This window comes from Actibacterium sp. 188UL27-1, from assembly GCF_016901225.1.
Taxonomy (GTDB): domain Bacteria; phylum Pseudomonadota; class Alphaproteobacteria; order Rhodobacterales; family Rhodobacteraceae; genus 188UL27-1.
In genome coordinates, this window is record NZ_JAFEUL010000003.1 from 1 (window position 1) to 55,717 (window position 55,717).

53 protein-coding genes, 1 tRNA gene and 8 pseudogenes (1 of these 62 cut by a window edge) are annotated in these 55,717 nt (G+C 57.5%); 36 read left to right on the top strand and 26 right to left on the bottom strand.

Annotated elements, in window-relative coordinates:
- Positions 1-1,039: pseudogene (locus IU397_RS05235) on the bottom strand (DDE-type integrase/transposase/recombinase); the annotation flags it as partial.
- Between the two features lie 116 nt (positions 1,040-1,155).
- On the opposite strand from IU397_RS05235, the gene IU397_RS05240 reads away from it, so the two are divergent.
- The 3 genes from IU397_RS05240 (at position 1,156) to IU397_RS05250 (ending at position 2,631) form a co-directional block, all read left to right on the top strand.
- Positions 1,156-1,545: a site-specific integrase gene (locus tag IU397_RS05240; protein WP_204411496.1), complete on the top strand. Its 390-nt coding sequence runs from the start codon at positions 1,156-1,158 to the stop codon at positions 1,543-1,545.
- A 96-nt stretch (positions 1,546-1,641) separates the two neighbouring features.
- The gene (locus tag IU397_RS05245; protein ID WP_239479624.1) at positions 1,642-2,241 is read left to right on the top strand and encodes a DUF433 domain-containing protein; all 600 of its coding nucleotides are present in this window, start codon (positions 1,642-1,644) and stop codon (positions 2,239-2,241) included.
- Between the two features lie 9 nt (positions 2,242-2,250).
- Complete coding sequence (locus tag IU397_RS05250; RefSeq protein ID WP_239479625.1) at positions 2,251-2,631, top strand: DUF5615 family PIN-like protein; 381 nt, start codon at positions 2,251-2,253, stop codon at positions 2,629-2,631.
- Positions 2,632-2,686: 55 nt separating this feature from the next.
- Here the strand turns inward: IU397_RS05250 and IU397_RS05255 are convergent, their stop codons facing one another.
- The 3 genes from IU397_RS05255 to IU397_RS05265 form a co-directional block, all read right to left on the bottom strand.
- Positions 2,687-2,932, bottom strand: a complete 246-nt coding sequence (locus tag IU397_RS05255) for a DDE-type integrase/transposase/recombinase (protein WP_204411501.1) — start codon at positions 2,930-2,932, stop codon at positions 2,687-2,689.
- A gap of 96 nt (positions 2,933-3,028) precedes the next feature.
- Positions 3,029-4,297, bottom strand: coding sequence for a beta-ketoacyl-ACP synthase II (gene fabF, locus IU397_RS05260; protein ID WP_204411503.1), 1,269 nt, complete (start codon positions 4,295-4,297; stop codon positions 3,029-3,031).
- A 73-nt stretch (positions 4,298-4,370) separates the two neighbouring features.
- Positions 4,371-4,754, bottom strand: coding sequence for a MarR family winged helix-turn-helix transcriptional regulator (locus IU397_RS05265; protein WP_204411505.1), 384 nt, complete (start codon positions 4,752-4,754; stop codon positions 4,371-4,373).
- 289 nt (positions 4,755-5,043) lie between these two features.
- On the opposite strand from IU397_RS05265, the pseudogene IU397_RS05270 reads away from it, so the two are divergent.
- The 3 genes and pseudogenes from IU397_RS05270 to IU397_RS23570 all read left to right on the top strand — a co-directional run.
- Positions 5,044-5,673 (top strand): annotated as a pseudogene (locus IU397_RS05270) (IS5 family transposase); the annotation flags it as partial.
- Between the two features lie 243 nt (positions 5,674-5,916).
- On the top strand, positions 5,917-6,162 hold the full coding sequence (locus tag IU397_RS23810; RefSeq protein WP_370541623.1) for a PLP-dependent transferase: 246 nt from the start codon (positions 5,917-5,919) through the stop codon (positions 6,160-6,162).
- A gap of 28 nt (positions 6,163-6,190) precedes the next feature.
- Positions 6,191-6,624, top strand: a pseudogene (locus IU397_RS23570) (PLP-dependent transferase).
- Positions 6,625-6,643: 19 nt separating this feature from the next.
- On the opposite strand, the gene IU397_RS05290 reads toward IU397_RS23570, so the two are convergent.
- Positions 6,644-7,099 carry a DUF4440 domain-containing protein gene (locus tag IU397_RS05290; RefSeq protein WP_204411514.1) on the bottom strand — a complete coding sequence of 152 codons (456 nt, stop codon included), beginning with the start codon at positions 7,097-7,099 and terminating at the stop codon, positions 6,644-6,646.
- 94 nt (positions 7,100-7,193) lie between these two features.
- Positions 7,194-7,400, bottom strand: a pseudogene (locus IU397_RS05295) (IS6 family transposase); the annotation flags it as partial.
- Between the two features lie 104 nt (positions 7,401-7,504).
- Here IU397_RS05295 and IU397_RS05300 point away from each other — a divergent pair.
- Positions 7,505-8,167, top strand: coding sequence for a hypothetical protein (locus IU397_RS05300; RefSeq protein ID WP_204411516.1), 663 nt, complete (start codon positions 7,505-7,507; stop codon positions 8,165-8,167).
- 103 nt (positions 8,168-8,270) lie between these two features.
- Here the strand turns inward: IU397_RS05300 and IU397_RS05305 are convergent.
- Together IU397_RS05305 and IU397_RS05310 are read right to left on the bottom strand one after the other, a co-directional pair.
- A pseudogene (locus tag IU397_RS05305) lies at positions 8,271-9,541 on the bottom strand (ISKra4 family transposase); the annotation flags it as partial.
- 138 nt (positions 9,542-9,679) lie between these two features.
- The gene (locus IU397_RS05310; RefSeq protein ID WP_204411518.1) at positions 9,680-10,528 is read right to left on the bottom strand and encodes a helix-turn-helix domain-containing protein; all 849 of its coding nucleotides are present in this window, start codon (positions 10,526-10,528) and stop codon (positions 9,680-9,682) included.
- Positions 10,529-10,737: 209 nt separating this feature from the next.
- Between IU397_RS05310 and IU397_RS05315 the strand changes: the two genes are divergently transcribed.
- From IU397_RS05315 to IU397_RS05335, 5 genes are all read left to right on the top strand, one after another.
- Positions 10,738-11,181, top strand: coding sequence for a DUF4437 domain-containing protein (locus IU397_RS05315; protein ID WP_204411520.1), 444 nt, complete (start codon positions 10,738-10,740; stop codon positions 11,179-11,181).
- A gap of 5 nt (positions 11,182-11,186) precedes the next feature.
- Positions 11,187-12,050, top strand: a complete 864-nt coding sequence (locus IU397_RS05320; protein WP_204411522.1) for a sulfurtransferase — start codon at positions 11,187-11,189, stop codon at positions 12,048-12,050.
- A gap of 55 nt (positions 12,051-12,105) precedes the next feature.
- Positions 12,106-12,534 (top strand): lactoylglutathione lyase, encoded by a 429-nt coding sequence (gene gloA, locus IU397_RS05325; RefSeq protein WP_204411524.1) that lies wholly within the window; start codon positions 12,106-12,108, stop codon positions 12,532-12,534.
- Between the two features lie 117 nt (positions 12,535-12,651).
- A complete protein-coding gene (locus IU397_RS05330) occupies positions 12,652-13,242 on the top strand; it encodes an FMN-dependent NADH-azoreductase (protein WP_204411526.1) in 591 nt (196 codons plus the stop codon).
- 46 nt (positions 13,243-13,288) lie between these two features.
- Positions 13,289-14,275: a GAF domain-containing protein gene (locus IU397_RS05335; RefSeq protein ID WP_239479627.1), complete on the top strand. Its 987-nt coding sequence runs from the start codon at positions 13,289-13,291 to the stop codon at positions 14,273-14,275.
- Between the two features lie 277 nt (positions 14,276-14,552).
- Here IU397_RS05335 and IU397_RS05340 read toward each other — a convergent pair.
- Positions 14,553-15,094: pseudogene (locus tag IU397_RS05340) on the bottom strand (IS5 family transposase); the annotation flags it as partial.
- Positions 15,095-15,134: 40 nt separating this feature from the next.
- Positions 15,135-15,928: pseudogene (locus IU397_RS23815) on the bottom strand (transposase).
- Between the two features lie 146 nt (positions 15,929-16,074).
- Here IU397_RS23815 and IU397_RS05350 point away from each other — a divergent pair.
- Positions 16,075-16,257 (top strand): hypothetical protein, encoded by a 183-nt coding sequence (locus IU397_RS05350; protein ID WP_204411527.1) that lies wholly within the window; start codon positions 16,075-16,077, stop codon positions 16,255-16,257.
- 20 nt (positions 16,258-16,277) lie between these two features.
- The gene (locus IU397_RS05355) at positions 16,278-16,685 is read left to right on the top strand and encodes a hypothetical protein (protein WP_204411530.1); all 408 of its coding nucleotides are present in this window, start codon (positions 16,278-16,280) and stop codon (positions 16,683-16,685) included.
- A 43-nt stretch (positions 16,686-16,728) separates the two neighbouring features.
- On the opposite strand, the gene IU397_RS05360 is transcribed toward IU397_RS05355, so the two are convergent.
- The 5 genes and pseudogenes from IU397_RS05360 to IU397_RS05380 form a co-directional block, all read right to left on the bottom strand.
- Positions 16,729-17,367 carry a DUF938 domain-containing protein gene (locus tag IU397_RS05360; protein WP_204411532.1) on the bottom strand — a complete coding sequence of 213 codons (639 nt, stop codon included), beginning with the start codon at positions 17,365-17,367 and terminating at the stop codon, positions 16,729-16,731.
- A gap of 271 nt (positions 17,368-17,638) precedes the next feature.
- Positions 17,639-18,138, bottom strand: a pseudogene (locus IU397_RS05365) (IS5 family transposase); the annotation flags it as partial.
- Between the two features lie 99 nt (positions 18,139-18,237).
- Positions 18,238-19,440, bottom strand: coding sequence for a kynureninase (gene kynU, locus IU397_RS05370; RefSeq protein WP_204411534.1), 1,203 nt, complete (start codon positions 19,438-19,440; stop codon positions 18,238-18,240).
- Complete coding sequence (locus IU397_RS05375) at positions 19,437-20,267, bottom strand: tryptophan 2,3-dioxygenase (RefSeq protein WP_204411535.1); 831 nt, start codon at positions 20,265-20,267, stop codon at positions 19,437-19,439. The genes kynU and IU397_RS05375 overlap by 4 nt, the downstream gene beginning before the upstream one ends.
- Positions 20,264-21,034 carry a GntR family transcriptional regulator gene (locus IU397_RS05380; protein ID WP_239479628.1) on the bottom strand — a complete coding sequence of 257 codons (771 nt, stop codon included), beginning with the start codon at positions 21,032-21,034 and terminating at the stop codon, positions 20,264-20,266. The genes IU397_RS05375 and IU397_RS05380 overlap by 4 nt, the downstream gene beginning before the upstream one ends.
- Positions 21,035-21,433: 399 nt before the next feature.
- On the opposite strand from IU397_RS05380, the gene IU397_RS05385 reads away from it, so the two are divergent.
- From IU397_RS05385 to IU397_RS05420, 8 genes are all read left to right on the top strand, one after another.
- The gene (locus IU397_RS05385) at positions 21,434-23,728 is read left to right on the top strand and encodes a bifunctional salicylyl-CoA 5-hydroxylase/oxidoreductase (RefSeq protein WP_204411540.1); all 2,295 of its coding nucleotides are present in this window, start codon (positions 21,434-21,436) and stop codon (positions 23,726-23,728) included.
- A gap of 2 nt (positions 23,729-23,730) precedes the next feature.
- Positions 23,731-24,459, top strand: a complete 729-nt coding sequence (locus IU397_RS05390) for an SDR family NAD(P)-dependent oxidoreductase (protein ID WP_204411542.1) — start codon at positions 23,731-23,733, stop codon at positions 24,457-24,459.
- Entirely contained in the window at positions 24,456-24,941 is a 486-nt protein-coding gene (locus IU397_RS05395; protein ID WP_204411544.1) for a MarR family winged helix-turn-helix transcriptional regulator, read from the top strand. The genes IU397_RS05390 and IU397_RS05395 overlap by 4 nt, the downstream gene beginning before the upstream one ends.
- Positions 24,934-25,734 (top strand): enoyl-CoA hydratase family protein, encoded by an 801-nt coding sequence (locus tag IU397_RS05400; RefSeq protein WP_204411547.1) that lies wholly within the window; start codon positions 24,934-24,936, stop codon positions 25,732-25,734. Before IU397_RS05395 ends, IU397_RS05400 begins: the two co-directional genes overlap by 8 nt.
- A complete protein-coding gene (locus tag IU397_RS05405) occupies positions 25,734-26,885 on the top strand; it encodes an acyl-CoA dehydrogenase family protein (protein WP_204411549.1) in 1,152 nt (383 codons plus the stop codon). Before IU397_RS05400 ends, IU397_RS05405 begins: the two co-directional genes overlap by 1 nt.
- Entirely contained in the window at positions 26,885-28,507 is a 1,623-nt protein-coding gene (locus tag IU397_RS05410) for an AMP-binding protein (RefSeq protein WP_204411551.1), read from the top strand. The genes IU397_RS05405 and IU397_RS05410 overlap by 1 nt, the downstream gene beginning before the upstream one ends.
- Positions 28,508-28,614: 107 nt before the next feature.
- Complete coding sequence (locus tag IU397_RS05415) at positions 28,615-29,010, top strand: thioesterase family protein (RefSeq protein WP_239479630.1); 396 nt, start codon at positions 28,615-28,617, stop codon at positions 29,008-29,010.
- Positions 29,007-29,402: a RidA family protein gene (locus tag IU397_RS05420; RefSeq protein ID WP_204411555.1), complete on the top strand. Its 396-nt coding sequence runs from the start codon at positions 29,007-29,009 to the stop codon at positions 29,400-29,402. The genes IU397_RS05415 and IU397_RS05420 overlap by 4 nt, the downstream gene beginning before the upstream one ends.
- Before the next feature lie 504 nt (positions 29,403-29,906).
- Here IU397_RS05420 and ykgO read toward each other — a convergent pair.
- Complete coding sequence (gene ykgO, locus IU397_RS05425) at positions 29,907-30,032, bottom strand: type B 50S ribosomal protein L36 (protein ID WP_054004448.1); 126 nt, start codon at positions 30,030-30,032, stop codon at positions 29,907-29,909.
- Positions 30,033-30,102: 70 nt separating this feature from the next.
- Positions 30,103-30,177, bottom strand: a tRNA-Val gene (locus IU397_RS05430).
- A 124-nt stretch (positions 30,178-30,301) separates the two neighbouring features.
- Here IU397_RS05430 and IU397_RS05435 point away from each other — a divergent pair.
- Positions 30,302-31,162: an N-formylglutamate amidohydrolase gene (locus IU397_RS05435; protein WP_204411558.1), complete on the top strand. Its 861-nt coding sequence runs from the start codon at positions 30,302-30,304 to the stop codon at positions 31,160-31,162.
- A 158-nt stretch (positions 31,163-31,320) separates the two neighbouring features.
- Here IU397_RS05435 and IU397_RS05440 read toward each other — a convergent pair whose 3' ends face one another.
- On the bottom strand, positions 31,321-32,574 hold the full coding sequence (locus IU397_RS05440; RefSeq protein ID WP_204411560.1) for a DNA polymerase IV: 1,254 nt from the start codon (positions 32,572-32,574) through the stop codon (positions 31,321-31,323).
- A 56-nt stretch (positions 32,575-32,630) separates the two neighbouring features.
- Between IU397_RS05440 and IU397_RS05445 the strand changes: the two genes are divergently transcribed.
- Positions 32,631-32,948: a hypothetical protein gene (locus IU397_RS05445; RefSeq protein WP_204411562.1), complete on the top strand. Its 318-nt coding sequence runs from the start codon at positions 32,631-32,633 to the stop codon at positions 32,946-32,948.
- Positions 32,949-32,951: 3 nt separating this feature from the next.
- On the opposite strand, the gene IU397_RS05450 is transcribed toward IU397_RS05445, so the two are convergent.
- Positions 32,952-34,139 carry an ROK family transcriptional regulator gene (locus tag IU397_RS05450; RefSeq protein ID WP_204411565.1) on the bottom strand — a complete coding sequence of 396 codons (1,188 nt, stop codon included), beginning with the start codon at positions 34,137-34,139 and terminating at the stop codon, positions 32,952-32,954.
- 177 nt (positions 34,140-34,316) lie between these two features.
- Between IU397_RS05450 and IU397_RS05455 the strand changes: the two genes are divergently transcribed.
- The 4 genes from IU397_RS05455 (at position 34,317) to IU397_RS05470 (ending at position 37,925) form a co-directional block, all read left to right on the top strand.
- On the top strand, positions 34,317-35,336 hold the full coding sequence (locus IU397_RS05455) for a sugar ABC transporter substrate-binding protein (protein ID WP_204411567.1): 1,020 nt from the start codon (positions 34,317-34,319) through the stop codon (positions 35,334-35,336).
- Positions 35,337-35,401: 65 nt separating this feature from the next.
- A complete protein-coding gene (locus IU397_RS05460; protein ID WP_204411570.1) occupies positions 35,402-36,526 on the top strand; it encodes an ABC transporter permease in 1,125 nt (374 codons plus the stop codon).
- The gene (locus IU397_RS05465) at positions 36,523-37,290 is read left to right on the top strand and encodes an ATP-binding cassette domain-containing protein (protein ID WP_204411572.1); all 768 of its coding nucleotides are present in this window, start codon (positions 36,523-36,525) and stop codon (positions 37,288-37,290) included. The genes IU397_RS05460 and IU397_RS05465 overlap by 4 nt, the downstream gene beginning before the upstream one ends.
- A complete protein-coding gene (locus IU397_RS05470) occupies positions 37,287-37,925 on the top strand; it encodes a nucleoside/nucleotide kinase family protein (RefSeq protein ID WP_204411575.1) in 639 nt (212 codons plus the stop codon). The genes IU397_RS05465 and IU397_RS05470 overlap by 4 nt, the downstream gene beginning before the upstream one ends.
- Before the next feature lie 131 nt (positions 37,926-38,056).
- On the opposite strand, the gene IU397_RS05475 is transcribed toward IU397_RS05470, so the two are convergent.
- Complete coding sequence (locus IU397_RS05475) at positions 38,057-38,671, bottom strand: alpha-ketoglutarate-dependent dioxygenase AlkB (RefSeq protein WP_204411577.1); 615 nt, start codon at positions 38,669-38,671, stop codon at positions 38,057-38,059.
- Between the two features lie 182 nt (positions 38,672-38,853).
- On the opposite strand from IU397_RS05475, the gene dnaK reads away from it, so the two are divergent.
- From dnaK to radC, 3 genes are all read left to right on the top strand, one after another.
- Positions 38,854-40,770 carry a molecular chaperone DnaK gene (dnaK, locus tag IU397_RS05480; protein ID WP_204411580.1) on the top strand — a complete coding sequence of 639 codons (1,917 nt, stop codon included), beginning with the start codon at positions 38,854-38,856 and terminating at the stop codon, positions 40,768-40,770.
- A 76-nt stretch (positions 40,771-40,846) separates the two neighbouring features.
- Complete coding sequence (gene dnaJ, locus IU397_RS05485) at positions 40,847-41,992, top strand: molecular chaperone DnaJ (RefSeq protein ID WP_204411582.1); 1,146 nt, start codon at positions 40,847-40,849, stop codon at positions 41,990-41,992.
- A gap of 84 nt (positions 41,993-42,076) precedes the next feature.
- Positions 42,077-42,802 (top strand): DNA repair protein RadC, encoded by a 726-nt coding sequence (gene radC / locus IU397_RS05490; protein WP_370541614.1) that lies wholly within the window; start codon positions 42,077-42,079, stop codon positions 42,800-42,802.
- Positions 42,803-42,807: 5 nt separating this feature from the next.
- On the opposite strand, the gene IU397_RS05495 is transcribed toward radC, so the two are convergent.
- Both IU397_RS05495 and secA read right to left on the bottom strand, forming a co-directional pair.
- Complete coding sequence (locus IU397_RS05495) at positions 42,808-43,878, bottom strand: hypothetical protein (RefSeq protein ID WP_204411587.1); 1,071 nt, start codon at positions 43,876-43,878, stop codon at positions 42,808-42,810.
- 197 nt (positions 43,879-44,075) lie between these two features.
- A complete protein-coding gene (secA, locus tag IU397_RS05500; RefSeq protein WP_204411589.1) occupies positions 44,076-46,799 on the bottom strand; it encodes a preprotein translocase subunit SecA in 2,724 nt (907 codons plus the stop codon).
- A gap of 164 nt (positions 46,800-46,963) precedes the next feature.
- Between secA and IU397_RS05505 the strand changes: the two genes are divergently transcribed.
- The 4 genes from IU397_RS05505 to IU397_RS05520 all read left to right on the top strand — a co-directional run bounded on the left by IU397_RS05505 (position 46,964) and on the right by IU397_RS05520 (position 49,859).
- Positions 46,964-47,881, top strand: a complete 918-nt coding sequence (locus IU397_RS05505) for a peptidylprolyl isomerase (RefSeq protein ID WP_239479631.1) — start codon at positions 46,964-46,966, stop codon at positions 47,879-47,881.
- Positions 47,882-49,150: a bifunctional glutamate N-acetyltransferase/amino-acid acetyltransferase ArgJ gene (argJ, locus tag IU397_RS05510; protein WP_204411591.1), complete on the top strand. Its 1,269-nt coding sequence runs from the start codon at positions 47,882-47,884 to the stop codon at positions 49,148-49,150.
- A 21-nt stretch (positions 49,151-49,171) separates the two neighbouring features.
- Positions 49,172-49,570, top strand: coding sequence for a (deoxy)nucleoside triphosphate pyrophosphohydrolase (locus IU397_RS05515; RefSeq protein ID WP_204411593.1), 399 nt, complete (start codon positions 49,172-49,174; stop codon positions 49,568-49,570).
- Between the two features lie 151 nt (positions 49,571-49,721).
- Positions 49,722-49,859 (top strand): hypothetical protein, encoded by a 138-nt coding sequence (locus IU397_RS05520; RefSeq protein WP_204411594.1) that lies wholly within the window; start codon positions 49,722-49,724, stop codon positions 49,857-49,859.
- Between the two features lie 92 nt (positions 49,860-49,951).
- Here the strand turns inward: IU397_RS05520 and infB are convergent, their stop codons facing one another.
- The 4 genes from infB to rimP are packed head-to-tail and all read right to left on the bottom strand — an operon-like array spanning position 49,952 to position 55,309.
- A complete protein-coding gene (infB, locus tag IU397_RS05525) occupies positions 49,952-52,462 on the bottom strand; it encodes a translation initiation factor IF-2 (protein WP_204411596.1) in 2,511 nt (836 codons plus the stop codon).
- A gap of 6 nt (positions 52,463-52,468) precedes the next feature.
- Positions 52,469-53,092: an RNA-binding protein gene (locus IU397_RS05530; RefSeq protein WP_204411597.1), complete on the bottom strand. Its 624-nt coding sequence runs from the start codon at positions 53,090-53,092 to the stop codon at positions 52,469-52,471.
- A gap of 10 nt (positions 53,093-53,102) precedes the next feature.
- Positions 53,103-54,722 (bottom strand): transcription termination factor NusA, encoded by a 1,620-nt coding sequence (nusA, locus tag IU397_RS05535; protein WP_204411599.1) that lies wholly within the window; start codon positions 54,720-54,722, stop codon positions 53,103-53,105.
- Positions 54,723-54,727: 5 nt separating this feature from the next.
- Positions 54,728-55,309: a ribosome maturation factor RimP gene (gene rimP, locus IU397_RS05540; RefSeq protein ID WP_204411601.1), complete on the bottom strand. Its 582-nt coding sequence runs from the start codon at positions 55,307-55,309 to the stop codon at positions 54,728-54,730.
- Positions 55,310-55,606: 297 nt separating this feature from the next.
- Here rimP and rfbC point away from each other — a divergent pair, with 297 nt between their 5' ends.
- On the top strand, positions 55,607-55,717 hold the 5' portion of the coding sequence (gene rfbC / locus IU397_RS05545) for a dTDP-4-dehydrorhamnose 3,5-epimerase (RefSeq protein ID WP_204411603.1). It continues 453 nt past the right edge of the window; the window shows 111 of its 564 coding nt (coding positions 1-111); the start codon lies at positions 55,607-55,609; its stop codon lies beyond the right edge, outside the window.

Sequence of the window (55,717 nt, forward strand, 5' to 3'; positions counted from 1 at the left end):
ACTTGAGCCGTTATCGCTAAGCAGGCGCGGTTTATGAACGACATGAACCTGGTCGCAGCCAGATGCTTGCAACGCCAGTTCCAGAGTATCCGTCACATCTTCCGCCCGCATGTTCGTGCAAAGCTTCCAGGAGACGATATAGCGGCTGTAATCGTCTAGAACCGTGCTGAGATAGAACCAGCCCCAACCCAATACCTTGATGTAGGTGAAGTCGGTCTGCCAAAGCTGGTTGATGGCCGTCGTCTTATCTTTGAACTCGTTTGCCGCCTTGAGCACGATGAACGCCGGGCTGGTGATCAGATCATGCGCCTTCAGCACCCGATACACTGTAGATTCCGAGACAAAATAGCGTTCTTGATCTGTAAACGTCACCGCCAACTCGCGCGGCGACAGCTCTGTCTCTTTCAAGGCGAAGTCGACAACCTTGCGTTTCACATCGTCCGGTACGCGGTTCCAGACGTGCTTTGGCTTGGGAGATTGATCTTCAAGGCCAGCCTCACCACGTTGCAGGTACCGGTCATACCAGCGGTAGAATGTGGTGCGTGGAAGGCCAAGCTTGGCCAAGGTCCGACGGGCCGACAGGTGGCTTTCCTCGACCAACCGGATGATCTCCAGTTTCTCAGATGCAGCATATCTCATGCGTCATTCGACCATTGTCCTCGGACCAATGGCGGACAAGGTCTCATTCCCCATCCCCGAGCATGCTTTTTTTGAGAAGACGCAATTCGAGCGTCTGCTCCGCAACCACCTCCTTGAGATCCTTTGCCTCCCGACGCAGTTCCTTGACCTCATCAGTGTTCGCAGCACGCGCAGTGTCACCTGCAAGCCGCTTCTTCCCAGCCTCCATGAAATCTTTGGACCACTTGTAATAGATGCCCTGTGATATGCCCTCACGACGGCACAGCTCAGCAATGCTGTCCTCGCCCCGCAGGCCATCCAGCACAATCCGGATCTTCTCTTCGGATGAATAATGTTTGCGGGTTGCCCGCTTGATATCTTTGACGATCTTCTCGCAGGGGCTCTTTGTTGTCTGTCTCATCGTCCACTCCTCGGTGGTGACGATGAGCAACAAACACTCTCTTAGAAAATGACCCTATTTGGACCCATGGGCGCTGACGTCAGACATGAGGTTTCTCAATCGGACAGGAGGTTTCAATGACACAGGAGAAGATAAGCCCGCTGCGTGCCCGTATGATCGAAGATGTGCGGATCAAAGGGCTAGGGGAAAGCTCGCAGACGGCGCATATCCGGGCAGTCAGTTATTTTGCCGAGTTCCTCGCGCGGTCACCGGACACCGCTACAGAGGAAGACTTGCGCGCTTATCAGTTGCACATGGTCAACGCGAACGTCACCCCGTCGACCTACAATGTGCGGCTTGTTGGGTCGCGGTTCTTCTTCGAGACGACCTGCAAGCGCCCCGAACTGAAGGACTGCCTGCACTTTCGAACGGAACTGCGCAAGTTACCCGTCGTGTTCAGCGCCAAAGTTAACGTGACAACACCAACAGAGCCCCTTCGACTTACAGAGCTTGCGGGATTTGCCTGAGCTTGGGTTAGACCCGCGTGATCCCGGCTGATCAAAGCGACAGAATCTTGACAAGTTGGGTGGTAGCCATTATCTATCCCCCTGAAGGGAAAGATTATGTTGACGCAAGTATCCGCAGATCTCACAATCAAGGAAGCCGCACATCTTGCTGGGGTCGCTCCAAGGCGGATTGAGAAGGATTGCGAAGAAGGTATCGTTCCAAGGCGTAAGACGAAGCTTTGGATGCGCAAGACGGTGGCTGCGCACGTGCCAATGCATGCAGTAGCCTATGCGCGAGCCATGCAGTCGCTTGATGGCATCAAGATGGAAAAGAAGTCGAAACGACGTGTTTGGAAGTTCCTGCGAAGCTCGAAAGCAGACAAGTTTGGCAGCTTGGAGCTATCACCGGGCCTGACGCTGCATCTTGAACCGCTTGTAACCGAGGTTTGGGATCGAACACTTAGCTACCTTGAAACCAGGCATGAGCACTTGGCAGTAGATCCAGATATCTTGGGCGGTGAGCCGATCCTGAAAGGGACACGCATTACCTGCCAATCCGTTCTCGGGCGCATCGAAAGTGGCGAAACCTTGGACGATCTGGTCGAGGACTATTCCGAGATCAGCAAGGAGGCGTTCGAGGCGGCACTCGTCTATGCGAAGGCGCATCCGCCTCGGGGAAGACCGAGTGCTGGCAAGCCTTGGCGCAAGGCCGCATAAGCCTCATTGATGCGGCTATTTCTGGACGAATGCCTGTCACCGCGCGTGGCGAACGAGCTTATGGCGGAGGAAGGCTACTATGTCGTTCATCCGCGCAATCAGGGCGGGCTCGGTGAGGCAGATCATACCGTGCTCGCCCGTTGTATCGAACACGACCTCATCATTGTAACGGAGAATGCACGCGACTTCCGTGCGCTTGCGTCGCGCGCTGAAATACACCCTGGCATGATCGTCTTGCCGTGCCTCGGAAGGGTTCAGGCAAAGGCACTTATCAAAGCCGCCATCGCTCACCTGGAACAACTAGGAGATCCGACCGGCGTGATGGTGAACAAGGTATTGGAGGCTGAGGCCGACGGCAAGATGATGTTGTACGATCTGCCAGAAGGATAGGGGGCTCTGTTGCATTAGTGCGGAGACCTTCAATTGGCCTATCTGGTCATTGGGACTACGCAGCCGCCGACCTGAACAGGTTTGCAACGAATGCCACTTCGTTCAAGACGCCGGGCTCGTTGTTTGCGAAATGGCCCTTTTTGATGGCCCGGTGGGTTTCGATGCCTTTCAGAGTGTTCTTGGCTGAGGTCATCTTTCGGAACTCCCGTTTTGGTCGCAGAAGCTGCTTCAAAGCAGCGTGGTCAGCTTCAATCCGGTTGTTGAGATACTTATGCGGCCCGCAGGCGTCGCCGAGAACCACGAACGGTCGCGAAACATACCTTGAGGGCTAAAGTAAACTCTTTGGCGGCTGGCGGGTTTGAAGGATTTCAACTCTAGGGCAGAACGACCAAGCTTCCTAGCAAATTCGGCTGAAGGCCAGGGCCGTATTCACCCCGCCAAAACCGAATGCGTTCGAAACAACATGATGCACGTCTTGCGAACGTGCGGCATCACGCACGAGGTCAAAGCCTCTGGCTTCTTCCATCGGATCGACGATGTTGAGGCCGACCGGCAGAATCTGATCACGAAGCGCCAGGATTGAGAATGCCGCTTCCATGGCACCTGCGGCCCCCAGCATATGCCCCGTCGCCGATTTGGTTGAACTGACTGGCACGCCTCCGCCATTCACTCCAAATATTGTGGAAAGCGCACGAAGTTCGGCAGCGTCACCCACCGGCGTCGATGTCGCATGAGCATTCACGTAGTTGATCTTATTAGGTGCCAGCCCAGCCATCGCCAGTGCCATCTGAACCGCACGGGCAGCCTCCCGCCCGTCTGGCCACCCTGCCGTGACGTGATGGGCGTCTGTCGTTGTTCCATAACCAGACAGTATCGCCAGTGGCGTCGCACCGCGTCGCTCCGCGTGGCTTAGCCGTTCGATCACCAGCATCGCCGCGCCTTCCGACAGGACAAAGCCTTCGTGACCGGCATCGAAGGGACGGGATGCGGCGGCAGGAGCCTCGTTATACCCCACGGAGAGCGCCCGGGCGGCGGTAAAGCCACCGATGGCGACCGGATCGACACAGGCTTCCGTCCCTCCGCACAGCGCTACATCAGCCTCACCCATGCGGATCAGGCGCATAGCGTCACCGATGGCCTGTGCCGATGCCCCGCAGGCCGTCACCGGTGCCCCTGACGGGCCATTGAAACCAAAACGGATGGCGATCTGGCCTGCCGCGAGATTGGGTAGAAATGACGGGATGATGAAGGGGGAAAGCCTGCGCACGCCGATTGTCCGGATCGTTTCCGCCGCGCCGGTGATAGCGGGTATCCCGCCCACACCCGTGGCGATTTGCGTGGCGGTCCTAGACTTGCCATGCCTGTCCTGGGGCTCCCAACCGGACTGCCGCAAAGCCTCATCTGCGGCGGCCATCGCGTAATGGATGAACAGGTCGGTCTTGCGCAAATCCTGCGGTGACATGGCGACCTCCGGATCGAAACCATCGGGCGCGTCAACCTGAGACGGGACGAGTCCCGCGATACGGCACTTCCAGCCCTCGGTATCGAAGCGATCATTTGTCTTTATGCCGCTTTCGCCAGCAATCAACCGTCGCCAGGTTGCCTCTACGCCAGACGCAAGCGGCGTCACCGCACCTAGCCCAGTGACGACGATAGGATCCTGCATGGCCCACCTCATATGTGCATTTGCACTGTGCATATACACTATATAATTTCGAGACAACCGCATTGCGCTATTTTTATTCCATGGAAAGTGCCTTAGCGACCCGTAGATAGGTCTCCGCCTCTTCCGCCGTCACACGGGACAGTAGATGATTTTGGGCCGTGTGCCATTCCTCGTTAAGATCGTCCTGAAGCCGCTCTCCTGCCGGGGTCAGCACACAACGGCGTGCATTGCCTGCTCCCGCCACCCGTTGAATAAGGCCTTTCTTTTCAAGCAGGTCCAGATTACGGGTCAAGCTGGTCCGGTCGAGCGCAACTCTTTCGGCAAGGCTTGCGACAGTCTCGGATGGACGCAAGCGGATCGTCGACAAAAGGGCAAATTGCTGAACCGTAACACCATAGGCCTTGAGCTTTTGGTCGTGCTGCCGCAGCAATATCCGAGCCGCTCTAACTGTGTTCAACACGAGACAATTCGAGTAAGGGTGAATATCGTCCATGTATCGAAAGATGCGGATTGGATGCACATTGGTCAACATTGCCGGACACTTCATGAAATCTATTGCCAATGGCCGGCTCTGTTGCGTTAGCCCATCTGGCAAGCCAGACTTGGTCCAAGCATTCAGGAGGTGGGTATGCCACGTCGAAATCCGTTCAAACAGCATCGATTTCCGAAGGATGTGATCCTCATGGCGGTTCGTTGGTATTGTCGAGGCTCTGTTGCACAAATGCTATGGAGGATTCATCACGTGAATCCAGCGTGGTAGCTGGGCTGCATGGAGCAGACCTCCCCCCCCGATCTACAGGACCAGGAACTGGCCGGCCTATAACGAAGCGCTCAAGCGCCGTGGCTCGCTGACGATCTGGTTCGACCCCGAGATGAGCTGGGATGCCTCGCCGACAGGCAGGCGTGGCCGCCAGCAGACCTATAGCGATGCCGCCATCCAGATGTGCCTTTCGATGAAGGTGATATTCGGCATGGCGCTCAGGCAGACGACCGGCTTCGTCGAGAGCCTGCTGCAGCTGGTTGGCCTCGACTGGACGGTGCCTGACTTCAGCACCCTGTCCCGCCGCCAGAAGACCCTGGCTGTGAACATACCGTATCGCGGGTCCAAGGGGCCGCTGCACCTGCTGATCGACAGCACTGGGATCAAGGTTGAGGGCGAAGGCGAGTGGCACACACGCAAGCATGGCGGCCCGAAACGGCGCGTCTGGCGCAAGATCCATCTGGGGATTGATGAGGAAACGCTGGAGGTTCGGGCCGTGGAGATCACAGGTAGCCACATCGGCGATGCGCCGGTGTTACCCGACCTGCTCAAACAGATTCCGGCGCACGAGCAGATCGGCAGCGTCACCGCCGACGGTGCCTACGACACCCGCAAAGCCATCTTGGAACAGCGCATGGCCAGCCTCGAAGGTGCCGAAGCGGGTTTGGCCCTGGCCACGGTCATCGCGGCAATCACGATTGTCGCTTTCTCGCATTTGACGGCCGGCGACCGGGTCATCGTTGATCAAGTGGTCCATGCTGTAGCTTCGCTTTTTCGCCACAGGTCTGCATGATTTTGGGGTTGAGACAATCTTTATCGACATGACTGATCTAAATGTTGTCGAGCAAGCATTGAGAAGATAGTCTTCTTTGACAGGCCTTCTAACCCCAATGTGCGCCTCATCGATATTCAGGCAGTTTCCTCCATAACCCATGCGGCTGGGGCAATCATCGTCGTCGATAACACCTTTGCGACCCCGGTTCTGCAAAGACCGGTCGAGCATAGCGCGGACATTGTCGTGCATTCGGCGACGAAGTTCCTTGGCGGACACGGCGACCAGCTCGGTGGTATTGCGGTGGGACGTCAAGACTTGAGTCAGGGGTAAAGGTCTACGCTACATAACTGGCGCGACAATGTGGCCATTCACGGCGTTTCAGACCCCGCGCAGTCTCAGGACGCTCGTCTTGCGAGTTACGGCGCACTCAGCGTTTGCATTGCATATCGCAGAGGCTCTTAGCGCATCTGAAAGGTTAAAGTCCGTTCTGTATCCAGGCCCGTCTGGTTTTGCGCAACCGGAGCTTATGACGCGATCATTGGCTTGCGCTTTGATGGCGGTATCGTGGCAGGATGGCGGTTCATCAATGCGTTGGAACTGATCAAATGCGCCGTGAGCTTGGGCGACGCGGAAACGCTCGTACAGCACCCCGCGACGATGACACATGCGGTCTACAAGCCCGAAGAGCGTGTGCGGTTCGGGATCGACGATGCGCTCTCGCGGTTGGCGGTTGGGCAGGAAGAGGTCGATGACCTCATTTTCGATATCGAGAATGCGCTGGCCGGGATCTGAGGCCAGCGCGATCATGTGTTTAGGCTGCATTATCACTGCTGAAGATGTCATGGTGCCACAACCATTTCCCGGCTTCTTGTTTCCAGACAACGATGAATTTGCCGCTATCAGCGACAGAACCATCAGCGGTCTTCAGTTTGAATTTGCCGACCTCGTTGACGCTGTCTCCAACCTGATCGAGCTCAACTGTGTCAAACTCAACCCCGGCAATGCCCATATCGATCAGGCCCTGCCAAAAGGCCGTCATGTTGGCGCGTCCTTGGATGATCGGGCTGTTCGGTGGCATGAGCATACCGTTTGAGGTGTAGACAGCGGCGAGCCCTTCGGCATTCAAAGCCTGAAACGCTTGCTCAAAATCACGGTTATTGGCAGAAATTGCGTCGACAACGTAATTGCTAGGTGCGTTCATTCTTCGTGCTCCTGATGGATTGCAGTCCGCAAAGCTTGCGATGTGCCCTCCCTGTTTTCCATTCATTAAAGGCAAGCGTTCTGGCGATGTGTCCCACTAGTGAGACGCAGGGGTGCGCAATCTCGGCGAACTTACATCCGTCAAATATCTTAAGTGCCTAGCGACGACGCAATCTGCTCGCGATCTTGGGGCCAAACTTTGCCGTCCACCGCCGCAATATTTCATAAGACACATCGACGCCGTGCTCGAGCAACATCTCCTCAACCTCGCGCAGGCTCAGATTGAATCGGGCATAGAGCCAGACGGCATGGGCGATGATTTCGGGCGGGAAGCAATGACGCTTGTAGCTGATCTTCGTCGGGTTCATGAGCGTCCGCTACGCTGCCATCGGTGAGTTAACAAGCCGGAGAGCGTCAACGTGACAACATCCTTCCGTCAACTGCGCGTGTTGGCCGCAGCATCGACGCAAATGTGCACAATGGGAAACAATCGAATAGCTACAATGATCTTATTGCTACCGGAAAAGATGGATCCCTCCGATATCTGGATTTGCTGGGCAATGAACTTCAAGGTGAACTGGACAAGTTGCCAGAAAGTGATCTTGAAGCATGCGCCAAAGAAGCCCATGACTATGGTGTAAAGGCTCAGAACTTTCAGAACTTTCAGAACTTCGTTTCGATCCACTCACTCGGTCAAGAAAATCTAGACAAGCAGTTTGGGAAAGATACTTTAAAGTCCATTCCTCTTAATTCTGCCGATCCAAACTTCAAGGTTTCAGTAATCCCAGAAGAAAACAAAGCAAAAGTTCAAGACTACCATAAAAGCCTCGGAAATTACTTTGGTGGTCAGTTTGATGACAAAAGAAAGGTTGTTCCGGTTTTCGCAGACAATCCTGTCTTCAAAGAAATTGAGACGCAGCGTGGCCCAGCCTTCGATGCAAACGGGGAGCCTCGTATTGTTAGCGACATCTCAGGACAGCTAGTCGAAAAATATCCAAAGCTTGGATACATTTACTATCCCAACGGGGAGGTAAAATGGACTGATGACATGCGCGCCGAGAGCGTTGCAAAAGGCTATGTCCTTAAAGGATTGAGATATAATACAAGCAATGTATATCAACTAATGATAGGGTGAGTGATATATTCGGCAACGAACAATTCGCCAAGATAAAAGCAGACATTGAAGCCAGTATCGGGATTGGGCAAAACTTGGGGGTCCGGCTGTGGTATGCGCTGGTCAACCTTCCGTCGAGACCGGCGGCCCGCACGATGGCGACGCGATGGGCGCCTTTGGGTGACCACCTCATGCAACGGCGCTTTCCCATCCGTGTGTTGCCGATGTCGTCCACGCAGCCTTCTGCGCGGGACGAGGAGATCGGAAGACCATTGCGATATCGCCTCCCATAGTCGGTCAGGCTATCCATGTTGTTTGCCAGATAGGTGTAGAGTTGCCGGCAACGCGCTTTTACACGCGCAGCCGCGTCGCACAGTCTGGGATCATCTTTGCAGAGCCGCTCGCAATCGGTCTTCAGCCATCGAAGGTCCGTTGTGGCCGCTCGAACAACACCGAACTGCCAGAGAAACTCTTGGCTTGCAGCAGCCCCCTTACGGCGTTCTCAACATGTTTTACCCGCATCGAGATGTGCCACCAATCAAGGATATGGCGAACCGGCCCGCCAACGGCGTAGCGCACCAGATTGGGCAATGCGGGTTCTTCATCCGAAATCACGGTGACAGGGCTCTCGCCGTCCCAGCCAGTTTCTTTAAGATCTTACCTCGCTGGCGCTTGAGCCGCCTGCTGTACAAGCCCGAAACGACGGCACATGTGCGAACTCTCGATCTTGCCGACCACAACATCGAGGTGCCGCTTCTGGTATTCCGGTCTGCTCCGAATATGCGCACCGTCCGGAAAGACCGTCACCGGAGCCGCGCTCTTACCTGCGGACGAGACAGCCGGTTCCACATACTCGCTGCCGCTGATTTTCTTGGCGATCTTGCCGAGGCGATCACGTACCGAGGTGTTCGCTTGCTTGGCGCATGGCAGAAACATCTCCATGATACGCGCTGCTTCTCGAAACGAATGCCGCGCTCCGGGTTCAGCTTGAAGGCGCTGCAATTCAGGTGTTGATCGGTCCGGGGAGAAACGGGCCAGCGGCGACAATGGTCCACCCAGGGCGACCTCAGATTTGGCGTTGCAGGCGCAACGGCGAATGCGTGGCGCCTTGACCTGGAAACGACCGAACAGTGTGTCCAGAACACTGGGTCGATAGCCATGGATCGCTCTGACCTTGTTGCAGTCAGGGCTAACCCTGCTCGCCTCAGAGATCTCCTCGATCTGGTCACGAAGGATCGTTTGCTGCAATTGCCAGAGCATGGATTTTGCATCTTCGATCAGCAGTCCAAAACCCTTCGGCTGCGTATCTCGAAATGGCCGGGACAAGCGTCCCAGACGCCGCGTCTGCGTAGTTCCGTTCTCAAATGTTGTCTCGACGACGATCCGCACATCCATGGCAATTCCCTCGCCGTGAAACCAACATCATAGACAAAAAACCCCACGTTTTGCCCACTCACATCTCCTTTGGTGCAGTAAATGCTATCAAAGGAGCGGCATCAAACCGCGACAGGTCCAATTGGGGCGCGGTCTTTGTCAGGCCGTGCCCGAGAAATACTGCGTAGGCGCCGCGCCGAATTGCTTCCGAAAGAAGCGTGAAAAGTAAAGTGGATCGCCAAACCCGAGGTCAAATGCAACCTCTTTCACAGACCGATCTCCAGTCCGAAGTGCCACGCGCGCTTCAAGTGCCAGACGCTCTTGCGCCAACTGCTTTGCCGTCTGACCCAATTCATTTTTCACATGCCGATTTAGGGTCGCAATCGTAACGCCAAGCATATCGCAATACTCCGCAATCTCCAGATGTTTTGCATAGTTGTCTTCGACCAAATCCTGAAACCTTGCGACGATCTCGGACACTTTTGCCGGTGTCACTTGGAAGGTTTCATCGGGATTTGCATACCTGATTTTGCAATCCGCCGCCTGAAGAAGCAGGGACTTGATCGTATTGATTGCATGTTCGGGTTTAAACAAGCTCTCACCGCTGATGATATTGCCCAGCTCCTCAAACCGCGCTCGCGCGGTTCGATAGCCATCCTCTTTCAGATCGACGATCGGCAAACCACGCAGGCGGTTAAAGACGACACCATCACAAAACACCTCGTTCCTCATTACCCGTACACAAAAGAAATTGTGGTGAAAAGCACAGGACAGAAACGAGGCACTTGGCGAGAAGCTGATCCGCTCTCCGGGAGACAGGGTGAGCAACTGAAACTGATCCAAGGTGATACCGCACCCTTCGATCACCACATCCACAGGCCCGCCAACTGGCAAAAAAAGTCGATAGAGCACTTCTGAATAGGCCGGAGGTTCCCCGGGCTGCGATTGGACACGTAAGCTTGCATCGGGGTCAGTTGAGTCTTGGATCGTAAGCGTGCGCGTTTGCAATTGTCCGTCCCCCTCGCTCCATCCGCTTATTCGCGCTGTCGAGTTTGTCCAGTTCCTTGGATTAATATGGCTTTCAAAAAAGTGTTATCTAGAGGGAAAAATGGTATGCACAACGATTTTGTCCATGCTGTTTTAGATTCCATGTATAGGGCAGGGCCACGTTCAAGGCTAATTTTCTAGCAGATAAACTCCACAAAGGATCTGCTGAAATGAGGCTTGCAACCCACCTGATTGCACTTACTGCCACCTCTCTGTTCACCACTGCCGGTCTTGCAAATGACCACGCGAAGGCCGGTCAATTCCTTGACGCGTCGGAAATTGTCTTTGAGGACATCGTCCCGGGCGTTGTTGCTTTTGCCACCGTGTCGGGTGATCGCGAAAATGGCGCCCATGGCACCTTTGTGCGCATTCCTGCTGGTCAGGCGACGCCCCTGCATACCCACGGTGCCGCTTACGAAGCGGTCGTTATCCAAGGGAAATTCGAAAACCCGATTGAAGGCAATGACGCCTCAAACGTGACGCTGTCCGCAGGCAGCTTTTACAGCGTGCCAGCAGATGCGCCGCATGTCACCCAATGTGCGGCTGACAGCCCCGTCGATTGCGTGTCTTTCTTTTGGCAGGGCGTGCCTTTTGACTTCGCCCCGGTCGAATAATGGCAATGTCACATGACTGGAAAGGAACGGTTGATGACCGCTCCCCTCTGATTTCAGCCAAGCAACTCGCACATCTGTTGGGCCGATCTGACGTAAAGATATTTGACGTCAGGGGCACATGGGCCAAGCCTGCGCGTGCCCTGCCGGAGGAGTACGCCGAGGGTCACATCGAAGGCGCGGCTTTCCTTGACTGGACCAAGGAGTTTATCGCGACGGATGTCGCCACCAACTTGGCACCCATCTCGGACGAAGCTGGCGCACGTCAATCGTTCACGCGCCTCGGCATCAACCCTGGCGATCTCGTCGTGCTCTACGACGCCTCATCGCATATGCAAGCAGGGCGGATTTGGATGGCGATGCGCCATTGGGGCTTTACCAATGTGCGTGTCTTGAACGGAGGTTGGAAATTCTGGTCGGAACAAGGCTTACCGATTTCCACAGAGCCAACGACCTATGGCACCGGCTCCGTCGAACCGCGTTTGCAAGACGGGTTGACGATAGATTTGGATACTTTCATCGATCGGCGCGCCACGGCATGCGTCATCGATGCACGTGGGCCTGCGAATTACGCCGGGAAGCCGGATGATCCGCAGACAGGACATATCCCCGGGGCGCTCAATGTCCCGTTCAGTGCGATGCTTGAACCCGAAACGGGTCTTTTCTTGGATCAACAGGGTATCCGCGCCGCTCTGGACGATTTGGCCCCCTGTTGGAAAACCAAACCCCTGATTGCGTCTTGCGGGTCAGGCTACGCGGCCACAGTGGTTCTGCTCGCCCTCGAATTAATCCACGAACAGGGCACCTTGTTTGATGGGTCATTTGCTGTTTGGAAGCAGGATCCTGACCGCCCCGTCACACAGTTAATATAGCGCAATTGCTCATCCGCCACCCAAGCGGACGAGCCCATAGCATCAGGAAATTTCAATGGATAACGCACCGATTCCAAACCGCATTCTCTATACGATGCTACGTGTTCGCGATTTAGACCGTTCCCTGAAATTTTATCAGGATGCGCTCGGCATGTATGAGATGCGGCGCGAAACTTTTCCAGAGGGCAAGTTCACTTTGGTGTTCATTGGGTACGGCGATGCAGCGTCTGATGCCGTGATCGAGCTGACCTACAACTGGGACGACAACGACTACGAACTTGGCAATGCCTATGGGCACATCGCACTCGAAGTCGATGATATCTACGCCATGGAAAAGCACCTGAAGTCCCTTGGTGTCCATGTCGTGCGTCCGGCAGGGCCGATGACCTTTGCGCCCGAAGAAACGGGCGTCAAAGAAGTCATTTCGTTCATCGAAGACCCTGATGGGTACCGGATCGAGTTCATCGAAAAGATGGCACCTTGACGCAAAGACTGTCTCGTCAGTGGGACAGACATCAGAACCGTAATGCACGTTCAGCACGTCGCAAGGCCGAAATGAACCACGTTAGAGGCGGATGAAATTCTTTCTGGAGAAACTAAGATGGTTTCAATTCTACATGTCAATTCAAGCGCCCGCATGACGGGATCGGCATCCCGCCTCGGCGGAGATATGGTGGTCGAACATTTGAGAGCGCGCTACAGCAACGTCGTTGTCGTCGAGCGCGAAGCCGTGGCCCAGGCAGCGTTCCTCTCTGAAGAGTGGATCGGCGCGAGTTTCACGCACATCGATGACCGCTCAGCAGAACAGGATGAGATCCTGGCCACGTCGAATGCGCTCGCCCAGGAAGTGCTGAATGCCGATATTCTGGTGCTCGGCGTCGCGATGTATAACTTTGGTCTGTCCAGCGCGATGAAGGCCTGGATTGATCATGTGGCACGGCCCGGGATCACGTTCCGTCCAGATCCCGAACACACTTATGTTGGTCTGGCAACAGGCAAGAAAGCGTACATCGTTTTGGCCAGTGGTGAGACATCGGCCGGCTCTGAGATGGATTTTGCAACACCGTACCTGAAGCACGTGCTGGAGTTTCTTGGCATCAGGGATGTTCAAGTCATTGGCGCCGATCTGACCGTGACATCTCCCGGCACACTCGAAGACCGGATCAAGGCACAGGTGGCGCAGCTGACCTGAAAACACGCCATCAAATCTGACATCCAACAGAAAAGGGATATCCACGATGTTGAACAGCCGCGAAAGCCACATAGAGAATGTCATTTCAACGGCAGAATCTTCGAAGGCCGCAGCGCTGAGCCGTTTGGCTGCATCTTGGACCCGGTCGATGGCGATACATGGGCTTCATCCCGGAGAGCGCAGAGCGCCCGAGCGCGTCGATCAAGCAAACCTCAGGGAACGCCAACAACGGGAAGAACGCTTCACCGACATTGCTGCTCCCTATCTTGATCATCTTTTTGGGCTTGTCGGGCAGCCGGGGTGCTGCGTTCTTCTTTCTGACGCGCAGGGGGTGATCTTGGATCAGCGGATCAACACCGCCGACAGTGATCAGTTCAGGGAATGGGGCCTTTGGAAAGGGACCGACTGGAGCGAGAAGGCCGAAGGTACAAATGGGATCGGGACCTGTCTTGTTGAGGCCAAACAGACCGTCATCCATCTTGAGCAACACTTCTACGCCCGCAACACCGGCATGAGCTGCATTGACGCTCCGATCTTTGGACCGGACGGGTCGTTGATCGGTGCACTTGATGTATCCTCTGCCAGGCATGACCATACCGAGAACCTAAATGTTCTCGTTCGCGCTCTTGTACAGCAGATCGCCCGCCAAATTGAGGCAGACAGTTTCCGAACGGCCTATGCAAAGGCGCGCATTCTGGATGTGCTGGGCGCGTCCGGTGGAGGTGCTGCATTCTTGGCCATTGACCAAGACGACGTTGTTGTTGGCGCAACAAGAAACGCCCGCCACAAGTACCAACTAGGAGGTGGAGGCATTATCATGCCGCAACTTGTCTCCGAGATATTGGACACGGATGATCGCCCGCAGGTCAGCTTTGAAAAGGCGGAACGGACCACCATTGTGCAGGCTCTCACTCAACACAATCGTAACGTCTCCGAAGCCGCGCGGGCACTCGAGATCGGCCGGGCTACGATGTATCGACGAATGACCAAGCTGGCGATTGATCCGAAGGCTGACGATCTATCAATTCACTGAGTTCATGGCGAGAGCGCGCACGTTTGCATCACCGGGTTGATGACGGGACGCAGCCCGGCTTTGCGGAGCTGGAACAGACCTTTGAAGAAACGGGGAGTGGGCAAAACCTGGGAGTCTTTGTCTATAATTTTCATTTCACTGCATATTTCGACAAGCATCAGCATGCTCTTCAATTTTCGTTCGGCGTTAAACACAATTTGCAATCAACGCCGATTCCAAGTTGAAACAAGACCTTAGCATGTAGATCGTCGAGACTTGCTTTGTTGCGTCATTGGCGTAGCCAATCGACCTCCGGTAGGCTGCTCAGCAACGCCCGGGCGCCAATGTAGCCACTGACTTGTCCGGCGGTGACGAACGAATTCAGCGGTCGGCCCAGGCTGTCGCAGATGGCGTGCAGCTTCGTGTTCATGCCGCCCTTGGTGCGACCAATTAGACGACCACGCCCCCCTTTTTGGCGCCCAAACTGGACGCCGTATGGTGTGCTTTGAGATAGGTCGCATCAATCATCGCGGTCGTCTCCTCGCAGTGATCGGCTGCCAGTCCCATCATCATCTTTGCGAAGATGCCCTTATCGCTCCAGCGTTTCCAACAGTTATAAAGCGTCTTGTGCGGACCGTGTTCCCTGGGCGCATCACGCCAGCGTAAGCCATTGCGATTGATGAAGATAATCCCACTCAACACATGCCTATCATCGACGCGAGGCTTGCCGTGGGACTTCGGAAAGAAGGGTTCAAGGCGCGCCATCTGCGCATCCGTCAGCCAGAATAGATCAGACGTGTTCACCGCTCTTTTTTTTTGAACCGTGAAGCATGCCGCCATTCAGAAATTAATGGGTCCTGACCCTAAATAAGGTTCTGCCTCAATCTGTGTGATTGAACGGCAGCGTTCGTGCGCGCATTAGTTCCGGTCCTGCTCGGCCATACATGGCTCTTTTCAGTGTTTTAAGGCGGTTGATCTGTCCTTCTGCTTGCCCGTTGCTCCACGGCAGAGCGATTGCATTCTTCACGGCATTGAGATCCCTGTGCAGGGCCCTCGCAAAGCGCAGCATTTCGGTAAGGTCGGTTTCGATTGCGGTGTCGATCCATTGCTCCAGTTTTTCAGGTTCTTTGATGCGGAAAAGGGCTCGAAACCGCATGGCCAGCTGACGCATGGTGCCAATGGCCAGGCATCCTTGTTTTAGCGCGTCAACTTTTCGGGCCTGTCTTGCCGAAAGCTTGCTCCGAGGCATCAACCACTGACCTTGTCTCGAGATCCACCATGATAGTTCCATAATGAGAGGATCGCCGCCACCTCCAATCATCAATGCCGAAGACATGGATGTCTTCACCTTGGGCAAACTTTCATGCCCAGCCGTTGCATCAGGCTTTCAGCCGGACGACCGCCCAGCCTGTGACCTACGAACCCAACGATTTCAGCCATCCTGGATGTTCTACGTGCATAGGGTCGCGCAATCGCCGGAAGCTCGTCGGAGAACGTGCGTCGCCTGCATTCGCGGCGCCTGCATTGCCAGCGGTTTAGCGTCAACTTTACACGAACTATACGCCCTTGGATCGATAGATCAGACAGGCTGCGCCTGCGCCAACCATGTCGATGACGGCTTCGTGTACCACAATCAGGACAGAGACCGACAGGTTGAGCCACCGCCGAAACCATACAGACATTGTCATCTTAGAAGATGATGTCCTGAACACTAACTCCTGTGCCAGGAGGCAATTTTGATTTTGTGATCATGACTATTAGGCATAGCCCAAACCAGAACAGTACCACACAGATTGAGGCAGAACCGCATTAACTGCAACGTGACAGACGTTGCAAATCGACGTATTGCGAAGACAGAGTTGCTGCATGTGAATGCCGGGCACGACTTTGGTGCCTTGCGTGAGCCCGCCATGCTGGCGCATGTGGTGGCCTGCACGGCTAAGTTCCTGCTGGACAGCAAAGACGAGATGCCCAGCGAGCAAACGGAAACCAATTCGGAATGAGCAAGGCGGGGACCTGAGCCATGGATGACTTCGATCTGGCCCATGACGAGGTTGTACGCCTGCACGTTTTTCTGGGGGCATGGTTTCGCGGAGAACTGGCCCAGGAGGCTCTTGACCGCGACTTTGCAGATGTCCTTCACACGGAGTTCGAAAATGTGCAGCCCGCTGGTGTGGTTCTGACCCGCGCCGACATCGTCACTGGTATAACCGCGGGCCGCGGCACGAACCCCGGTTTCCAGATCACCATCGAAGCGCCACGGCTGCTGGGGTCCTGGCCTGGATTCATTCTGTTCCAGTACATCGAACATCAGACCGGCGCGCTTGCGTCCGCGCCGGAAAACAGACGCCTCTCAACCGTGTTATTCGAGCGGGACGGAGAACAGTTGATCTGGCGCTACTTGACTGAAGTTGGCCGAGAGATCGGCTGATCAGGACGGGGCAAAGCCTCAACCGGCCACCGCGCGGTTACATTTACGCTGTGGCGAACGTCAGTAGCAGGTTGTTGGCGGGCATGTTATCGCGTGCTACTGAAGTGAAACCAGCGCTTTCGACAACGTCCGTAACCTCTTCCACAGACTTGTAGCCAATCGCAGGATCGCGGGCACGCAAGGATGCGTCAAAGGCCTGATCCCCGTCTGACACAAACGTGGTCCCGCGTCGGAATGGGCCATACACAATAACCCGGCCGCCGTCGCTCAATGCCACACGAGCTTCGACAAAAAAGCGCCTGACCAGCACCTCCGGGATCAGATGGAACAGGTTAACGGTGAGAACGGCCTGCACAGATCCCTGTGCGATGGGCCAAGATGTGGCCACATCAACGGCCAAAGGTTCTAGCAGGTTCACAAGACGCGTGGACTGATGCCACGCCGCAATGCTTTCGCGTTGTCCAGGATCCACATCCGATGGGGTCCACTCCAAAGCGGGAAAGGCCGCGGCGAAAGCGGCAGCGTGCTGGCCGGTGCCACTGGCCACTTCCAGAACGCGCCCCGTGGACGGCAAACGTGCGCCAAGCGCTTTGATCAAGGGCACCGTGTTACGGGAAGCCGCAGGTGCTGTTCGCCTGCCATCTTCTGAAGTGTCAGCTTGTTGGATGATGTGCCGTGTCATGTCGGCACGCTGTCACCCCCAAGCGGTGTCGTCCAGTCCCTTCACCAAGCCAAAGCCGCTGAAATCGCAACTTGAGATCATTAGTGCAACATGAATTGCTTCGGGCGGCCGCCGTTCTCACGGGGGGGACAAAAGTTGGGGGTGTCCGGGTAAGCTGCAGGAGTTTTTCAATCACTGGGGACTCACATGGACGTTCGGATTGCCGATCTCGAACTTCCGCGCCAAAGGTTGCGTCGATGACATCGGAAACGTACGTATGGGCAAGCGCAGTTAGATTGTTATCCATCATCAAATCAAACCCCAGATAGTCCAAAGTTTGTCCTGGTGCGATGTCAGTTCTCATGGGCAGTCCTGTCGCACAGACCCGGAGGTGGGCCTTGGTCGTGAACCCACCTCTCGAGCGGTCCAAACCCTGTCGCGGCGTCCCCCTTTAGCGCCCGCTGCCTGGTGGTGGGCGCGGATGACGGGACTGTCGATGATTTGCAGGACGTCCGGAACAGCTCCGCCATGGTTCAGGGCTTCGAGAATGTCCTCCCACAGCCCCGCCAGCGTCTAGCGCCGGAACGGCCTGTAAACGCTTGACCATTTGCCGAACTCTTCGGGCAGGTCCCACCAAGGCGATCCGGTGCGCGCAATCCAGAATATCCGGTCCAGAACACTGCGATGATTGGAGGGTTTGCGCCCGTTCCGGGCACGTGCAGGAAGGATGACGTGTTCAAAGAACGCCCATTCGTCGTCCGTCATCAAATCTCGTGCCAAGCCGGTCTCCATCGCAGATACCAGCTTAACGCATGCCTGCGACACAGTGCGAACCCATTTCGTCAAGACAACCTAATGTCGTCTCTATGATTTCCGAGCAAACTGTTCGCTTTAGGTGACAAGGGCCTGTTTCTTGTATTTGTCATGCTTCCAGAGCCCATTATTGATGACGTCTTCGATAACATCGACAGCTTTCCGTACATCTGCCTCGTCAATGTATAGCGGTGTAAAACCGAAACGCATGATGTTGGGTGCGCGGAAGTCTCCGATTACATTTCGGTCGATAAGGGCCTGCATGGCGGCGTAGCCGTTGTCGAAGGCAAATGAAACCTGGCTCCCACGCGCAGCACTGTCGCGTGGGCTGACAAGAGTGAGAGCCGGGCAGCGCGCCTCAACCTCGCGGATAAAGCAGTCAGACAGCGCCACCGAGGCGCGACGCACCTTAGCCATATCGACACTGTCCCAAAGCCCTAGCGCATGTTCCAGTGCCGTCATTTGCATGACCGGCGGGGTGCCGACGCGCATGCGACCGATACCCGGCGCTGGGCGATAATCCAGCTCAAAGGCAAAAGGCGCATCATGCCCCAGCCACCCTGCAAGGGCTGGATCTACAGTCTCAGCAATATCGCGACGCACATAGATGAAGGCTGGTGCGCCGGGACCGCCATTGAGGTATTTGTACGTGCATCCCACGGCAAATTCGCTATTGGATGCCACGAGATCCACCGGTACGGCACCTGCACTATGTGCAAGATCCCACACCATGACAGCCCCGGCCGTGTGGGCTGCCAGTGTGATCGCATTCATGTCATGCATGCGACCTGTACGGTAATCAACCTGGGTGATCATGGCGACCGCGACGGTTTCGTCCATGGCATCCGCCACTTCTTCCGGGTCCACGATCCGCAACTCATACCCTTGATCCAACTGCCCAATCAGCCCCTGTGCCATGTAAAGATCTGATGGGAAGTTGCCGCTGTCCGACAGGATCACCCGCCGCCGGGGGCGCATCTTGAGCGCAGCAGACAGGGCTTGGTATACCTTTATGGAAAGCGTATCGCCTATCGTGACACTGCCATCCGGAGCACCAATCAGCCGGGCAACCTGATTGCCGACGCGGGCAGGCTGTTCCATCCAGCCATCGCGATTCCATCCGGTGATCAGGTGGCCCCCCCACTCCTCGGTCAACATGAATTGAAGGCGTTCACTTGTGCCTTTGGGCAGCGGGCCAAGGGAGTTGCCATCAAGATAGATCACACCCTCAGGCAGATCGAACCGCTCCTTTATCGGCAGGTCGTGTACGGTGTTTTTCATAGCTGACCTCTCACGTTCCAAAGTTCGGGGAAAAGCTCCACTTCAAGCATTTTGCGCAGATATTTCATGCCCGACGTGCCGCCGGTGCCGCGTTTGAACCCGATGATGCGTTCGACAGTGGTGACATGGTTGAAACGCCACCTGCGAAAATAGTCTTCGATATCAACCAGCTTTTCCGCCAGTTCGTAAAGCGGCCAATGCTGATCAGGCGCGGCATAGACTTGCGCCCAGGCATCCATGATGACCGGATCGGCCATATGCGGCTGGTTGAACCGGTAGACATCTGGCGCGAAGGTCACATCAAAATGGGCGGCCAATTGATCAAGCGCCACGTGATAGAGCGACTTCCGACCCAGTTCTTGCTCAAGCATATGATGCAACGCAGGGCGATGCGCATGCACCTTCATCATGGCGGCGTTGCGGTTCCCCAAAATGAACTCGATCAGGCGGTATTGATGGGATTGAAAGCCCGAAGACTTGCCCAGATTATCCCGAAAAGCGGTGTATTCGCTAGGGGTCATGGTGCGCAGCACATCCCAAGCGTTATTGAGCTGTTCAAAGATGCGCGCCACCCGCGATAGCATTTTGAACACGGGTGAAAAGTTGCCCCGAGCGAGTTCATCACGGGCAACCGTGATCTCATGGAGCGCAAGGCGCATCCACAGTTCAGACGTTTGATGCTGAATGATAAACAACATCTCGTCATGGGAGTCCGACTGTCGGTTTTGTGCGCCCAGGATAGGATCAAGCGCGAGGTAATCGATGTAGGACATGTCTTTGGCAAATGACATTTGCGCCCCCTCGGCCGAGGGATCATAAGCGGTCATATCTGGATCTCCGCATTTGGTGCCTGCAAAATCTTGGCCACTTGGGTATTGGCAGGGATCAGTGTGCTGAGCCTTTCAAAAGCCTTGATGGATAAGTTCACATGGGCTTCAACGACCGTCTTTGCTGCGGATACATCGCGCCCGATCGCCACTTGATACAGGGCGTCATGCGGTTCGGTGGCGAGGGCCGTCGCGTAGATCTCAGCTGCTTGGGGGGCCGCATCGGGGTGGGTTTGGTGTAGATCGCGCAGACCGGTTTGAATGAACCTCTGGTAGCGGACGAGTTGATCCCTGAGCTGCCGGTGAAAGTGCAACATCCACGGTGCATCGACCCGAGCAATCAGCGCGTCATGGAATGCGTCATGCCTTCGGTTCCAAAGCGTCAATTCATCCTCAGACCCCAGCACCGACATCGGTGAAATAGCCGTTAGGTGGTGGTAAGCTCCAATCAGTCCGGCCTCCCAGCTGTCATCGCCCTGCTCCATCGCGCGCGCAAATAGTGCGCCTTCAATAATGCAGCGGCTCCGTTCCAGATCCAGCAATTCCATGAGCGACAGGCCCGCCACGCGGAACCCCTTGTTATGTTCGATCACAACCAGTTTGTCGGCGCTCAGCCGGTTCAGGCAATCGCGGATCGGGGTTATGCCAAGGTCATAACGCTCCGACAACGCGGGCAGGCGCAATGCGCCGCCCGGTGGCAGTTTGAGCGACAGAATATCTGCCCTCATCCGACTATAGAGTTCACCCGATTTCGAAGGTTTATGCATCGTCATGCCACCTTTACGATATCAACACTACCATTCATACATGATTTTGTAAATCATATATGTTTTATAATTTTATATTTTATTTCGATTTGACAAAGGATGTGTGGCTGGCGCGTCTTTGTCCTTCAGGTCTTGGATCAGCATGCGACGGTTACAATCGTCATCCGCTGCGCAGGTGGTTTGCGCAGCCGATCAGCCCTCATCCTGTCAGCCCGTTTCGCCTTTGGCATCGTAAGCGAAATATGGATCGCGCCGACCGCTTGCTCTTGACGATCCTCCCGTAAACTTACCTTCCGCCTCGTCGCTAAAAATCTGCTTTAAACATAAAATATTCTTACTTGAAATTTTAGCTCTTACTGAATATCGTTAACGGCGTGACATCAAAGATGAGGCGTTGAAGTGCGTGTAGCTTGTCTTGGCGGCGGCCCGGCTGGCTTGTATTTCGGGATTTCTTTGAAACTCCGTGATCCAAGTGCGGAAGTTGTGGTGATCGAACGGAACCGGCCCAATGACACATTTGGCTGGGGTGTCGTTTTATCAGACGAAACGCTCGAAAACCTTGCTTTGAATGACGCCGTCAGTGCGGCATCGATCCGCAAACACTTCGCCTATTGGGACGATGTCGCGCTCGTGCATCAGGGCAAGCGGACAGTGTCCGGCGGCCATGGGTTTTGCGGGATCGGCCGCAAGCGGCTTCTGCTTTTGTTGCAAGAGCGTGCGCGTGACTTGGGCGTCGTCCTTCAGTTTGAAACAGAAGTCGAAAGCGCGAGCGCGTATAAAGACGACTTTGATGTGGTGATCGCAGCCGATGGGTTGAACTCCAAAACCCGGATGGAGTTTGCGCACGTCTTTCAGCCAGACATCGATCAGCGTTTGTGCCAGTTTGTCTGGCTGGGAACCCATCAAAAATTTGACGATGCCTTCACTTTTATCTTCGAAAACACTGAAAAAGGGTGGGTCTGGGCCCACGCCTATCAATTCGATGATGAGACCGCGACGTTCATTGTTGAATGCACGCAAAACACATTTGAGGCGTATGGCTTTGGTGACCTGAGCCAGCAAGAAAGCATAGCCATCTGCGAAGACATCTTCCGCGATCATCTGGGCGGGCATGCCCTGATGACGAATGCAAACCACATCCGCGGCTCTGCCTGGTTACGCTTCCCGCGCGTGCTGTGTGAGACCTGGCATCACGAAAATATCGCCTTGTTGGGCGACGCGGCGGCCACGGCACATTTCTCGATCGGTTCGGGCACAAAGCTGGCGCTTGAGGGCGCGATTGCACTGGCCGATCTCATCCATACCGAAGACACGCTGGATGCGGCCTTTGCACGCTATCAAGAAGAACGCAGGTTGGAGGTATTGCGGCTGCAATCGGCGGCGCGAAACTCTGTCGAATGGTTTGAGGGCGTGGAGCGCTACCTTGATCTCGACCCAGTACAGCTGAACTACTCACTGTTGACGCGCAGCCAGCGGATCAGTCACGAGAACCTGCGGGAACGCGATGCCAATTGGCTGGGATCTGCAGAAGCATGGTTCATGGAGCAAGCTGGCGAAGGCCATAACACACCCGCCCGCGCGCCAATGTTTGCACCATTCCGTTTACGTGAGATGGCGTTGAAGAACCGTATCGTGGTCTCACCCATGGCGCAGTACAAGGCCGTCGATGGCAATCCAACCGATTGGCACCTGATCCACTACGGCGAACGTGCCAAAGGTGGTGCTGGCCTAGTCTATACCGAAATGACCTGTACGTCCGCCCATGGGCGGATCACGCCGGGTTGTCCGGGTCTTTACGCACCTGAGCATGAAGCAGCTTGGGCGCGGCTCACGAACTTTGTCCACACTGAAACCGACGCCAAGATCTGCTGCCAGATCGGTCATTCCGGGCGCAAGGGGTCCACCCGCCTTGGGTGGGACGGTATGGATCAACCGCTGACCGACGGGAATTGGCCACTGATATCAGCCTCAGCAATTCCATGGGCCGCAGGAAGTGACACGCCCAAAGCGATGGACCGCGCAGATATGGATGCCGTGCGCGATGAGTTCATCGATGCGGCGCAAATGGCCAACCGCGCCGGTTTTGACATGATCGAACTGCATGCCGCCCACGGCTATCTCATTTCATCATTCATCTCGCCGTTGTCCAACGCACGCGATGATGACTACAGCGGCAGCTTGGAAAACCGATTGCGCTATCCATTGGAGGTGTTTCAAGCCATGCGTGCGGTCTGGCCAGCCGACAAGCCCATGTCGGTGCGCATCTCTGCCAGTGACTGGGCCGGAGACGATGGTGTGACGGCCGACGAAGCTGTTGAAATCGCCACAGCATTCGAAGCAGCGGGCGCTGACATCATCGATGTTTCAGCCGGGCAGACTTCGACGCGGGCCATGCCTGTCTATGGCCGCATGTTCCAAACACCATTCTCAGACCGCATTCGAAATGAACGTGGAATTAAGACCATGGCCGTGGGGAATATTTATGAAGCGGATCATGTGAACTCGATCCTGATGGCGGGGCGGGCCGATCTTGTATGTTTGGCGCGACCCCATCTGGCTGACCCGTATTGGACATTGCACGCCGCATCCGAAATTGGGGACCGCCAAGAGGTTTGGCCGAAACCTTACGAGGCCGGCCGCGATCAGGCCTGGCGTTTGGCCGACCGTGCCACCGAGATGGCGGGGAAAGTCTGAACATGCATGTCGTCGTCACAGGTGGCGGTTCCGGTGTCGGCGCGGACGTGGCACAGACTCTGGCGGCCTCCCACCATGCGGTGACGATCATAGGCCGCACCAAGGCGGCTTTGGCTGCACAAAAGCTGCCTCATCAAACCTGCGATGTAACAGACGCTGCGGCGGTCGAAACCGCCTTTGCAGCTGCACGCGTGGAACAAGGGCCCATTGAGGCTGTCATTGCCAATGCAGGTGCCGCGCATTCGGTGCCTTTCCACAAGATGGATGTGATGGACCTACAGGCGATGACCGACATCAATTTGGTCGGGGTTTTCAATGTGTGGAAAGCGGCGCTGCCAGATATGCAGGCGGCCAAGGCGGGCCGCATGATCGCCGTTGCCTCGACTGCCGGCCTCAAAGGCTATCCCTACGTGTCCGGCTATTGTGCGGCAAAGCATGGCGTTATTGGCCTGACCCGCGCTCTGGCACTTGAGCTCGCCCATACCGGGATCACGGTGAACGCGGTTTGCCCTGGCTTTGTGGAAACCCCCATGCTGGTACGTTCGATCGATACCATCGTCGAAAAAACGGGGATGACACGCGAGGACGCGGCAAGATCGCTGTCTTCGTCCAATCCGCAAAAGCGCTTTGTCCAGACCGGGGAAGTGGCAAGCGCTGTCATGTGGTTGCTGTCACCCGCGGCACAGGCGGTGAATGGGCACGCACTTAGCCTGTCTGGAGGAGAGATATGAGCATAACGCCACACAAGGACCCGTTAGAGGCACCTTCAAAGGAACGTTTGCGGCTGTGGTTGCGCTTCTTGAAAGCCAGCCGTTCAATCGAGACCACGCTGAGAGAGAATTTTAAAGCAGACTTTAACACTACCCTGCCGCGCTTTGACGTGCTCGCGGCGCTCTCGCGTTATGCCGATGGCCTGAAGATGAGCCAGATATCTGGCGTGCTCAAGGTCTCCAATGGCAATGTCACCGGCATCGTGGATCGTTTGGCTGAAGAGGGCTTGCTGGTGCGGGTATCCGTGCAAGGCGACCGGCGCGCGTCCCTCGTGCGGCTCACGCAGCGGGGGCAGGAAGAGTTTGCCCGTCAGGCCGTGGCGCATGAAGGATGGGTCAACGACATGCTGTCGGGTTTTGACGCTGAAATGGCGCGGGCCTTGGCCGACGACCTGCAAGCGCTGGAAACAAGCTTAGCCGCGGAACCTGACAGCGATGGTTGAAATCGTCCAACATTTCAAATGCCAGATCGAAGGGCGGATCGCCCATGTCGCACTGAATCGGCCCGACCGGAAAAATCCACTCACCTTCGAAAGCTACGCAGAGCTGCGCGATTGGTTCCGGGGGCTGGTCTATCGCGACGATATCAATGTCGTGATCTTTGGAGCAAATGGAGGCAATTTTTCCTCTGGCGGAGATGTGCACGATATCATTGGCCCACTCACCCGAATGAATATGAAAGAGCTTTTGACATTCACCCGGATGACCGGGGATTTGGTCAAAGCCATTGTTCATTGCGGAAAGCCGGTGATCGCCGCGATTGATGGGGTCTGCGTCGGGGCCGGTGCGATCATTGCCATGGCGTCAGATCTGCGGATCGCCACACCCGCAGCGAAATGTGCGTTTCTGTTCACCCGCGTAGGGTTGGCGGGGTGCGATATGGGAGCTTGTGCGATCTTGCCCCGCATCATCGGCCAAACCCGCGCGGCGGAACTGCTATATACCGGTCGGTCGATGTCGGCTGACGAAGGGTCTGCCTGGGGGTTTTACAACCAAGTGGTCCCTCAAGACGCATTAAAAAATAGCGCGACAGAGATGGCGGAACGCATCGCCGCGGGACCGAATTTTGCACATATGATGACCAAAACAATGCTCGCGCAGGAATGGTCCATGTCGATCGAACAGGCGATCGAGGCTGAAGCGCAAGCGCAGGCCATATGCATGCAAACCGGCGATTTTGAACGGGCCTACAATGCTTTCGTCGCCAAGGAAAAACCGGTGTTCGAGGGCAACTGATGGCAGATCAAAGCTATCTCTCATGGCCATTCTTTGCGCCCGAACATGCTGCCTTGGCCGCGCGGGCAGAAGAGGTGGCGCACGATCTGGTTGTTCAGCATGAAGACACTGACACGGCCTGCCGCGCTCTGGTGAGCCACCTTGGACGGGCCGGATTGCTGGAACATACTGGCAGCCCGGAAGGCAAGCTGGACGTGCGCAGCCTGTGCCTGTGTCGCGAAATCCTCGCGCGCCATGACGGGCTGGCGGATTTCGCTTTTGCGATGCAGGGCCTGGGCACGGGCGCGATTTCACTGTTCGGCTCGGACGAGCAAAAACAGGAATGGCTGCCGCGCACGAGAACCGGTCAGGCAATTTCCGCCTTTGCGCTGACGGAGCCGGGGTCTGGTTCAGATGTGGCGAATAACACGATGTCGGCCACACCCGATGGCACGCATTTTATACTCAACGGGCAGAAGACCTGGATCTCAAATGGTGGGATCGCCGACATGTACACGGTGTTTGCGCGAAGCAAAGATGTGTCGGGCGCCAAGGGTATGTCGGCCTTTATCGTCACCCCAGACCTGCCCGGCTTCGACGTTGTCGAACGGCTGGAGACCATTGCGCCCCACCCGCTCGCGCGGTTGCGCTTTGACGAGGTGCGTCTGCCAGCAACCGCGATGATCGGCGGGCCGGGGCAGGGTTTCAAAATTGCGATGTCAGTGCTTGATGTGTTCCGCTCCACTGTCGCGGCTGCGGCGCTTGGCTTTGCCCGCCGCGCGCTGGATGAGGCGCTTGCCCGTGTGACTTCCAGGCAGGTACAAGGCGCACCTTTGGCGGCCCTGCAGATGGTGCAAGGTCATATTGCCGATATGGCACTTGATATCGATGCAAGCGCATTGCTGATTTATCGCGCGGCCTGGGCAAAGGACAGCGGTGCGCCCCGGGTGACCCGCGAAGCGGCAATGGCCAAGCTTTTTGCCACGGATCAAGCCCAGCAGGTCATCGACAAGGCGGTACAGCTTTTTGGCGGCGATGGCGTGCGCTCGGGCACGGTCGTTGAAACGCTCTATCGCGAAATCAGAGCCTTGCGCATCTACGAGGGTGCCTCTGACGTCCAAAAGATCATTATCGCGCGCCAGGCAATGGCCGCTCATCAGGGAGAGGCGTGATGCGCGGCGCAACGGCCCATGTCGATACATTTGCCCAAGATAACCTGCCCCCCGTGGAGGATCAGCCTGACTTCCTGCTGGACGGGTTCGACTATCCTGAGGTCCTGAATGCCGGACACGAGCTGACCGATGCGATGGTGGCCAAGGGTTTTGGCGATCATACCGCATTGATCGGCAATGGCCGGATGCGCACCTACAAAGAGCTGAGCGACTGGACCAACCGGCTGGCCCATGTACTGGTTGACGACATGGGTGTGAAACCGGGAAACCGCGTGATGATCCGGTCTGCAAATAATCCCGCAATGGTCGCGTGTTGGCTGGCGGCGACCAAGGTAGGCGCGGTCGTCATCAATACGATGCCCATGCTGCGCGCGATTGAGCTAAAGACATATGTCGAAAAAGCTGAGGTTACCTTCGCGCTTTGCGACACGCGCCTGATGGAAGAGATGAACGGATGTGCTGCAACCTGCCCCGGCCTTCAGGTTGTGGCCTTTGATGGAACGTCAAATCACGATGCGGAGTTGGACCGTCTGGCGCTGGAAAAACCTGTGAAATTCGAAGCCGTGCCGACCAGCAGCGATGATGTCGCATTGCTCGGATTTACCAGCGGATCAACGGGAGAGCCAAAGGCCACGATGCATTTCCACCGCGATCTGATGATCATTGCGGATGGCTATGCGCGGGAGGTTCTGGGCGTGGTGCCCGATGATATATTCGTGGGGTCGCCACCGCTGGCCTTTACCTTTGGTTTGGGTGGTTTGGCGCTGTTCCCGCTACGTTTTGGCGCGACAGCCACGCTGTTGGAACAGGCAACACCGCCCAATATGATCAAGATCATCGAGAAATACAAAGCCACGGTTTGTTTCACGGCCCCGACCGCCTATCGCGTGATGATGCGTGCAATGGAAGACGGGGCCGATCTTTCCAGTCTCCGCGCCGCGGTCTCGGCGGGGGAGACGTTGCCACAACCTGTCTATGATGAGTGGATCGAGAAGACGGGCAAACCCCTGCTTGATGGCATCGGGGCGACGGAGATGCTGCACATCTTCATCTCCAATCGCTTTGAAGACCATCGCCCCGCCTGCACCGGGAAACCGGTATCGGGCTACGAGGCCAAAGTGCTGTCTGCCGATGGGTCGGAGGCACCGCGGGGGGAGGTCGGGCGGCTTGCTGTGCGCGGCCCGACTGGGTGCCGCTACCTGAAGGATGAGCGGCAAAGAAACTATGTGGCCCAAGGATGGAACATCACCGGTGACAGTTTCATGCAGGATGAAGAGGGCTATTTTCATTTTTCGGCCCGCAATGACGATATGATCTTGTCTGCGGGCTACAACATCGCCGGTCCCGAAGTTGAAGCCGCGCTGCTCAGCCACGACGCCGTCGCCGAATGTGCGGTCATTGGCGCACCTGATAAGGATCGTGGACATATCGTTCAGGCACATATCGTGCTGTCAGAAGGGGCTGCGCGCGACGATAGGCTGGTCAAAACCCTTCAGGACCATGTCAAAGCAATCATTGCGCCTTACAAATATCCGCGCTCTGTCGTGTTCACAGATGCCTTACCCAAGACGCAAACCGGCAAAATTCAACGCTTTGTCCTCAAAGGATCACATCCGTTATGACGATCTGTGACGTTGACCAAATCTGCCAGGTGCCGGGAACGACCTGCGAAGTTGTCGTCGCGATCACAGCCAAAACGTTCTGATCGTGCGATGACATGACGTTTGACATGCGCCAGAGGGTTTTATTCCGCCACTGCGATCCCGCCGGCATCGTATTTTACCCGCGCTATTTCGAGATGATCAACGATGGCCTTGAGGCATTTTTTGAAGAGGCCTTGGACGCGCCGTGGGATATTCTGCACAAGGCAGCCGCTGTACCAACCGCCGAGATCAAGGCGCGGTTCGCGACACCCAGCCGCCAAGGCGACCTGCTTATTTTGCGGGTCTCGATCACGCGGGTCGGGCGCAGTTCCATGGGGTACGAGATGACGGCGCGGTGCGGCACAGTATTGCGGTTTGAGGCATCTGGTACGCTGGTCTTTGTCGATGAGGCAGGCAAAGCAACCGCATGGCCCGCTGATCTGCGCACCAAATTGGAAGAACACAAGGAAAATGCGCCATGAGCCACAAGACGATCCAACCCGAAGGCTGGTTGCCTGCAAAAGGATACGCCAACGGCATGCTCTCCAAAGACGGCACCCTGCATATCGGCGGGCAAATCGGGTGGGATGGCAATAAAACCTTCGTTTCGGATGATTTTGTCGGCCAAATGCACCAGGCCTTAAAAAACATCAAAGCGATCGTCGAAGCGGCTGGCGGACAGGTTTCAGACGTGACGCGACTGACCTGGTTTGTCACAGACAAGATGGAATATGCACGAAGACAAAGTGAAGTCGGTGCAGCCTACCGCGAAGTCTTTGGTAAGCACTTCCCCGCAATGTCGATGGTTGTCGTTTCAGCCCTTTTGGAGGATGAAGCGGTTGTAGAAATCGAAGCCACAGCACATCTTGGCTGAGCCCGGACCGGTTACTGTTTGCTGCCATTCCCTTGATAACAATGACTGCACCACAAGGGCCGATCCATGGGAATAAGCCGGAGCAATAGATTTCTTTCAGCTACGGTGAACCCTGGTGGGCAAGGCCGTCTTGCTGCGCAGCGTTCGGGCCGCGCCCAAAGTCGCAATGGTGGCATCGCTGAATTCGGTTTGACGGCCTCGCTCGCCAATCTTCGGCGGCTGCCAATCCAGTTCGACACCAAAACAGATCGACAGCGAACCGCGCTGCTGTGTCCAAAGGCCACGCCCCGGTCTGGCACTTCGTGGGAGACCAACGGCTCATGACCGTGAGCTGTCATGCCGGACCCAAAAATGAAGCCCTCTCACATTTCCACAACAGGCGGATCACGACCGAACATACGATAGTAACCACAGCGTCTGTCCGAAACAGTTCCCGATCACTCTTATTCAAAAGAAAAAGGCCACTGAAACCGCGGCCTTCTTATCACATATCCCGGAGCGGGTTCAGCCTTGACGGGCTTTGAACCGGCGCTGTGTTTTGTTGATCACGTACACGCGGCCTTTGCGGCGCACGATACGGCAATCGCGGTGCCGGTTTTTCAACGAGCGAAGCGAATTCTTGACCTTCATGGGTCGTCCTTTCTATGCGCGGCGCGCGGGCGCCTGTTTCGGTTACAGCCCTGCAAAGGGCCAAATTCAATGGTGGGCGATACTGGGATCGAACCAGTGACCCCTTCGATGTCAACGAAGTGCTCTACCGCTGAGCTAATCACCCGTGCATGACGTAAAGAACGACTCCCCGCGCCACGGTTTGAGCCGTATAAGTGGAAGGCGCACGCGGTTCAAGGGCTTTTGGACACCGGCAGAATCCGGCTATGTAGACCAGCAGAGGAGACGGAATGGCCAAAAGATCGTACAGATTGTTGGAACCGACGGTGCGGTTGACCAGTGTTGTGTTTTCTTCGCCCCATAGCGGACAGGCATATCCTTGGTCATTCCTGCGTAAGACGGTGCTTGATGATCGTGCGATTCGCTCCTCCGAAGATGCATTTGTGGATCAACTGTTCGATGGTGCCCCTGCCTTGGGGGCCCCGCTTTTGGCGGCTGATGTGCCGCGCGCCTTTGTCGACCTGAACCGAAGCGCCGATGAACTGGACCCGGCCGTGATCGACGGGGTCAAGGGAACCACCCACAATCCGCGCGTCAGTTCCGGTTTGGGGGTCATCCCCCGCGTTGTCGCAAATGGCCGTGCGATCTATCGCGGCAAACTGGAACTTGCCGAAGCCAAGGCGCGCCTTGCCGATCACTGGCACCCCTACCATGCCGCGTTGCAGGCCGAATTGGACACCGCGAAAGACATGTTCGGCGCAGCAGTCCTGATCGACTGCCACTCCATGCCACATGAAGCTATCGATGCCATCTCGGGCGATACCAAGACATGGCCAGAGGTGGTGTTGGGCGACCGGTTCGGGGCGGCGTGCGCACCCGATATCATCTCCCGGATCGAAGCGGCGTTTCAGCGCGCCGGTTTGCGCGTCGCGCGCAACGCACCATTCGCGGGCGCCTATGTGACGCAAGCCTATGGGCGTCCCTCGCGCAATCAGCACGCCGTCCAGGTGGAGATTGATCGCTCACTTTATATGGATGAGGCGACCATCCAGCCAAATGAAAACTTCGACACGTTCAAACGCCAGATCACCCAAGCCGTTGCAGAGATTATCGAAATCGGGCGTGTCGCCCAGCCCCTCGCGGCGGAATGACGGCTAGCGCTTGCTAACGACTGACGCCGGAAATCCGTGGGGTTTTGCCAAGGTTTTTCAGATCCCGAAGGCACGATAACCTTCGCACGACCCCAGGCCCCATGCCAGGCTGACACCCATGGCAGATACCGCCTGTAGGTCCCGTTTGGCGACACCGCTTAACGCAGCGCGCGCCCCTTGACGATGGCATCGCTGCCGAACCTGTCGCGGATCGCATCGCTTGCCCGCTCTGCCTTGGCCCTTTGCTGCGCGCCGGGATCCAGCAGATCGCCGACACTGTCAGCGTCCGCCGCCGGGACCAGATCGCTGATCCCCACGCCCAACAGTCGGAACGGGCCGGGATCGCTCACCTGATCCAGCAAATCGCGCGCGGTACGATATATCTTGTCAGTCAACTGGGTCGGCTCGCGCAACGAGATCCGTTTGCTGAGCAAGGCGTGATTGGCCCGCTTCAGTTTCAGCGTCACGACCCGACCGGCGATATCCTTGGCCTTGGCCCTGTCCGCCACCTTTTCGGACAGCCGCCAGATATGCCCATCCAGCAAATGATGGCTCGCCGTGTCATCATGGAACGTCGTCTCGTTCGAGATTGATTTGGCGCGGCTGTTGCGCGTCACCGCCCGGTGATCCCGCCCCCAGGCCAGGTTCCACAGCCGGTCACCCGAACCACCGAACCGCGCGGCCAATTCCTTCCGGTCCCACCGCCGCAGATCCGCAAAGGTGCGGATGCCTACTTTTTCAAGCGAAGCCTGGAATGCCTGACCCACGCCCCAAATCAACCGCACCGGCTGATCGCGCAGAAAATCCTCGGTCTCGGCCGCACCGATCACGGAAAACCCGCGGGGCTTGTCCAGATCGCTGGCGACCTTGGCCAGAAACTTGTTGTGGCTCAAACCGATGGAGCCGGTAATCCCGATCTCCTGCTCCATCCGCTGCACCAGCCGCGCCAGCATCACCGCAGGCGGGGCGCCGTGCAGCCGGGCCGTTCCGGTCAGATCCAGAAAGGCCTCATCCAGTGAAAGCGGTTCGATCGCGGGGGTCAGATCCTCCATCAGCGCGCGCACCTGCCGGGACACCTCGACGTAGACCGACATGCGGCCTTTAACGACGACCGCCTCGGGGCAAAGCTGCAGCGCCTTGAACATCGGCATCGCCGACCGTACCCCCCGGATCCGCGCAATATAGCAGGCGGTGGAGACCACGCCACGCTTCCCACCCCCGATGATGACCGGTTTGTCAGCCAGGTCAGGATTGTCCCGCTTCTCGACCGAGGCATAGAAGGCATCGCAATCCATATGGGCGATGGACAGATCGAACAGTTCCGGATGCGCCATCACGCGCGGTGACGCACAGGCCGGGCAGCGCGTCCCGGCATCAAATTGGGTCAGGCAGGTGCGGCACAGGGCAGGCATGGCGGACTTGACGGTGGTGGTTGGGCATATCTTAGCATCCCCTGCAGGAGGACACTATGACTGACAGCTATCCCCATGAACCCCGCACAGAATGCCGAACCCCTGCCGAAGGGCGCGATGGCGTCACGCGCATTCCCACCTGGAAATACACCACCATCCGCACCATCATCCTTGATCTGCTGGACGAGGCCGGAGCCGACGGCCTGGCCTTCAAGGATCTGTCGGCCCAGGTCAAATCGCATCTCTCCTCCAACGACCGCGCCCATCTTGGATCTGTCGGCTGGCACGTCACCTGCGTGAAGCTGAATATGGAGGTCGACGGGGATATCATGCGTCTGCCCGGAAAGGGCCCCCAGCGGATCATCCGCACCTGACATCTAAAGCATCGTCTGCGTCAGCAGATATCGGGACAGGATCACCTGATGGGCTGCCCCCATCGCACCGGCCATGGGGCCGATACTGCCGGGCACGATCTGCGGCGGCACAATTCCGGTCGTGTCCATGTCGCCCATGCACGCCGCCACCCGCTGTACCAAGGCGGATCGGACACCCGTGGGAAAATCCCCATCGATGACAATGGCCTGAAAGTCGATCACCGATGCAGCCGATACCGCAGCCAAAGCCAGGCTATGAGCCGTTTGATCCAACCAGGGGTGTAGGAACTGGTCAAACCCCGTCCAACTGGCATCCTCTCCGCGCAGCAGGTCCACCGAAAGACCGCTTGCCGCCAACTGCCGCTCCAGCAAATGCAGGGAGGCGTGGTGGATCAACTGCCGGTCGGATGCCTGATGCGCCGCGACCGGAAGCGACCCGAATGCGCCAGCATTGCCCGACCGACCGGGATAGACCATGCCGTTCAGCACCACGCCCCCACCGCAGAAATCACCGATATAGAAATAGGCGTAATCGGCAAAATCGGCGCCCCGGCCCGTCACATGCTCGGCAATGCAGGCCACGGTGGCGTCATTGCCTGACACGACGGGCCGGTCACTCAACTGCGAAAAGGCCTTGGTAAAGCAGAAATCGCGCCAGGCGTTCATCTCTTCTTTAGGGGCGTTCAGGCGGTCCAACCAGTTCCACAGGTCAAACGGCGCGGCCACCCCGATACCGGCAAAGCGGGCCTGCTTGGCGGGATCCAAAGGTGCCATCAACTGCTCCAGCGCGTCGGCTGCAAAGGCCATCACCACAGCCGGGGTCGGATAGGCGTAGCGCACCGTCTTTTGCCCCCGGATCGCACCGACCAGATCCATCAGGATCAGATCAGCCCCGCGCCGTCCAATCCGCAGACCAACGGCAAATGCCCCATCAGGATGCAACCCCAAGGGCACGGATGGCTTGCCGACCCGCCCGCGCACAGGCTCGCCCCGTTTCAGCAACCCATCCCGTTCCAGCGACCGCGTGATGACCGAGGCGGTCTGTGCCGACAGGCCGATGCGCCGCGCAATATCCGCACTGGGCAAGGCACCGTGACGCTGGATCAAAGACAGGACCAACCGCTCATTATGGTCGCGCAATCCCGTCCCGCTCATGCCGGTATGCAATTCAGTCGGTTTGTATTCACTCATGACGGGGTCGCATACCGCGCTCAATGTTTATCTTCGATAGCATGCCCTGGATTAATCACCTAAGTTTATTTATTGACACTCCCCCGCCCAGCCCGCTTACTTGACGTTGGGAGACTTGACGACCTGAACGACTCGAGATCGCAGGCGTGCAAACCAACCCAAATGGGAGGAGATCACATGAAAAAGTTGTTTCTGGGCACCGCAATCAGCCTGGTTGCCATGGCAGGTACTGCCATGGCGGGCGGACATGCCGTTTCGGCCTGCCTGATCACAAAGACCGATACCAATCCGTTTTTCGTCAAGATGAAGGAAGGCGCGACAGCCAAAGCCGAAGAGCTGGGCATTTCGCTGAAATCATTCGCGGGCAAGGTCGATGGCGACCATGAAACCCAGGTCCAGGCGATTGAAACCTGCATCGCTGACGGGGCCAAGGGCATCCTGCTGACGGCATCTGACACATCCTCCATCGTGCCAGCCGTGCAGCAGGCGCGCGATGCCGGATTGCTCGTCATCGCGCTGGATACACCGCTTGAACCCATCGATGCCGCTGATGCAACCTTCGCCACCGATAACTTCCTGGCCGGGGAATTGATCGGCAAATGGGCCGCCGCTTCGCTGGGGGACGAGGCCGCCAATGCCAAGATCGCCATGCTCGACCTGGCCGTCAGCCAGCCATCGGTCGGCGTGCTGCGCGACCAGGGGTTCCTGCAGGGCTTTGGCATCGATCTGGGCGACCCTAACAAATGGGGGGATGAGACCGACCCCCGCATTGTCGGCAATGACGTGACCGCCGGGAATGAAGAAGGCGGACGCAAGGCCATGGAAAACCTGCTGGCCACTGATCCAGAGATCAACGTTGTCTACACGATCAACGAACCCGCCGCCGCGGGTGCCTATGAAGCGCTCAAGGCGATCGGTCGTGAAAATGATGTGCTGATCGTCTCGGTCGATGGCGGCTGCCCCGGTGTGCAAAACGTCAAGGATGGCGTGATCGGTGCGACATCGCAGCAATACCCGCTGCTCATGGCCTCCCTCGGGATCGAAGCCATCGCCAAATGGGCCGAAGACGGCTCAAAGCCCGCCAATTCCGAAGGCAAGGATTTCTTCGATACCGGTGTGGCCCTGATCACAGACCAACCCGCCGAAGGGGTCGAATCCATCGACACCACCGAGGGCACCAACCTCTGCTGGGGCTGATCTGACCCAGTCATCGCACAGGGGCGGTCCACCGCCCCTGTCAGGCCAGGGTGGGGAGGACCCGGATGAACACCGCCAACGATTTTGAAACCGCCGCATCCCGCACTGAAACCGTTGCCGAATTCGACGGTCACAAACGCGGTTTCGTCCATCGGCTGCAACATCTGCTGCATACCAATCCGTCGCTGGTGCCGCTGATTGTGCTGGTTCTGTCGACCCTTGGCCTTGGCCTCTACATCGATTGGGAACCGATCAAGGTCTCCCTTGGCATCGCCCGTTTGGAGGACGTCTCCAACGGCAGCTACCGCTTCTTCAAATCCTTCACGCTGACTTTGATCCTGCAACAGGTGCAGATCGTGGGTGTCTTGGCCGCGGCACAGACCCTGATCATCCTGACCGCGGGCATTGACCTCAGCGTCGGGGCCATCGCCGTTCTGTGCTCGGTCATCATGGGGCAGTTCACCTTCCGCTACGGCATTCCACCCACATTCTCGATCATGATCGGCCTCGCCGTGGGTAGTGCGATTGGCGCCGTCTCCGGCTTTCTGGTCAGCCGGATCAAACTCCCGCCGTTCATCGTGACGCTGGGCATGTGGCAGATCGTGCTGGCCGCCAACTATCTGTATTCCGCGAATGAAACGATCCGGTCCCAGGATATCGCAGCCCAGGCCAGTCTTCTGCAATTCATGGGCACCAAATTCACGATGGGTGGGGCGACCCTTACGCTCGGGGTGATCTCAATGCTGTTGATCGCCTTCATCCTGGCCTACGCGCTCAAATCCACACCATGGGGGCGGCATGTCTACGCGGTCGGCGATGATCCGGAGGCTGCAGAGCTGGCCGGGGTCAATCGCCATCGCACCCTAATGTCGGTCTATATGCTGGCTGGCTTGATCTGCGGCTTTGCAGGATGGGTGATGATCGGGCGGTTCAGCTCGGTCTCGCCATCGGCCACAACTGGGGTGATCGGCAATATCCAGGCCATTACTGCCGTGGTGATCGGCGGCATCTCCTTGTTCGGCGGGCGCGGCTCGATCCTCGGTGCCCTTTTCGGAGCGCTGATCGTCGGTGTGTTCGAGCTTGGCCTGCGCATGGCAGGCGCCGATCCGCAATGGACCTTTTTGTTGATCGGTGTCCTGATCATCGCCGCCGTGGCGGTGGACCAGTGGATCCGAAAGGTCTCGATATGACCGCGCCCATTTTGCAAGGCCGCAACCTGGTCAAACGCTACGGTCCCGTCACCGCCTTGGACCATTGCGATTTTGAGCTTTACCCAGGCGAGATTCTGGGGGTCATCGGTGACAATGGCGCGGGTAAATCCACGTTGATCAAAGCAGTCTCAGGTGCGGTCATTCCCGACGGTGGCGAGGTGCAGCTGGACGGCAAGCCCGTCCACTTCACCTCTCCGATCCAAGCCCGCGAACACGGGATCGAAACGGTCTACCAGACCCTCGCCATGTCCCCCGCCCTGTCGATTGCCGACAACATGTTCATGGGGCGCGAGCTGCGCCGCCCGGGCATTTTGGGCACTGTCTTCCGCATGCTCGACCGCCCGGCCATGGAAAAGTTTGCGCGCGATAAGTTATCCGAACTGGGCCTGATGACGATCCAGAACATCAACCAGGCGGTTGAAACCTTGTCCGGTGGCCAACGCCAAGGCGTCGCCGTGGCGCGCGCGGCTGCCTTCGGGTCCAAGGTCATCATCCTGGATGAGCCAACCGCGGCCTTGGGCGTCAAGGAAAGCCGCCGGGTGCTGGAACTGATCCAGGATGTCCGGTCCCGCGGCATTCCCATCATCCTCATCAGCCACAACATGCCCCATGTGTTCGAGGTTTGCGACCGGATCCACATCCACCGGCTTGGCAAACGGCTGACGGTGATCAATCCGACCGACTATACCATGGCCGATGCCGTGGCCTTCATGACCGGCGCGAAAGAGCCTGAGGCCGCATGACGCTCGCCCCCGTGGTGACCCGCATCCGCGCCCTTCCTGCAAAAGACGGCGGCCGGACCCTCATCGCCGTGGCAGGCCCGCCAGGCAGCGGCAAATCCACCCTGGCCGAAGCGTTGGTCCAGGCCCTTGGTCCAGACACCGCCTTGCTCCCCATGGATGGCTTCCACCTCGACAACCGTCTTTTGGAACCAAAGGGGCTGCTCTCTCGCAAGGGCGCCCCGGAAACATTCGATGTCGCGGGGTTCGCCACATGTCTGGAGCGTGTCGCCAGCGGTGCCCCGATCTTTGTCCCGCTCTTTGACCGCGACCGGGAGATCGCCGTTGCAGCGGCTGCCGAGATCCCGGCAACTTGCAAAACGATCATCATCGAAGGCAATTACCTTCTGTTTCAACAGCCGCCCTGGTCCGGCCTCGCCGCACTGTGGGATCTGACCATCTGGCTCGACATCCCGGACAACGTTCTGAAACAACGCCTCACCGCACGCTGGCTGTCCTATGGATTTGCGCCAGCTGCCGCAGCCGCCAAGGTGCAAAACAATGATCTCCCCAACGCCGTGGCAATCAAATCTCAAAGCGCCCCGGCAGACATAATCCTGGGGGCTGACTGGGCCTCCGCGGCCATAAAAAGCAAATGATTTCAAATGTCCCCGCGGGGACAGCACGTCAATTCCATCATGTGTCCAAAAATATCCCGGGGGAGCAGCCGCAGGCTGCGGGGGCAGCGCCCCCATCGGTCGGATCGTGCAGGCGATCCGATACATCTGCCTCATGTCACGACCCTGAGGGTCAGATTGACCCGCCCGCCCTTGGGCATCAGCGTTGATGTTCCGGCACGGATCCGATCAACGCCGTGGTAAACCAGCCGTGCCGCGCCGCCCATTACCGCCACATCACCCGAGCGCAGCCAGAGGCTTTCCGTCTTCCCGCCGCGTGTCGTGTTGCCAACCCGAAACAACCCTTCATCGCCCAATGAGATCGAGACGACAGGCATGGTGAAATCCGCCTCATCCCGGTCCTGGTGCAGACCCATCCGCGCCTCGGCGCCATAGAAATTGATCAAACAGCATTCGGGTTGCCGGTCCACACCAGCCACCTGATCCCAGATCCGCAGGATGCGCCCTGGAATGGCTGGCCAAAGCTGCCCGTCCGGATGCGTCGGCGCATAGCGATACCCCTGACGGTCGGTGATCCAGCCATATTGCCCCGCCGCACTCATTCTGACGGACATCGGCTTGCCGGACGGGGTGACCGGCTGAAACAACGGGGCTGCTTTCAACACCTTGCTCAAGTCGTCTAGTATCGCCGCCTGATCTTCGATGGAGATTAATGAAGGGTAAATTAACACCCCACGTAAAGTCACCGGCGCGTTTGAGACTGTCATGCGGTTTCCAGTCGATTCTCACTCAAAGTCCAGCCTTTTCTGCGCTTGCAGGCCCTATGGCCGCAACCTATATACCCTGCTGATGCTGCGCCGGGGTGATCCCGGGCGGTATGGGATTGGGCGGCATGTGCCTGAATGCAGGGCGAGCCCCCGCAACATCGCCAAAGAAGAGGTAGAGTTACATGGCCAAAGTCATCGGAATAGACCTTGGAACCACCAATAGCTGCGTCGCCATCATGGATGGCAGCCAGCCACGGATCATCGAAAACGCCGAAGGCGCGCGCACGACACCGTCGATCGTCGCGTTCACCGATAGCGAACGGCTCGTGGGCCAACCGGCCAAACGCCAGGCCGTCACGAACCCTGACAACACCATCTTCGCGGTAAAGCGCCTTGTGGGCCGTCGGTTCGATGATGCCGACATCGCGAAAGATAAAAAGAACCTCCCCTATTCCATTATCGATGGCGGTAATGGCGATGCCTGGGTCGAGGTGCGCGACGACAAGTACTCCCCCAGCCAGATCAGTGCTTTCATCCTGCAAAAGATGAAGGAAACGGCAGAAAGCTACCTTGGCGAAGACGTCACGCAAGCCGTGATCACGGTACCGGCCTATTTCAACGACGCCCAGCGTCAGGCCACCAAGGATGCGGGCAAGATCGCCGGCCTTGAAGTGCTGCGGATCATCAACGAGCCGACCGCGGCAGCCCTCGCCTATGGCCTCGACAAGAAAGAGACGCGCACGATTGCCGTCTATGACCTGGGTGGGGGTACGTTCGACGTGACCATCCTGGAAATCGACGATGGCCTTTTCGAGGTCAAATCCACTAACGGTGATACATTCCTGGGTGGTGAAGATTTTGACATGCGCATCGTGTCCTACCTGGCCGACGAGTTCAAAAAAGAGAACGGCGTCGACTTGACCAAGGACAAGATGGCGCTGCAGCGTCTGAAGGAAGCTGCCGAAAAGGCCAAGATCGAGCTGTCATCCAGCCAGCAGACCGAGATCAACCAGCCCTTCATCTCGATGGATCCGAATGGCGGCCAGCCCTTGCACATGGTCATGAAATTGACGCGCGCAAAGTTGGAATCTCTGGTCAATGACCTGATCAAGGCGTCGATCAAGCCGTGCCAGGCCGCGCTGAAGGATGCCGGTCTAACGGTTGGCGATATTGATGAGGTCGTGTTGGTCGGCGGGATGACCCGCATGCCACGGGTCACCGAAGAGGTCACGAAATTCTTTGGCAAGGAACCCCATAAGGGTGTGAACCCAGATGAGGTTGTCGCCGCCGGTGCGGCCATTCAGGCCGGTGTCCTGCAAGGCGACGTCAAGGATGTGGTGCTGCTGGACGTGACGCCGTTGTCTTTGGGGATCGAGACGTTGGGCGGTGTCTTTACCCGCCTGATCGACCGCAACACTACGATCCCGACCAAGAAAAGCCAGATCTTTTCAACCGCCGAGGATAACCAGAACGCCGTGACGATCCGGGTGTTCCAAGGTGAGCGTGAGATGGCCGCGGATAACAAGATCCTGGGCCAGTTCAACCTGGAAGATATCCCTCCTGCACCGCGTGGCTTACCGCAGATCGAGGTGACCTTCGACATTGATGCCAATGGCATTGTGTCGGTCAGCGCCAAGGATAAGGGCACTGGCAAGGAACAGAACATCACGATCCAGGCCTCGGGCGGTCTGTCGGATGATGAAATCGACCAAATGGTCAAGGACGCCGAAGCCAATGCCGAGGCCGACAAGGATCGCAAGGAATTGGTCGAGACCAAGAACCAGGGTGAGAGCCTTGTCCATTCGACCAAGAAATCGCTCACCGAGCATTCCGACAAAGTCGATCCATCCACGGTCGAGGCCATCGAACTGGCCATGGGTCCGCTGGAAGAAGCGCTTGAAACCGAAGATATCGCCAAGATCAAAGGCGGGATCCAGAACCTGACCGAAGCTGCCATGAAACTGGGTGAGGCCATCTACAAGGCCGAGCAGGAGAAGGCTGGCGAAGCCGCGCCTGAGATGGACGAAGAGGTTGCCGGTGTCGACGATGAGATTGTCGATGCCGATTTCGAGGATCTTGACGGTAACAAGCACGGCTAACTGGCCCTGCGCGCGTACCCCTGTGGCCGGCCCCTGACCATGGGCCGGCCCTTGCGTTCAATGGAAGAGGGGTCCTATGGCAAAACGTGACTATTATGATGTGTTGGGCGTCTCGCGCGGGGCATCCGAGGACGAGTTGAAGAAAGCCTATCGCCGCAAGGCCAAGGAGCTTCACCCGGATCGCAATTCTGACAATCCAACGGCCGAAGAGCAGTTCAAAGAGGTGAACGAGGCCTATGACGCGCTGAAAGACCCGGACCGCAAGGCAGCCTATGACAGGTTCGGCCATGCGGCGTTCGAAGGGGGCATGGGTGGCGGCCGCAGCGGCGGCGCCCGTCAGGGCGATTTCGCCGGTGCCTTCTCTGACGTGTTCGACGATCTGTTCGGTGATTTCATGGGCGGTCAGCGTTCCGGCGGTGGCGGCCGCAACCGGGCCGCACGCGGCGCTGACTTGCGCTATAACCTGAAGATCTCGCTGGAAGAGGCGTATTCCGGCTCTCCGAAAACCCTGAATGTACCCAGCTCTGTCCAATGCGAGGCCTGTTCGGGTACGGGAGCAGAGGGCGGCGCAGAGCCGGTGACCTGCCCAACCTGCAATGGCATGGGTAAGGTGCGGGCACAGCAGGGTTTTTTCACGGTCGAACGCACCTGTCCGACCTGTGCTGGCCTGGGCCAGATCATCAAGAATCCCTGCCAGGTCTGTGGCGGCGCTGGCCGGATCGAGAAGGAGCGCGCCCTGTCCGTCAACATCCCTGCAGGTGTTGAAACGGGAACGCGCATTCGTCTGGCCGGCGAAGGAGAAGCCGGTCTGCGCGGTGGGCCAACAGGCGACCTGTATATCTTTATCGAGGTGGCCGATCACGAGTTGTTCGTGCGCGACGGGCCGCATCTGTTCTGTCGGGTTCCGGTCAGTGTGACCTCTGCCGCGCTGGGTGGTGATATCGAGGTGCCGACAATCGATGGCGGTCGCAGCCGGGTCAAGGTGCCCGCGGGCAGCCAGTCTGGCAAGCAGATGCGCCTGCGCGGCAAGGGGATGCCGCCGCTTCGCCAAGGCAGCGCCGGTGACATGTTCATTGAACTGGCGGTCGAGACGCCCGTGAACCTGACCAGCCGCCAGAAAGAGCTGCTGCGCGAGTTTGAAAAGTTGAGTGAAGACAACCACCCGGAAGGGTCCAGCTTTTTCTCGAAAGTGCGGGGGTTTTGGGACAGCATGAAGGGCTGATCCCGGCGAACATTAACCCTTCATTAGCCACGTCATGAGAGCGTCCGGACCATGAGCCGGACCGCTTCACTTCAGGAATCACCGATGCCGCTGTTCGGTGGTGACGAGGCCCCGATTGTGGTCGAGGGCAGGGCACTGCCATCCTATATCAAGGATCATCGCCAGCGGTTGCGGGAACGGTTTCTGGCCGGGGGACCGGATGCGATGCCGGATTACGAGCTGTTGGAACTGGTCCTGTTCCGCGCCATTCCACGCCGTGATGTCAAACCCCTTGCACGGCTCTTGCTGGAGAGGTTTGGCGATTTCAATCGCGTCCTGGCGGCGGGTCCCGGTCGCCTATCCGAGGTGCCGGGCGTGGGTAATGCCGTGATTGTAGAGTTGAAGATCGTCGAAGCCGCCGCGCAACGCATGGCGCGATCCTGCGTGATGGGGCGCGATGTGATTTCGGGTTGGGATGCGGTGCTAGATTACTGCCACACCGCCATGGCCCACCGGGAAACGGAACAGTTTCGCGTCCTGTATCTGGATCGAAAGAACGTTTTGATTGCTGACGAACAACAGGCGCAGGGCACTGTTGATCATGTACCGGTTTATCCGCGTGAAGTGGTCAAGCGAGCCTTGGAACTGAATGCCAGCGCATTGATTCTGGTGCATAATCACCCGTCAGGTGATCCAACTCCATCTGAGGCTGACATCCAGATGACACACCAGATTCAGTCTGCCGCGCACACATTGGGGATCGTGTTGCACGATCACCTGATCATCGGCAAATCAAGCGCGCTGAGTTTTCGGAGCGAGGGTAACCTGTAGGCGGTTCAGCGGGCAGCGACACGCATGTCGCGCAAGACATCATCCATAACCAAGACCCGACCCACGGCATTGCAGCGTGGCATGGCAATCGTCAAAGCGACCGGTTTGCTGCCAGCATCAAAGCCGGGTTGCAGGATCTTGGCCGAGATATTGCGCCCGCAGTTGCGGCGCGTGACTTCAGCTTCGACATTCAAGCGGACGCGGGATGCAACGGTCAGGTCTTCGGTCGGGAAACTGTAGATCTCAACCTGCCAGCCTTGCAAAAGACGGGGATCACCGAGAACGGTCATGAAGCCGCCCCCTTGGCCGAAGGACTGCTTGGGATCGCCGGTATTGCGATGCCAGATATGGCCCGCCTGACCTCGCCGTTGATCACCTTCAAAGGCGTGCATGCGCAGAACGGGCTTACCCTTCCACTGCAGCGCAACCCTTTGAAACTGCGTATACTCTTCGAATTCAACCTTGGCGCGGGCAACCCAGCCATCGTCGAATGTCGCGGAAACGATCGTGGTCTGTTCCAGGGCGGGTATCTGCGCCTCGTAATGTCCCTTGGCATCGGTGAGAACGGTAAAGCGCAGGCCCCCCTGGCGCAGGTTGACGATACTGCGCGGATAACAGGGCGCGTCCAGCACCAGATAGATCATGGAAGCCGTGGCGGGCGATGCCGTGAAATCGGCGATGCAGCTTTCCTCGGGACCAGCGACGCGCTCGTCCTGCGTCAGGGAAAAGTCACCTGAATATTGCTGAAATCCGCTGCCCACGGGCAGGGTCACGCCCTCATAGCTCAGCTTGGGATGGGGGCCCGACGGGATGCTGACAAGCTCTGGCAGCAGCGCATCATCAGCAGTGACGGTGGCATTTGGCGGTATGGCAACACCGATCAGCGGTTGAACATCCTGGAGGATGATCTCGGCCCCGGTGGGTTGCACGTCTGCGGTGTTCAAGGCGGCTGGAGCTGTGTCGGTCTGGGGTGCAGATGTACCGAACAAAAGATCGCCATGCTGCATGACAAATCCGGTGGCCATGGCCAAGGAAAATGCGAGACCGGCTGTCTTGATACGCTGAAAATAACTCATTCATCCCCCATCACTTTTCTAAGCGACAGGTTTGTTATCAGAGGTAATTCGGGCGGGGTCGTGGCAAGAGCACGCTCATTTTCAGCCAAATTGTGACGCGGTTAACATGCGTATAGGCCGGTTTCGGCGTAAAATACCGTTGTGGCTGTTCTTGGCCGCAACTGCGCCTCAATTCAGACTGTCAAATGCGGCGGCGATCAGACCTTGGCACCGTGGCAGTGCTTGAATTTCTTGCCGCTCCCGCACGGGCAAAGCTCGTTGCGACCGGGATTGCCCCATGTCGAGCGATCATTCTCGTCAAAGCCGGGGCGGCGACCGGTGGGCAGCATCGGGTCGGCCTCGGCCTCAACCTCTTCACCAGCGACCATCTGGCTTGCGCCTTCGATCAAATCCGGCTGCTGCGCCATCAATTGCTGAATCATGGCCTTTTGCTCCTCTTCCGTGAGGGGCCGGATCTGGCTGAGCTTTTTGGTGGTCTCGGTCCGCAAGCTGTCCAACATCCCTTCGAACAGCTGAAACGACTCGGTCTTGTACTCATTCAGCGGATCGCGTTGGGCATAACCCCGGAACCCCACGACCGAGCGGAGATGTTCCAATGTCAGCAGATGCTCCCGCCATTTGCCATCGATTGTCTGCAAAAGGATCTGCTTTTCGATGTTGCGCATGTTTTCGGGGCCGAATTGAACCGCCTTTTGCGCCATGAATTCATCGGAGGCTTTGTACAGACGCTCCCGCACGACATCATCGTCAACGCCATCTTCCTGGCCCCAGGCGATCAACGGGACATCCACGCCAAGGATTTCCAGCGTGGCGGCATAAAAGCCGTGCATGTCCCACTGGTCCGAATAGGATTTGGGCGGCATGAACTGGTCAATCAGGTCATCGATGACCTGGTGGCGCATGTCCTGAGTGACTTCCGAAAGGTCATCGGCCTCCATGATTTCCATGCGCTGGCCAAAGATCACCTTGCGCTGGTCGTTCATCACATCATCGAATTTCAGCAACTGCTTGCGGATATCGAAGTTGCGCCCTTCGACCTTGGCCTGCGCTTTTGCGAGGCTTTTGTTCACCCAGGGGTGCACGATTGCCTCGCCTTCCTGCATGCCGAGCTTGCCCAGCACATTGTCGAGACGTTCAGAGCCGAAGATGCGCATCAGGTCATCCTCAAGGCTCAGATAAAAGGAGGACTTGCCAGGATCGCCCTGGCGGCCTGACCGGCCGCGCAACTGGTTGTCGATCCGGCGGCTTTCATGGCGCTCTGTCGCCAGAACGAACAAACCGCCTGCATCCAGGACCTTTTGCTTTTCGTCCACGACCTCAGCTTCGATCCGGGTGCGCACGTCATCCGGATCCGCATCCGGGGTTTCGGCCAGGGCCTGTAGGACGCGCATTTCCACGTTGCCGCCCAATTGTATGTCGGTCCCGCGGCCCGCCATGTTGGTTGCAATCGTAACGGCCCCTGTCTTACCCGCATCGGCGACGATCTGCGCCTCTTGCTCATGCTGGCGGGCATTCAGGACATTGTGGGGGATCCCGGCCTCTTTAAGAAGCTCTGAGAGGCCCTCTGATTTCTCGATACTGGTGGTGCCGACAAGAACAGGCTGGCCCTTGTTGTTGGCCTCACGAATAGCCTCGACAATCGCACCCAGCTTTTCCTTGGCGGTGCGGTAAACCTGGTCATGGTCGTCTTCACGCGCGATGCCCTTGTTCGTCGGGACCTCCACAACGCCCAGGCCGTAGATTTCGGAAAATTCCTCGGCCTCCGTCAAGGCCGTGCCCGTCATGCCGGACAACGTGTTATAAAGCCGGAAGTAGTTTTGGAACGTGACAGATGCGAGGGTCACGTTTTCGGGCTGAATTTCGCAGCCTTCCTTTGCCTCGATCGCCTGGTGCAGGCCATCGGATAACCGCCGCCCGGTCATCATCCGGCCGGTGAATTCGTCGATCAGCATCACCTCGCCGTCGCGGACGATGTAATCCTTGTCCTTCGTGAACAGCTTGTGTGCCCGCAGGCCCTGGTTCACGTGATGAACGATGGTGGTGCTTTCCGGGTCATAAAGGGACTGTTCCTCGGGCAGCAGACCGGCGGATTGCAGGATCCCTTCGAGGAACTCGTTGCCGTCATCGGTGAAGGTAACGTTGCGGGTCTTCTCATCCAGCGTGTAGTGATCGTCGTTCAGTTTCGGGATCAGTTCATCGATGCTGACATAAAGATCGCTGCGATCCTGGGCGGGGCCCGAGATGATCAGAGGCGTCCGCGCCTCATCGATCAGGATCGAGTCGACCTCATCCACAATCGCAAAGTTGTGACCGCGCTGGGACAGTTGCGACAATTCGGATTTCATGTTGTCGCGTAGATAGTCGAATCCAAGTTCGTTGTTTGTGGCGTAGGTGACATCGGCCGCGTAGGCGTCCCGCTTTTCGCCTTCGTCCTGCTGGGGATATACGACGCCGCAGGTCATGCCGAGCTGGGTATAGACCTTGCCCATCCATTCGGAGTCGCGCTTGGCCAAGTAGTCATTGACGGTGACGATATGCACGCCCTTTCCGGTCAGCGCGTTCAGGTAAGCCGGGAACGTGGCGACGAGTGTCTTGCCCTCACCCGTCTTCATTTCAGCGATATTGCCCTGATGCAGGAAGATGCCGCCCATCAGTTGCACATCAAAGGCTCGCAAACCCAAGGCCCGGCGCGCACCCTCACGGCAATTGGCAAACGCTTCAGGCAGCAGATCATCCAGGCTTTCGCCCGAATTGGCGCGCTGCCGCAATTCCGCTGTCTTGTCTTGCAAACCCTCATCGCTGAGGGCTTCAAATTCCGGTTCCAGCGCGTTAATCTTATCGACAAGATGTCGGGTTGATTTAACCTTGCGATCATTGGGGGTGCCAAAGACCTTTTTCGCGATGGTTCCTAGACCCAGCATATCGGCTCCGCTTTAACGCTTACGTGTGTGGGGGCACCTTGCCCCTGGTTCCGGCCTTGCCTATGACGGCAGAGTGAAAGCCTCCCCCAGACCAACCGCGATGTAAGGGGCCGGTTTCAGAGTGTCAACGTCGCCAAGCATCGCGACACAAGGGGAGAAGGCATATGATGAACCTGACAAAGACCGCTTTGCTGACAAGTGTCGTTGCATTGACCCTGTCATTCGGCGCCTGGGCCCAGGACAGCGAACAGCCCGCCGACCAAGATGCAGAGCAGGCAAATGAAGATACGGCTGCTCCGGTAATCGACGCCACCGCGGACACTGTCATCGCGACCGTGGGTGAAATTGAGATTACGCTTGGCCATATGATCGCCGCGCAATCGACCCTGCCCCAGCAGTATCAGGAATTGCCAGACGACGTTTTATATGATGGCTTGCTGGACCAGCTGATCCAGCAAAATGCCCTGGCCCAGACGATCGAGGATGACCTGTCGCGCAAGTCCGAGTTGGGATTGGAAAATCAGGTTAGTGGTTTTCTGGCGGGTGAAGCACTAAAAAGCATTGCCGATGACGCCGTGAGCGACAGCGCGGTACAGGCCGCTTATGACGCCCGCTTTGCCGATCAGGAGCCCGCCAAAGAGTTTAATGCGGCGCATATTCTGGTTGAGACAGAGGAAGAGGCCAACGAGGTCAAGACACAGCTGGACGAAGGGGCTGATTTTGCGGAGCTGGCCAAGGAGAAGTCGACGGGTCCGTCCGGCCCCAATGGCGGCGCACTTGGCTGGTTTTCCAAGGGGATGATGGTGCCGGAGTTTGAAACGGTCGTCATGGATATGGAGCCCGACGCGATCTCGGACCCGGTCCAGACCCAGTTTGGCTGGCATGTGATCAAGTTGATCGAGACCCGGCTGCAGGAGGCGCCAAGCCTGGACGAAATCCGCGCTGAGCTGGAGAACGAGATCAGGTCGAAGGCCATTGAAGATACGGTTGAAAATCTGACCGAGGGCGAAGAGATCCAGCGCATGGAGATCGAGATTGACCCCTCACTGATACGGAACCTCGACCTGTTGTCGACTGAGTAAATGGCCGAACTTCCGGTCTCTCCGCTCGCGCCGGCGCGATTTCCAGACCTGCATGTCGTTCGGGGCGCCCGATTTGCCACCGCGGCGTCCGGGGTACGGTATGAAGGCCGAGATGACGTCATGCTGGCGGTTCTGGACCCGGGTACGGAAATCGCGGGCGTCTTTACCAAGTCTGCCACGCGGGCCGCGCCTGTCTTGGACTGTCAAGCCAAACTGGGCAACGATGCTCCTTTGAAGGAGACGCGCTTTGACGGGCCTGTTGTGGATGGCGCGGCCATCTTGGTGAATGCTGGCAATGCCAACGCATTTACAGGCAGGAACGGTCGCGATGCTGTGAATATCCTGTGCGATGCGGTCCGTGAGGCGACGCAAATTCCGCTACATCGGGTGTTCACGGCCTCCACCGGGGTCATTGGGGAGACGCTGCCCCATGACAAGATCACCGCCCATATGGCGGGCCTCACCGCCCGGCTGGATGAGGGCGGGTTGGGTAAGGCGGCCCATGCGATCCGCACCACGGATACCTTTGCCAAAGGGTCTAGCCAAGTGATCGAAACCGAGGCGGGGCCGATCACGATATCGGGTATGGCAAAGGGCTCTGGCATGATCGCACCGGATATGGCGACCATGCTAGCCTATATTTTTACGGATGCCACTGTCTCCCAAGCTTTGTTGCAGCAACTGGTGTCGCGTCATTCCGAAACCACGTTCAACGCGATCACAGTGGACAGCGACACTTCAACCTCAGACACGGTCATGGTGGCGGCGACGGGGTATGGCCCAACTGTGACGGATCTGTCCAATGCCACCGGTCGGGTCTTTGCCGATGGTCTGCACGCGATTATGCTGGATCTCGCCCATCAAATTGTTCGGGACGGTGAGGGAGCAACCAAGTTTGTGCGGGTTTCCGTCAAGGGCGCGCTGGATGCCGCCGATGCAAAGCGGGCCGCCATGGCAATCGCGAATTCCCCTTTGGTCAAGACCGCGATTGCTGGGGAGGATCCGAATTGGGGCCGTATCGTAATGGCTGTTGGAAAATCTGGGGCAACCGCGGACCGCGATCAGCTTTCCATTCATTTTGGTGACATTCTCGTTGCCGAGCATGGATGGGTTGCCAGCAGCTATACCGAAAGCGCGGGCGCAGCATACATGACCCATTCGGACATTGGTATTACGGTGGATTTAGGCGTGGGATCGGCCGAATTCACAGCCTGGACCTGCGATTTGACCCACGGTTATATCGAGATCAACGCTGACTATCGATCATAATCCTTTAATGAAACGCATTTGATGAAAATTGTTCTCGTTTCAGCCGTCGCATTGATTGATCCTGACAATCGCGTTCTGATCGCGCAGCGCCCCGAAGGCAAATCCATGGCCGGTTTGTGGGAATTTCCCGGGGGCAAGGTCGAGCAAGGCGAAACGCCAGAAGCCGCTCTTATCCGTGAGTTAGACGAAGAACTTGGCATAGACACCTGGCAAAGTTGTCTGGCGCCATTAACCTTTGCCAGTCACGGCTATGACGATTTCCATTTGCTGATGCCTTTATTCGCCTGCCGGAAATGGAAAGGAACACCCGTATCGCGCGAAGACCAGGCTTTGAAATGGGTCCGAGTTAACAACCTAAGAGATTATCCGATGCCCGCTGCGGACTTGCCGTTGATTCCCATTTTGAGGGATTGGTTGTAACTGCTGCATTGCAGCATGACGCTTCTGCGACACATTGTTACGAATTTGCACATCATTTGGGCGAATTTTCCCGTATTAAGGCGAATTTATGGATGGCGTATTAAAACTTTTACTCTAATCTTAGGGTGTAAGCGTTGGGGAGGAGATCAACATGCTAAAGACCATCACACTTGGTAGTTGTGTATCAGTTCAGGGCACGTTTGTTAAAAGCCTGACCGACGGCAAGATCCTTGTCCGCGTCGGTCAAAAACTCTTCGCCGGTTTTCCGATTGGTGGCCGCGCCATCTAATCGGTTTTTTATCAGTACAAAAAAGGGCGGTCGTGGGGACCGCCCTTTTTTGTGTCTTATACCCGTCATGGGAGGCCCGGCCTGATCTTTGATCAGGCCAGCGTCCGCTCGACCTCTTCACGTTCAAAGATCTCGATCACGTCGGCTGGACGAATGTCATCATAATTCTCGAACGCCATACCGCATTCCTGACCTGACTGGACCTCGGCCACTTCATCCTTGAAGCGCTTGAGTGTTTTCAGCGTACCCTCGTGGATCACAACATTGTCGCGCAGCAGGCGCACACCGGCAGACCGGCGGGCGACCCCTTCAGTGACGAGGCAACCGGCAACCTTACCAACGTTGGAGACCTTGAAGACCTCCTTGATCTCGGCATAGCCGATGAAGTTCTCCCGAACCTCGGCTGACAACAGACCACTTGCAGCGGCTTTGACGTCATCCACCAGGTCGTAGATCACCGAGTAATACCGGATTTCGACGCCTTTTTGGTTGGCCGCTGCCCGTGCTGGCGCATTTGCCCGCACGTTGAAGCCAAAGACAGGAGCGCCGGAGGCTTCGGCAAGGCCGATATCAGATTCCGTGATGGCACCGACGCCCGAATGCAGCACGCGGACGCGCACTTCATCGTTGCCGATCTTCTCCATCGCTTGGCCAATCGCCTCGGCAGAACCCTGGACATCGGCCTTCACGACGATCGGCAGTTCCGAGACATTTTCGTCATCCTTCGCCTTGGCCAACAGTTGATCCAGCGTGGTTGCAGCACCTGCGGCGGCGCGTTTGTCCTTGGCCTGTTGCTCGCGATATTCAGCGATTTCGCGGGCCTGCGCCTCGGTATCCACCACGTTGAGCACGTCGCCGGCTTCGGGCGTTCCGTTCAGACCAAGCACCTCAACCGGAACCGATGGCCCGGCCTCTTTGACGCGTTCGCCCTTGTCGTCGATCAGAGCGCGGACCTTGCCCCACTGTTCACCCACGACGAAGATGTCGCCCTGCTGCAAGGTGCCGTTTTGCACCAGAACTGTGGCGACCGGCCCGCGACCGACATCAAGCTGGGCTTCGATCACGGCACCAGAGGCTGCCCGTTTCGGATTAGCCTTCAATTCCAGGATTTCGGATTGCAAGGCGATGCTTTCAAGCAACTCGTTCAGACCTTGACCACTGATGGCAGACACTTCGACGTCCTGCACTTCGCCGGACATCTTTTCGACGATCACTTCATGCTGCAGAAGATCGGTGCGCACTTTGTCCGGGTTGGCCTCAGGCTTGTCGATCTTGTTGATAGCCACGATCATAGGCACTTCGGCGGCCTTGGCATGGGCAATCGCCTCGATTGTTTGGGGCATCACCGCGTCATCGGCGGCCACAACAAGCACAACGATATCAGTGACTTGCGCACCGCGAGCTCGCATCGATGTAAAGGCCGCGTGGCCGGGTGTATCAAGAAATGACAGCACGGCACCATCATCGGTCGTCACCTGATAGGCCCCGATATGCTGTGTGATCCCGCCTGCTTCCCCCGCCACAACCTTGGCATTCCGGATCGCGTCCAGCAGCGAGGTCTTACCGTGGTCCACGTGACCCATGATCGTGATGACCGGGGGACGAGATTCCAGATCGCCTTCATCATCTTGAACCGAATCAATCACATCTTCGACGTCGGCGTCAGACACCCGGACGATCTTGTGACCGAACTCTTCGACGATCAATTCCGCCGTATCGGCATCGATCGACTGGTTCTGGGTCAGCATCAGTCCGTTATTCATCAATGCCTTTACGACATCGGCAACGCGTTCAGCCATCCTATTGGCCAATTCCTGGACCACAATGGTCTCGGGCACCTGTACGTCGCGCACGACCTTTTCGCGTGTCTCGGTTCCGCCCATGGCCTTTTGCCGCGCACGCTCCTGTTTCCGCTTCATGGCGGCCATGCTGCGGTGCCGTCCACCCTCACCGCCCGACAGGGCCTGGTTCAGGGTTAGCTTACCGGCCCGGCGACCATCATCACGGCCCTTACTGGCGCGCCCTTTTTGATCGTCGCGCTCACGGTCGATTTTGCGCGGCGTGGCAAGGCCGGATTTGTTGGGCACCCTCGCCGTTTGCGCGCCGCCATCTGCATCTTGCTGCGGTGCAGTTGTAACGGCTGGCTTCGCTTTTTCCTGACGAGCCCGTTCGGCGGCGACTTCCGCTTCGCGTTTCTTACGCTCTTCTTCCTCGGCCTTGGCTTTCAACGCTTCTTCGCGTTCCCGCTCCGCGCGTTCCTTAGCGTCAATCTCTTCACGGCGGCGCGCGCGCTCTTCTTCGCGTGCCTTTTCATCGGCGGCGCGTTTGGCGGCGTCTTCGGCTTCGCGGGCTTTGGCGACCTGCAATGCCTTTAACCGGCGTTCCATCTCGCTATCGGTGATCCCGGCGGGGCGACGCGATGGGTCACCACCCGCGGCACCGCCAGCCTTTCCGGCAGCCGGCTTCGGCACGACGACCCGCTTTCGCTTGGTCTCGACCACCACATTTTTCGTCCGTCCGTGGCTGAAGCTCTGCTTCACTTGGCCCGGTCGCGACCCACCGCCGCGTAGCCCAAGAGTCTTTTTGCCGTCACTATCGCTCATGCGAACTTATGTCCTTTCCGGGGCGTTTTCCCCGTTCATCTCGCGCAGGCCAGATAACCTTGCGGCGTCTTCTACAACACGCTTTGTGAGTCCACCAGCCGCAAGAGCAGCGTGTATGACATGATCCCGGCCAAAGGACAAACCCAATTCTTGGGCCGTCAAACAGCCGATAAACGTGTTCTCTCCATCCGGGGCGCGTAGTTTCGTCTTGCCCCGTTCCGACCCATCCGAAGCCTGGATCAGAACCTTTGCCTCTTCGGTCAAAAGTGCGCCTTTGACCTTTTCATACCCAGCGATCGCCCGGCCTGCCTTGCGCGCCAACGAGATCAGATCGGTCACCCGCTTCAGCATCAACGCCTCAAGTCGGTCACCCAGATCATCCGGCACCTCAACGCTTTGGCGTGCGGCGCGCGCAAACAACCGTTTCTTAATCGCCTTGGTCACCGCATCCCGTGTTGCGGCCACCCAAATCCCTCGACCTGGCAACTTTTCCGCCAGATCAGGGATGATAACACCTTCGGGACCCACAACAAAGCGGATCAGCCCCGATTTGGGCTGAACCTCCCCGGTTGCGATGCACTTTCGCTCCGGACCGGCGTCCCGGTCTTTCTTGGTGCCCCCACGTCCCATCTTTATTCGATCAGGCCTGTGCGTCCTCAGCCTCGGTCGTCTCGTCTGCTTCGGCGGCCTGCGCGATCAGCTCTTCGGGGTCAACCCAACCCAGCGCCACGCGCGCCGTCATGACCAGGTCCTGGGCTTCGGCCAACGATACATCGAACTTTTCAAGCAGGCCGTCATCCTTGACCCGTTCGCCATCGACCGTCGTCCAGCCGCCCGCCAATTCCCAATCGGCGCAGGTGGCAAAGTCTTCGAGCGTTTTCACACCATCCGCGGCCAGCGCTTCGATCATCTGGGGTGTCAGGCCCTCAAATTCAATAAGCGCCTCTTCAACACCGGCTTCGCGCGCTTTTTCCAGGGCTTTCCGGTTCTGTTCGTCCAGATGATCGCGCGCACGGGCCTGCAATTCGGCGGCCGTGTCATTATCAACGCCATCGATCACCAACAGCTCTTCCGCATCGACATAGGCCACTTCCTCAAGCGAGGTGAAGCCCTCGGACACCAGCAACTGGGCAAAGAACTCGTCCAGATCCAGGGTCGAGACGAACAGGTTTGTCCGCTCCTCAAACTCAGCCTGCCTGCGGGCGCTTTCCTCTTCCTCGGTCATGATATCGATATCCAGACCAGTCAGCTGGCTCGCCAATCGCACGTTCTGGCCACGACGACCGATGGCAAGGCTCAGCTGCTCATCGGGGACCACCACTTCGATCCGCTCGGCTTCTTCGTCCAAAACCACCTTGGCCACTTCGGCAGGCTGCAGCGCATTCACCAGGAAAGTCGGCTGATCCTCGTTCCAGGGGATGATGTCGATCTTTTCGCCTTGAAGCTCGTTCACGACGGCCTGCACGCGGCTGCCGCGCATACCAACACATGCACCCACGGGATCAATCGAGTTGTCATAGCTGATCACCGCAATCTTGGCGCGGCTGCCCGGGTCACGGGCCACGGCCTTGATATCGATGATGCCGTCATAGATCTCGGGCACTTCCATCTTGAACAGCTCAGACATGAATTCAGGTGCGGTCCGGCTCAAAAAGATCTGGGGTCCGCGCGCCTCACGCCGCACGTCTTTAATAAAGCAGCGGATGCGGTCACCGGGGCGGTAGCTTTCGCGCCCGATCTTCTCGTTCCGGCGCAGGATGCCTTCGCCACGGCCGATATCCACGATGATGTTGCCATATTCCTCACGCTTGACCAGACCATTGATGATCGTCCCGGCACGGTCCTGGAATTCCTCAAACTGGCGGTCACGCTCGGCTTCGCGCACCTTTTGCAGGATCACCTGCTTGGCCGATTGCGCAGCGATCCGACCCATTTCCACAGGCGGAACCTCGTCACGCAGCTCATCTCCCACGGTCGGATCGGCCATGTATTCCTTGGCCTGAGCCACGGTCAGCTCGGCCTGGTAGTTCTCAAGCAACTCGTCTTCGACCACCGTGCGCACCCGGGTGAACGTCGCGCGGCCCGTCTTGCGGTCGATTGAGACGCGGATGTCCATCTCGGCCCCGTAACGAGATTTTGCGGCCCGGGCGAGGCTCTCTTCCATCGCCTCGACCACCAGTTCGGGGTCGATCATCTTTTCGCGCGCGACAGCCTCGGCGGTTTGCAACAATTCCAGCTGGTTGGCAGACGTAATGGCCATGTCGTTCAGTCCTCCGGCCCGAGATCATCGGGATTTTCTGTTTCTATCTCGTCGAATTGGTCTTCGTTCACAATGCCGGCGGCCTTGCGCTGGCGCAGCATCTCGCGGATCAACTCATCGGTCAGCACCAGCTTGGCGTCGCTCAGCCAGTCGAATTGCAGCCCGATTGTGCCTTCTTCGATCTCGATCAGGACCTCACCATCCTCGGTTCCGGCCAACTGGCCCTTGAACCGGCGCCGTCCGTCGATCATCTCGGTTGTCTCGATCTTGGCCTCATAGCCCGCCCAGGTGGCAAAATCCTTCAGCCGTGTCAGGGGCCGATCAATCCCGGGGCTCGAAACTTCAAGCGTGTAATTGTCTTCGATCGGGTCCTCGACGTCCATGATAGCGCTGACCGCGGTCGAGATTGTGGCGCAATCATCCACCTCGATCCCGCCCTCGGGGCGCTCGGCCATGATCTGCATCGTCTTGGTCTTGCCCGACATCAACCGAACGCGCACCAGTTCAAACCCCAGATCCTCGATCACGGGCGTGATGATCTCGGCCAGCCGCTGGTCGATATTGGTTTTGGCGATCAGGTCAGACATGCGTGCTCCAAGCACAAAAAAACGGGCCCGCGGCCCGTTACGATAGTCCCGGTGGGCATCAGGTTTGGACCCCGACGCGCCGCTGTTGATAGGCAATTAGAAGTTGGGCTTGTCTTTTTCAAGGGAAAAGTCATCGACAGCGATACAACCTCCGGATGGCCCTCCTGTCGCCTTGCCACAAAATTGCGCAAAAACGCCCCGGATCCTCGCCATTTCTGACGGAAAAGACCCGTCGCGTTGCCTGCGGGGTAAAACCTGATATGGCCCTCCCGATAGATTTTGACCTTAGAGGTTCAGATGAACATTGAAGAGACCGCTCTCCCGGGTGTCTTGATCATCACGCCTAAGCGTTTCGGCGATGATCGCGGCTTTTTTTCCGAAACCTATAATGCACAGAGTTTTGCCGAA

What these genes read in the sequence shown, in the direction of transcription:
- IU397_RS05240 (WP_204411496.1), top strand. Translation starts at nt 1,156, where the DNA reads ATGACACAGGAGAAGATAAGCCCGCTGCGTGCCCGTATGATCGAAGAT.
- IU397_RS05245 (WP_239479624.1), top strand. Translation starts at nt 1,642, where the DNA reads ATGTTGACGCAAGTATCCGCAGATCTCACAATCAAGGAAGCCGCACAT.
- IU397_RS05250 (WP_239479625.1), top strand. Translation starts at nt 2,251, where the DNA reads ATGCGGCTATTTCTGGACGAATGCCTGTCACCGCGCGTGGCGAACGAG.
- fabF (WP_204411503.1), bottom strand. Translation starts at nt 4,297, where the DNA reads ATGCAGGATCCTATCGTCGTCACTGGGCTAGGTGCGGTGACGCCGCTT.
- IU397_RS05290 (WP_204411514.1), bottom strand. Translation starts at nt 7,099, where the DNA reads ATGAATGGAAAACAGGGAGGGCACATCGCAAGCTTTGCGGACTGCAAT.
- IU397_RS05315 (WP_204411520.1), top strand. Translation starts at nt 10,738, where the DNA reads ATGAGGCTTGCAACCCACCTGATTGCACTTACTGCCACCTCTCTGTTC.
- IU397_RS05320 (WP_204411522.1), top strand. Translation starts at nt 11,187, where the DNA reads ATGTCACATGACTGGAAAGGAACGGTTGATGACCGCTCCCCTCTGATT.
- gloA (WP_204411524.1), top strand. Translation starts at nt 12,106, where the DNA reads ATGGATAACGCACCGATTCCAAACCGCATTCTCTATACGATGCTACGT.
- IU397_RS05330 (WP_204411526.1), top strand. Translation starts at nt 12,652, where the DNA reads ATGGTTTCAATTCTACATGTCAATTCAAGCGCCCGCATGACGGGATCG.
- IU397_RS05335 (WP_239479627.1), top strand. Translation starts at nt 13,289, where the DNA reads ATGTTGAACAGCCGCGAAAGCCACATAGAGAATGTCATTTCAACGGCA.
- IU397_RS05355 (WP_204411530.1), top strand. Translation starts at nt 16,278, where the DNA reads ATGGATGACTTCGATCTGGCCCATGACGAGGTTGTACGCCTGCACGTT.
- IU397_RS05360 (WP_204411532.1), bottom strand. Translation starts at nt 17,367, where the DNA reads ATGACACGGCACATCATCCAACAAGCTGACACTTCAGAAGATGGCAGG.
- kynU (WP_204411534.1), bottom strand. Translation starts at nt 19,440, where the DNA reads ATGAAAAACACCGTACACGACCTGCCGATAAAGGAGCGGTTCGATCTG.
- IU397_RS05375 (WP_204411535.1), bottom strand. Translation starts at nt 20,267, where the DNA reads ATGACCGCTTATGATCCCTCGGCCGAGGGGGCGCAAATGTCATTTGCC.
- IU397_RS05380 (WP_239479628.1), bottom strand. Translation starts at nt 21,034, where the DNA reads ATGCATAAACCTTCGAAATCGGGTGAACTCTATAGTCGGATGAGGGCA.
- IU397_RS05390 (WP_204411542.1), top strand. Translation starts at nt 23,731, where the DNA reads ATGCATGTCGTCGTCACAGGTGGCGGTTCCGGTGTCGGCGCGGACGTG.
- IU397_RS05395 (WP_204411544.1), top strand. Translation starts at nt 24,456, where the DNA reads ATGAGCATAACGCCACACAAGGACCCGTTAGAGGCACCTTCAAAGGAA.
- IU397_RS05400 (WP_204411547.1), top strand. Translation starts at nt 24,934, where the DNA reads ATGGTTGAAATCGTCCAACATTTCAAATGCCAGATCGAAGGGCGGATC.
- IU397_RS05405 (WP_204411549.1), top strand. Translation starts at nt 25,734, where the DNA reads ATGGCAGATCAAAGCTATCTCTCATGGCCATTCTTTGCGCCCGAACAT.
- IU397_RS05410 (WP_204411551.1), top strand. Translation starts at nt 26,885, where the DNA reads ATGCGCGGCGCAACGGCCCATGTCGATACATTTGCCCAAGATAACCTG.
- IU397_RS05415 (WP_239479630.1), top strand. Translation starts at nt 28,615, where the DNA reads ATGCGCCAGAGGGTTTTATTCCGCCACTGCGATCCCGCCGGCATCGTA.
- IU397_RS05420 (WP_204411555.1), top strand. Translation starts at nt 29,007, where the DNA reads ATGAGCCACAAGACGATCCAACCCGAAGGCTGGTTGCCTGCAAAAGGA.
- ykgO (WP_054004448.1), bottom strand. Translation starts at nt 30,032, where the DNA reads ATGAAGGTCAAGAATTCGCTTCGCTCGTTGAAAAACCGGCACCGCGAT.
- IU397_RS05435 (WP_204411558.1), top strand. Translation starts at nt 30,302, where the DNA reads ATGGCCAAAAGATCGTACAGATTGTTGGAACCGACGGTGCGGTTGACC.
- IU397_RS05440 (WP_204411560.1), bottom strand. Translation starts at nt 32,574, where the DNA reads ATGCCTGCCCTGTGCCGCACCTGCCTGACCCAATTTGATGCCGGGACG.
- IU397_RS05445 (WP_204411562.1), top strand. Translation starts at nt 32,631, where the DNA reads ATGACTGACAGCTATCCCCATGAACCCCGCACAGAATGCCGAACCCCT.
- IU397_RS05450 (WP_204411565.1), bottom strand. Translation starts at nt 34,139, where the DNA reads ATGAGTGAATACAAACCGACTGAATTGCATACCGGCATGAGCGGGACG.
- IU397_RS05455 (WP_204411567.1), top strand. Translation starts at nt 34,317, where the DNA reads ATGAAAAAGTTGTTTCTGGGCACCGCAATCAGCCTGGTTGCCATGGCA.
- IU397_RS05460 (WP_204411570.1), top strand. Translation starts at nt 35,402, where the DNA reads ATGAACACCGCCAACGATTTTGAAACCGCCGCATCCCGCACTGAAACC.
- IU397_RS05465 (WP_204411572.1), top strand. Translation starts at nt 36,523, where the DNA reads ATGACCGCGCCCATTTTGCAAGGCCGCAACCTGGTCAAACGCTACGGT.
- IU397_RS05470 (WP_204411575.1), top strand. Translation starts at nt 37,287, where the DNA reads ATGACGCTCGCCCCCGTGGTGACCCGCATCCGCGCCCTTCCTGCAAAA.
- IU397_RS05475 (WP_204411577.1), bottom strand. Translation starts at nt 38,671, where the DNA reads ATGACAGTCTCAAACGCGCCGGTGACTTTACGTGGGGTGTTAATTTAC.
- dnaK (WP_204411580.1), top strand. Translation starts at nt 38,854, where the DNA reads ATGGCCAAAGTCATCGGAATAGACCTTGGAACCACCAATAGCTGCGTC.
- dnaJ (WP_204411582.1), top strand. Translation starts at nt 40,847, where the DNA reads ATGGCAAAACGTGACTATTATGATGTGTTGGGCGTCTCGCGCGGGGCA.
- radC (WP_370541614.1), top strand. Translation starts at nt 42,077, where the DNA reads ATGCCGCTGTTCGGTGGTGACGAGGCCCCGATTGTGGTCGAGGGCAGG.
- IU397_RS05495 (WP_204411587.1), bottom strand. Translation starts at nt 43,878, where the DNA reads ATGAGTTATTTTCAGCGTATCAAGACAGCCGGTCTCGCATTTTCCTTG.
- secA (WP_204411589.1), bottom strand. Translation starts at nt 46,799, where the DNA reads ATGCTGGGTCTAGGAACCATCGCGAAAAAGGTCTTTGGCACCCCCAAT.
- IU397_RS05505 (WP_239479631.1), top strand. Translation starts at nt 46,964, where the DNA reads ATGATGAACCTGACAAAGACCGCTTTGCTGACAAGTGTCGTTGCATTG.
- argJ (WP_204411591.1), top strand. Translation starts at nt 47,882, where the DNA reads ATGGCCGAACTTCCGGTCTCTCCGCTCGCGCCGGCGCGATTTCCAGAC.
- IU397_RS05515 (WP_204411593.1), top strand. Translation starts at nt 49,172, where the DNA reads ATGAAAATTGTTCTCGTTTCAGCCGTCGCATTGATTGATCCTGACAAT.
- IU397_RS05520 (WP_204411594.1), top strand. Translation starts at nt 49,722, where the DNA reads ATGCTAAAGACCATCACACTTGGTAGTTGTGTATCAGTTCAGGGCACG.
- infB (WP_204411596.1), bottom strand. Translation starts at nt 52,462, where the DNA reads ATGAGCGATAGTGACGGCAAAAAGACTCTTGGGCTACGCGGCGGTGGG.
- IU397_RS05530 (WP_204411597.1), bottom strand. Translation starts at nt 53,092, where the DNA reads ATGGGACGTGGGGGCACCAAGAAAGACCGGGACGCCGGTCCGGAGCGA.
- nusA (WP_204411599.1), bottom strand. Translation starts at nt 54,722, where the DNA reads ATGGCCATTACGTCTGCCAACCAGCTGGAATTGTTGCAAACCGCCGAG.
- rimP (WP_204411601.1), bottom strand. Translation starts at nt 55,309, where the DNA reads ATGTCTGACCTGATCGCCAAAACCAATATCGACCAGCGGCTGGCCGAG.